Annotated in this window: 44 protein-coding genes and 1 tRNA gene; 18 read left to right on the top strand and 27 right to left on the bottom strand. The window is 60.0% G+C overall.

Annotation, left to right across the window (positions count from 1 at the left end):
• Positions 1-204: 204 nt before the first annotated feature.
• From GSQ92_RS18560 to GSQ92_RS18550, 3 genes are all read left to right on the top strand, one after another.
• Positions 205-918, top strand: coding sequence for a bifunctional 2-polyprenyl-6-hydroxyphenol methylase/3-demethylubiquinol 3-O-methyltransferase UbiG (locus tag GSQ92_RS18560; RefSeq protein ID WP_159013833.1), 714 nt, complete (start codon positions 205-207; stop codon positions 916-918).
• Positions 919-1,367: 449 nt separating this feature from the next.
• Positions 1,368-1,586, top strand: a complete 219-nt coding sequence (locus tag GSQ92_RS18555; RefSeq protein WP_158803715.1) for a hypothetical protein — start codon at positions 1,368-1,370, stop codon at positions 1,584-1,586.
• An 803-nt stretch (positions 1,587-2,389) separates the two neighbouring features.
• Positions 2,390-2,638, top strand: coding sequence for a hypothetical protein (locus GSQ92_RS18550; RefSeq protein ID WP_159013832.1), 249 nt, complete (start codon positions 2,390-2,392; stop codon positions 2,636-2,638).
• A gap of 855 nt (positions 2,639-3,493) precedes the next feature.
• Here GSQ92_RS18550 and GSQ92_RS18545 read toward each other — a convergent pair.
• The 5 genes from GSQ92_RS18545 to GSQ92_RS18525 all read right to left on the bottom strand — a co-directional run bounded on the left by GSQ92_RS18545 (position 3,494) and on the right by GSQ92_RS18525 (position 6,766).
• A complete protein-coding gene (locus GSQ92_RS18545; protein WP_256367117.1) occupies positions 3,494-3,784 on the bottom strand; it encodes an SDR family NAD(P)-dependent oxidoreductase in 291 nt (96 codons plus the stop codon).
• Between the two features lie 58 nt (positions 3,785-3,842).
• A complete protein-coding gene (locus GSQ92_RS18540; RefSeq protein ID WP_158803713.1) occupies positions 3,843-4,271 on the bottom strand; it encodes a VOC family protein in 429 nt (142 codons plus the stop codon).
• 36 nt (positions 4,272-4,307) lie between these two features.
• Entirely contained in the window at positions 4,308-5,495 is a 1,188-nt protein-coding gene (locus GSQ92_RS18535; protein ID WP_158803712.1) for an MFS transporter, read from the bottom strand.
• Positions 5,496-5,627: 132 nt separating this feature from the next.
• The gene (locus GSQ92_RS18530; protein WP_158803711.1) at positions 5,628-6,188 is read right to left on the bottom strand and encodes a DUF1003 domain-containing protein; all 561 of its coding nucleotides are present in this window, start codon (positions 6,186-6,188) and stop codon (positions 5,628-5,630) included.
• Positions 6,189-6,337: 149 nt separating this feature from the next.
• Positions 6,338-6,766, bottom strand: coding sequence for a PRC-barrel domain-containing protein (locus tag GSQ92_RS18525; RefSeq protein WP_158803710.1), 429 nt, complete (start codon positions 6,764-6,766; stop codon positions 6,338-6,340).
• 196 nt (positions 6,767-6,962) lie between these two features.
• Between GSQ92_RS18525 and GSQ92_RS18520 the strand changes: the two genes are divergently transcribed.
• The 4 genes from GSQ92_RS18520 (at position 6,963) to GSQ92_RS18505 (ending at position 12,123) form a co-directional block, all read left to right on the top strand.
• Positions 6,963-7,538, top strand: a complete 576-nt coding sequence (locus GSQ92_RS18520) for a DUF4337 family protein (RefSeq protein ID WP_158803709.1) — start codon at positions 6,963-6,965, stop codon at positions 7,536-7,538.
• Positions 7,539-7,725: 187 nt separating this feature from the next.
• Positions 7,726-9,132: a class II fumarate hydratase gene (fumC, locus tag GSQ92_RS18515; protein ID WP_158803708.1), complete on the top strand. Its 1,407-nt coding sequence runs from the start codon at positions 7,726-7,728 to the stop codon at positions 9,130-9,132.
• Between the two features lie 54 nt (positions 9,133-9,186).
• Positions 9,187-10,812: an NAD-dependent malic enzyme gene (locus GSQ92_RS18510; protein WP_158803707.1), complete on the top strand. Its 1,626-nt coding sequence runs from the start codon at positions 9,187-9,189 to the stop codon at positions 10,810-10,812.
• A gap of 30 nt (positions 10,813-10,842) precedes the next feature.
• The gene (locus GSQ92_RS18505) at positions 10,843-12,123 is read left to right on the top strand and encodes a threonine/serine exporter ThrE family protein (protein WP_254065714.1); all 1,281 of its coding nucleotides are present in this window, start codon (positions 10,843-10,845) and stop codon (positions 12,121-12,123) included.
• A gap of 7 nt (positions 12,124-12,130) precedes the next feature.
• On the opposite strand, the gene poxB is transcribed toward GSQ92_RS18505, so the two are convergent.
• Together poxB and GSQ92_RS18495 are read right to left on the bottom strand one after the other, a co-directional pair.
• A complete protein-coding gene (poxB, locus tag GSQ92_RS18500; protein WP_158803705.1) occupies positions 12,131-13,867 on the bottom strand; it encodes a ubiquinone-dependent pyruvate dehydrogenase in 1,737 nt (578 codons plus the stop codon).
• Between the two features lie 86 nt (positions 13,868-13,953).
• Positions 13,954-14,589 (bottom strand): TetR/AcrR family transcriptional regulator, encoded by a 636-nt coding sequence (locus GSQ92_RS18495; RefSeq protein WP_158803704.1) that lies wholly within the window; start codon positions 14,587-14,589, stop codon positions 13,954-13,956.
• Positions 14,590-14,751: 162 nt separating this feature from the next.
• Here GSQ92_RS18495 and GSQ92_RS18490 point away from each other — a divergent pair, with 162 nt between their 5' ends.
• The gene (locus GSQ92_RS18490) at positions 14,752-15,714 is read left to right on the top strand and encodes an SDR family NAD(P)-dependent oxidoreductase (RefSeq protein ID WP_158803703.1); all 963 of its coding nucleotides are present in this window, start codon (positions 14,752-14,754) and stop codon (positions 15,712-15,714) included.
• 370 nt (positions 15,715-16,084) lie between these two features.
• Entirely contained in the window at positions 16,085-16,495 is a 411-nt protein-coding gene (locus GSQ92_RS18485) for a hypothetical protein (RefSeq protein ID WP_158803702.1), read from the top strand.
• A 59-nt stretch (positions 16,496-16,554) separates the two neighbouring features.
• Here GSQ92_RS18485 and GSQ92_RS18480 read toward each other — a convergent pair whose 3' ends face one another.
• Positions 16,555-17,595 carry a hypothetical protein gene (locus GSQ92_RS18480; protein ID WP_158803701.1) on the bottom strand — a complete coding sequence of 347 codons (1,041 nt, stop codon included), beginning with the start codon at positions 17,593-17,595 and terminating at the stop codon, positions 16,555-16,557.
• 205 nt (positions 17,596-17,800) lie between these two features.
• On the opposite strand from GSQ92_RS18480, the gene GSQ92_RS18475 reads away from it, so the two are divergent.
• Positions 17,801-19,012: an MFS transporter gene (locus GSQ92_RS18475; RefSeq protein WP_158803700.1), complete on the top strand. Its 1,212-nt coding sequence runs from the start codon at positions 17,801-17,803 to the stop codon at positions 19,010-19,012.
• Between the two features lie 25 nt (positions 19,013-19,037).
• Here the strand turns inward: GSQ92_RS18475 and GSQ92_RS18470 are convergent, their stop codons facing one another.
• The 3 genes from GSQ92_RS18470 to GSQ92_RS18460 all read right to left on the bottom strand — a co-directional run bounded on the left by GSQ92_RS18470 (position 19,038) and on the right by GSQ92_RS18460 (position 21,566).
• Positions 19,038-19,838 carry a hypothetical protein gene (locus GSQ92_RS18470; protein WP_158803699.1) on the bottom strand — a complete coding sequence of 267 codons (801 nt, stop codon included), beginning with the start codon at positions 19,836-19,838 and terminating at the stop codon, positions 19,038-19,040.
• 318 nt (positions 19,839-20,156) lie between these two features.
• Positions 20,157-20,711: a fasciclin domain-containing protein gene (locus GSQ92_RS18465; RefSeq protein ID WP_371418023.1), complete on the bottom strand. Its 555-nt coding sequence runs from the start codon at positions 20,709-20,711 to the stop codon at positions 20,157-20,159.
• Between the two features lie 399 nt (positions 20,712-21,110).
• The gene (locus GSQ92_RS18460; RefSeq protein ID WP_158803697.1) at positions 21,111-21,566 is read right to left on the bottom strand and encodes a DUF2934 domain-containing protein; all 456 of its coding nucleotides are present in this window, start codon (positions 21,564-21,566) and stop codon (positions 21,111-21,113) included.
• Between the two features lie 236 nt (positions 21,567-21,802).
• Here GSQ92_RS18460 and GSQ92_RS18455 point away from each other — a divergent pair, with 236 nt between their 5' ends.
• From GSQ92_RS18455 to GSQ92_RS18440, 4 genes are all read left to right on the top strand, one after another.
• Positions 21,803-22,075: a hypothetical protein gene (locus tag GSQ92_RS18455; RefSeq protein ID WP_254065706.1), complete on the top strand. Its 273-nt coding sequence runs from the start codon at positions 21,803-21,805 to the stop codon at positions 22,073-22,075.
• A gap of 137 nt (positions 22,076-22,212) precedes the next feature.
• Entirely contained in the window at positions 22,213-23,217 is a 1,005-nt protein-coding gene (locus GSQ92_RS18450) for an ABC transporter substrate-binding protein (RefSeq protein WP_159013831.1), read from the top strand.
• 19 nt (positions 23,218-23,236) lie between these two features.
• Positions 23,237-23,947 carry a M24 family metallopeptidase gene (locus GSQ92_RS18445; protein WP_159013830.1) on the top strand — a complete coding sequence of 237 codons (711 nt, stop codon included), beginning with the start codon at positions 23,237-23,239 and terminating at the stop codon, positions 23,945-23,947.
• A 223-nt stretch (positions 23,948-24,170) separates the two neighbouring features.
• Positions 24,171-24,416, top strand: a complete 246-nt coding sequence (locus GSQ92_RS18440) for a hypothetical protein (protein WP_159013829.1) — start codon at positions 24,171-24,173, stop codon at positions 24,414-24,416.
• A 149-nt stretch (positions 24,417-24,565) separates the two neighbouring features.
• Here GSQ92_RS18440 and GSQ92_RS18435 read toward each other — a convergent pair whose 3' ends face one another.
• On the bottom strand, positions 24,566-24,943 hold the full coding sequence (locus GSQ92_RS18435; RefSeq protein WP_158803692.1) for a hypothetical protein: 378 nt from the start codon (positions 24,941-24,943) through the stop codon (positions 24,566-24,568).
• A 372-nt stretch (positions 24,944-25,315) separates the two neighbouring features.
• Here GSQ92_RS18435 and GSQ92_RS18430 point away from each other — a divergent pair.
• Positions 25,316-25,386 (top strand) — tRNA-OTHER (locus tag GSQ92_RS18430).
• Between the two features lie 806 nt (positions 25,387-26,192).
• Positions 26,193-26,480 carry a hypothetical protein gene (locus GSQ92_RS18425; RefSeq protein WP_158803691.1) on the top strand — a complete coding sequence of 96 codons (288 nt, stop codon included), beginning with the start codon at positions 26,193-26,195 and terminating at the stop codon, positions 26,478-26,480.
• A gap of 52 nt (positions 26,481-26,532) precedes the next feature.
• Here the strand turns inward: GSQ92_RS18425 and GSQ92_RS18420 are convergent, their stop codons facing one another.
• Entirely contained in the window at positions 26,533-26,796 is a 264-nt protein-coding gene (locus tag GSQ92_RS18420) for a hypothetical protein (RefSeq protein WP_159013828.1), read from the bottom strand.
• Between the two features lie 349 nt (positions 26,797-27,145).
• On the opposite strand from GSQ92_RS18420, the gene GSQ92_RS18415 reads away from it, so the two are divergent.
• A complete protein-coding gene (locus GSQ92_RS18415) occupies positions 27,146-28,168 on the top strand; it encodes a CorA family divalent cation transporter (protein ID WP_159013827.1) in 1,023 nt (340 codons plus the stop codon).
• A gap of 480 nt (positions 28,169-28,648) precedes the next feature.
• Positions 28,649-30,166, top strand: a complete 1,518-nt coding sequence (locus GSQ92_RS18410; RefSeq protein ID WP_216856871.1) for an MFS transporter — start codon at positions 28,649-28,651, stop codon at positions 30,164-30,166.
• A gap of 6 nt (positions 30,167-30,172) precedes the next feature.
• Here GSQ92_RS18410 and GSQ92_RS18405 read toward each other — a convergent pair whose 3' ends face one another.
• The 14 genes from GSQ92_RS18405 to GSQ92_RS18340 all read right to left on the bottom strand — a co-directional run bounded on the left by GSQ92_RS18405 (position 30,173) and on the right by GSQ92_RS18340 (position 44,756).
• A complete protein-coding gene (locus tag GSQ92_RS18405) occupies positions 30,173-30,415 on the bottom strand; it encodes a hypothetical protein (RefSeq protein ID WP_158803688.1) in 243 nt (80 codons plus the stop codon).
• Positions 30,416-30,732: 317 nt separating this feature from the next.
• Positions 30,733-31,068: a hypothetical protein gene (locus tag GSQ92_RS18400; RefSeq protein WP_158803687.1), complete on the bottom strand. Its 336-nt coding sequence runs from the start codon at positions 31,066-31,068 to the stop codon at positions 30,733-30,735.
• A gap of 105 nt (positions 31,069-31,173) precedes the next feature.
• Positions 31,174-32,430 (bottom strand): BatD family protein, encoded by a 1,257-nt coding sequence (locus tag GSQ92_RS18395; protein ID WP_159013826.1) that lies wholly within the window; start codon positions 32,428-32,430, stop codon positions 31,174-31,176.
• Positions 32,427-33,038, bottom strand: coding sequence for a tetratricopeptide repeat protein (locus tag GSQ92_RS18390; RefSeq protein ID WP_254065705.1), 612 nt, complete (start codon positions 33,036-33,038; stop codon positions 32,427-32,429). The genes GSQ92_RS18395 and GSQ92_RS18390 overlap by 4 nt, the downstream gene beginning before the upstream one ends.
• 41 nt (positions 33,039-33,079) lie before the next feature.
• Positions 33,080-34,018, bottom strand: a complete 939-nt coding sequence (locus GSQ92_RS18385; RefSeq protein ID WP_216850209.1) for a VWA domain-containing protein — start codon at positions 34,016-34,018, stop codon at positions 33,080-33,082.
• Positions 34,015-35,010, bottom strand: a complete 996-nt coding sequence (locus GSQ92_RS18380; protein WP_159013825.1) for a VWA domain-containing protein — start codon at positions 35,008-35,010, stop codon at positions 34,015-34,017. Before GSQ92_RS18380 ends, GSQ92_RS18385 begins: the two co-directional genes overlap by 4 nt.
• Positions 35,007-35,492 carry a DUF4381 domain-containing protein gene (locus tag GSQ92_RS18375; protein ID WP_158803683.1) on the bottom strand — a complete coding sequence of 162 codons (486 nt, stop codon included), beginning with the start codon at positions 35,490-35,492 and terminating at the stop codon, positions 35,007-35,009. Before GSQ92_RS18375 ends, GSQ92_RS18380 begins: the two co-directional genes overlap by 4 nt.
• Positions 35,489-36,418, bottom strand: a complete 930-nt coding sequence (locus tag GSQ92_RS18370; protein WP_158803682.1) for a DUF58 domain-containing protein — start codon at positions 36,416-36,418, stop codon at positions 35,489-35,491. The genes GSQ92_RS18375 and GSQ92_RS18370 overlap by 4 nt, the downstream gene beginning before the upstream one ends.
• Before the next feature lie 3 nt (positions 36,419-36,421).
• Positions 36,422-37,402: an AAA family ATPase gene (locus tag GSQ92_RS18365; RefSeq protein WP_371418028.1), complete on the bottom strand. Its 981-nt coding sequence runs from the start codon at positions 37,400-37,402 to the stop codon at positions 36,422-36,424.
• 32 nt (positions 37,403-37,434) lie between these two features.
• On the bottom strand, positions 37,435-39,060 hold the full coding sequence (locus GSQ92_RS18360; RefSeq protein WP_158803680.1) for an arylsulfatase: 1,626 nt from the start codon (positions 39,058-39,060) through the stop codon (positions 37,435-37,437).
• A gap of 26 nt (positions 39,061-39,086) precedes the next feature.
• Entirely contained in the window at positions 39,087-39,995 is a 909-nt protein-coding gene (locus tag GSQ92_RS18355) for a formylglycine-generating enzyme family protein (RefSeq protein ID WP_158803679.1), read from the bottom strand.
• Positions 39,996-40,161: 166 nt separating this feature from the next.
• On the bottom strand, positions 40,162-41,109 hold the full coding sequence (locus GSQ92_RS18350; protein ID WP_158803737.1) for a DUF4105 domain-containing protein: 948 nt from the start codon (positions 41,107-41,109) through the stop codon (positions 40,162-40,164).
• Between the two features lie 79 nt (positions 41,110-41,188).
• Positions 41,189-42,913: a triacylglycerol lipase gene (locus GSQ92_RS18345; protein ID WP_254066644.1), complete on the bottom strand. Its 1,725-nt coding sequence runs from the start codon at positions 42,911-42,913 to the stop codon at positions 41,189-41,191.
• A gap of 505 nt (positions 42,914-43,418) precedes the next feature.
• The gene (locus GSQ92_RS18340) at positions 43,419-44,756 is read right to left on the bottom strand and encodes an ATP-grasp domain-containing protein (protein ID WP_158803677.1); all 1,338 of its coding nucleotides are present in this window, start codon (positions 44,754-44,756) and stop codon (positions 43,419-43,421) included.
• Positions 44,757-45,294 lie beyond the last annotated feature (538 nt).

Below are 45,294 nucleotides of genomic sequence, written 5' to 3'. Positions count from 1 at the left end.
GGTTCTCTCGGGTCCACATCCCGAGCTTGAATCATCCCTCCCCGAGCCGCCACAAGCATTTTCAAACGGTCTCTTAGAAACCCCGACCGATAGATGTAATCGCCCATTCAGTCGCATCGCGGAAAGAAACAAGGTCGTCACATCTAGCCGTGACCTTGGAGAGGCGCCATCATGGCGGCCGGGATCTGCGAAAGGTTACCATCAATGAACGAATTGATTTCGCTGGACGATGCCAAGGCCCTTATTGGGAAAGTTCGTCGCTGGCATCATAAATTTGAAATTATCCCCGGCCTCGTTACTCCTGGGTCTTATGATCCACAGGACCTTTGGAACAAGCTCCGGATCGACAACCGCGTCAGCGGTCAACGTGTATTGGATATTGGTGCGTCAGACGGCTTTTTTACGCTGCGGGCTGCTGAAAAAGGCGGCGAGGTGACAGCCGTGGATTTCCGTTCGAAGGATAGGCATGGGTTTGGTGTCATGGAGACGCTAACGGGACGAAGCTTCGCCTACGAGCACGCCAATATATTTGACCTGGACACTGAGCGTCTGGGTCAATTTGGAATAGTGCTTTTTCTAGGCGTTCTTTACCATTTGCCAGACATGATGAGAGCCTTTCACAAGCTGCGCGCGCTCTGCAGTGGAACTCTCTTCCTAGAAACCCACTGCGACAACTCCCCAAGCCCAGATTTCGCTATGGCCAGATACTACAAGGGCGACTCACTCGCCGGCGACATCACGAACTTCTGGTCACCCAACCGTTTGTGCGTTGTCGATATGCTAAGCGACGCCGGCTTCGACGTGGTGCGTGAGGAAGTATGGGGAGATCGCATGTTCGCTGAAGCGCGGGTGTCGGATGATCCGGAGAGAGCGTATAAAATGGGCGTCGCCTACGGACGAATATATACTCGCAACTGAGCGTGAGTCGCCTATTCAGAGGCGGAAAGCAATGATGAGAGCCTCCCGATGAAAAGCTTTCGAGTTCTGCTTCCAAAAGCCGCTTCTTCGAACTCAACATCCGAGGCCATTGTCCATCGACGAGAAGATAGCCAAAATATACTTTTCCGTGTTTTCTTTGGTCTTGTCTGCTCTCTCCGGTTGTAGTAGCGTGATTAAATGATAACGCTAGTTGCAACCGCTTGATCGTGCGAAAGGCGCCACTCTCCGGCAAAGGAACCCTCATTGGCGTTCGCTTGCAACAACCGCGCCTGGCTAAGCTTGACTTATGGATCGCTTGGCAAAAAGACCCCTTATCACGGCCGTAAGCAATTCGGCGGCCTCTCGAGTTGGGTCTGGCACAGGCCATGCAGAGCCTCGAGCACGGGGTTGAACCCTAGCGCCGCATTTTCAACGGGACAAAGAATTTGATGAAAGAATTCATTCTATATGGTCACCCCAATCAAGTTGTCCGGGTCATAAACGGCGAGGTCTTCACCGAGGCCGCCAATCGGAAGATCGGCACATTTCGGGACGGCGCAGTCTACGGCTTGGACGGCAGGTTTATGCGCCGTCTCTCACGCCCCGAAACGCTGACCGCTGACGAATCCGCTCGATTAGCGAGTGAAGGCCTCTTGGCTGCTGACTGATCGCGTCCCAAGACGGAGATGTCGCCGGGAAGCACATCGCTCCGTCCCACCTGCACGAAGACAGAGTCGGTAATTCTGGAACGCGGCGCTGTGATGTAAGTCACAGTCGGATACCTTTTGAGCGGGCATTTTTGTCACCGCCGCTGGGAGCGGAACTAGCACCCCGCTTCCAGCTCCATCTGTGGCCTAACAACAACTTTTTGAACTCATAAGGGATCCTCTCTGGGTGCGAATAATAACCGTTGCAGCGTTGTATTTCGCAGCGATGGCGGTTGTTGCGCTTGCACTCATAATCCCGCGCGGGTTTTGCGACTACTAGCCGCGCCTCTCGCTAATCGCTCGCCTACTAAAAGACCAGGCTGAGGATGCGCACAACCTTCGGACCATCACGCCCCAAATTGCACCATTGCGACCCAGATAGCGACTAATCCCATCACTGCCCCGACCGCCTTGATATACGGAAGCATTTCGCCACCTCCTGTCTTTGCGGAGACAGGATCGCGACTTCCGGATCGCCGCGCAGTGATCTACCACACAGCGGGATTGCCTTTTCGATCACGCTTATGCCGCAGAAACAAAGCAGCCAGCAAGCCTTGCTCTAGGATCACGACAACGGGCTACGCCTTTCGAAGAGAACCGGCGGCAGTGTGAGATTACTCACAGTCGAAGCGGTTTAGTTTTGTTAGGACTCACTCTTATCAGCACTGTGAGCGGGTTGATAACTGACAGGCCCGCCATGCATCTGCGCCCTCTTCTCAACGCTGCTGTGGCTGCGAGCGAGGATCATTTTGATTGGAGCGACAATGGAAGGCACCGTTAGTCTCTACTCGATAGCTGTGACGTTGAACAAACTTGCTTGCATGACCAGGGAATTGGCGCGAGCCCAAATCAGCGGCGCAGCAATAGATGGAGAGTTCGACGAAATCGAGGCACGCGCGAGCGAAATTGAGCGTCGCTGGGGTGAACTCGCAGAGGCCTTTGATCCAAATCCCATACCCACATCACGTAGCTATCGCGCCTACTCCGGCTTTTCATCTCCGAGTAAGTATTAAATTCGTCCGCGACACGCCCAGGTTTTGTCGACGCACGCTTCCCGTTCCAGTTCTGATGGAGTGCCCGTCTCCTTCGACTGCGCCTCTAGCGGAACCTCGAAAGCCACCAGCAATGAGGCGTCATCAAAGCGGCCTCCGCTAGAAACTACAGCAAATCCTCCTCCGATCGCCATAGTAAGCCCGCGTGAACAAATCTTGCGCTGCCGCAATAATGGGCTGCGGCAGAGCCGGGGGAGACGCCGCTAGCGAGCGTCTCACTCTCGTCGGTATTGTATCATGCCGCATCTGGAGGGGGACAGGAATGTCCCGCAAACGTCCCAAAGCCTTGCCTATTGCCCCTCGAGCAAATGCCGGACGTTCGAATCGCCTCGGGTCCGCCAAGCAAATCAAGCCATTGCGGCCGCCACCCACGCCGTTTCGAAGGGCATTCAGTTCCGGAGCATCCGCAAGCGCTGAGGGGCCTGCAACTTAACCGCCGCTCGCGCCGCCGCCAGGAGCAGTGGGAGAGGCGCCGCTTGAATTGGTCCCTGGGAGAGTGCCGGTGACAGGGTTTGTCGGGGTAGAGGCCGCCGGCGAAGCGTCCGGCGTCGGAGTCGTTACATTGGGTTCCCTGGCGCTCGTGCCCATGTCACAGGCCGCGAGTCCCAAAACCAGGCAGGCGGACGAGAAGGCCTTCAGCATCGTCGACGTTTTCATTGCTCATCCCTGTGTGTTTGTCTTCTCCTCAGTTGATGGGCGACGGCGGAACTGCAACATGTCGTCCCCCCCGAACGTTGCACGATCACGTCACTGCATCTCGCGCCGACGCTGCGAATAGGCCGATGTTGCGTATGAGCTGAGGCGCAGCGCTTTGGTTTAGTCCTCGGCGCCGTTAGCGACGCCGGCGTTCACGAACAAGACGTCGAACTGATGGGCGGATAGGCGGTCGCGGAGCGCCCTCACAGCCTCGTGATTGGTCATCTCCAGTTGCTCGATGAGGAGGCGACCGTTTGATGCCTCGGCGCTTTCGTGCAGGCCGGTCCGCTCCGTCCCTCGTATCGTCGCAATCGCGGTCCAGCCGCGCGACAGCCATTCGCGCGCGAGGGCGAGGCCCAAGCCACGTGAGGCTCCAACAACGAGGACGGTCTTCGATGCGCGTGTCGATATGACATTCCTTCCGGCTGATCAGTTCGAACGGCCATAAACCATGCTCCGATGGCTCGCACTATCGATCGTCCTGAGGATCATTGGGCCACAGGCCGGCCGTGCCAAGTTCGATGGAGTGATGATCTGGATCGCGGAAATAGAGGCTGGTCACGTTTTCCGACCAGTCGATCCGGCTCTCGGTCGGGATATTTGCATCTTCGAGACGCGTTTGCCAGGCGTCAATGTCGGCGCGATCAATGGCGAAACAGAGGTGCTGGTTGCCCTGACCGCCATGCGGCGGGATTGTTCCGACAGGCATGCGGCTTGGACTGAGCGAAGCACCGATCTTGAACAACAGCAATGCGCCTCGTCCGGGCACGGAAAGGGCGCATATCCGGTCATCGCGCAACATTGGCTGAAATCCGAAGAGTGTCTCGTAGAAACGCTGGGATGCGTCGAGGTCGGCGACATACAGACAAGTTTCAAGGATGCGATTGATTCCAGGCATGTCACGGCTCCTAATCAGCGCAGCTTCCGCAGCCCCTCAGCTCGCCTCGCGCGGTCGGCGATCTGTTCTCGGGAACGCCTGACGGTGGCCAAATGCCACAAGAGCAATCGCTGAAACTATGATGATCAGCGTTACCCAAGAAAGGCTCAGCACACCTTCGACTTCCAAAAGCAAACCACCGAGCGCGGAACCGCCGAAAATACCAAAACTGTAGATCGTGGAGAGCATTGACGCCGCGACATCCGCAGGCGGCCCAGCCGTGTTATTGGTGGCCGTCTGGAAGAAGGTCGGCACGCCACCGAACGACACGCCCCATAGAAAGATCGTGACATAGTCTATTACCGCGAAGCGGGCCAAGACACCCAAGGAGAGCATCGTGATTCCTGTTAGCAGCATGGCACCCCAAGCGGTTCGGCGAAGATGTTCGTCGACCGTTCGGCCGACTATCCAGATGCCGACGAGCGCTCCAACGCCGAACAGGAGCAGCGCTGTTCCTGTGCCACCCACCAGCTGCAATTTTGCCGCCAGCGGCGCCATATATGTGTAGAGCGTGTAATGGGCCAAAACCGTTACCAAGGTGGCGCCAAGAACGATCGGAAATCCCGGTCGGATTGCGACCTGCAGGAGCGAGATACGCTCTTCGACGGTTTCGCCAGGAACCGACGGCAGCTTCCAAGCGACCCAGCCGATCAGCAGCAATGGGACAAGCGATAAGATCGCGAAAATCATGCGCCAGCCGATCAAGCCTCCGACCACGCTCCCCAGAGGTAGGCCGAATGACATTGCGACGGTACTGCCAGCCAAGGCGACCGCAACGGCGCGGCCCGCTTTGTCTCTGGTGGTCAGATGCCAAGCGTAGCCGGCCAGAAGCGGCCAGAGCGTGCCCATGAGAAGACCGGTAAAAACCCTCGCCACAACCGTCAGCTCGTACGTCGAGGACCATGCGGTCGTGGCATTGACGACAACAAAGCCGCCCAGCAGAGCAATGAGAAGAGGGCGGCGGGGCAGACCCCGCGTGACGGCGACGATAGGAATTGCGGCTACCGTGGAGGCGATGGCGCAAACAGAAACCAGAAGACCTACGGCAGCTGGTGAACACCGCAGATCCGCACTCATTTGTGGCAGCAGGCCCGCCGGCATCATTTCAGTGAGCAGAGTTGAAAAAGCCGCTGTCGATAGTGGCAGCAGAGCCGCGAGCGGCAGTTTTGTGGGCGCTTTGGTCATCGACCCACGCTCCGTGTTATTGTGTCACCCCCCTCCGACAACATGTCACGAATGCTCGCTGACGCGAAATCCTTTCCGGCGTTCGATGTTCTGGGCGCTGCACGGCCCGGGCCCGCCATCGCTACCGGGTGCTTAAACCGCCTGAGCGTTCATCCGGTCCGCTGCCGGCGAGGCCGCCGCGCTGTCTTTGATTGCGTCCAGCACAGTCTGCGGGTCAGCCGCCACCGCCATCGCCGCCGCCTCGGTATCGACCCGGTTCTCAAGATGAGGATGGTCTCGGCGCTGCTCTTCCAACAGTGAAATTATCTTCGCGGATTTCTGCTCACTTAGAATGGCGAGTTCCAGGGTTAGCTGCTCCCGGTAGCTGGCAAGCTGGTCATCACGCCTTTGCGTCGTCAGAATCAACACGGTCACGTAGAGTGCCAGAAGCCCCAAGCCTCCCTGAAGCCAATTGAATGGCGGCGCGTCCCAAGGTCGCAAGCCCGATAGGCTCACAAGCAGGTTGCTGGCGATCCAGAGCGCGACGATCGCCGTCAGGGCCGCGATAAACCGCGGACGACCGATCCACGCCGTCAGACGTTCTACCACCCGCTGGAGCGTGCCCGCTTCCTGGTGATGATCAGCATGGAGTTTAGCGATGGCACGGATGGTTTCTTCGATATGCGCGGGGAGGATCGGCGTCTCAGCTACCATTCGACAACTTCCAATGGCCTCGCGCCGGATGAGGCACGGTTCGCGCTAGGATATAATCCGTCGTGAGACTGCACTGGCTCGGTGGACGATTGCAGCGGCCCACGGCGCCCGGCACAAAGCACCGAGCGCCATTGACGTTGAGAACCAACCTATCGGACGGCGCCTGTCGCCCCGAGCCCCGCATCTCCGAGTCCGGGCGGTCTTCCGTAGCCGGCGCCCGTACCGTAATACGTGTCGATGTCCGTACTGCGGGTATCGCTCCACTGGCCCAAATCGCTGGCGTCGAAAGTCGGGGCACCCTCAAGTCGATGGCGGTCGATGTTGACCACAAAGCCACCAGCTTGCGGATCATAGGTCAATTGGTTCCAGGGAAGCGGATGATAGCGCTCTCCGATCCCCAGAAAGCCACCGAAGCTGAGGATCGCGTAGTCGGCCTTCCCTGAAGCCTTGTCGAGCATCACGTCGTAGACGCTGCCGAGGCTCTCGCCAGCCGTATTGTAAACCGCCGTACCGCTGACCTTGCTGGCAGCGATCAGCCGGCCGCCGGTGTCACTGGGATTGTCGATCCTGTCCATCATTCACTCCATTGCTGAGCCTAGCCACGGGCCCGTTACGCCCCGTGGGGAACAAAGAGATGGCCGCAGGCGGCGGAGGAACTCAGCACAAAATCGTGGCCCACCGAGAATTGATGGGCACGGCCGCTATCTCGAACGGTTCGAGCTTGCCTATGTCACGCGCGTGGACAGGCTGCTAAATCATGCTAGAGCACAGGACATGAGTGAACTGGTTCAAGACACGCAAGAGACCTTGGAGCGGCACGAACATCTCGCTCATGGCGCCCCCGATCATCATGGGCGGCGCATCGCTCTGCTGATTGGCGTCCTGGCTGCCGTCCTGGCGGTATGCGACATGAGCGAGCGCAGTTCCCAGAACGCCTATCTTGCTCATCATGTCGGCGCCAGCGACGAATATGCCTTCTATCAGGCGCGACAGACGCGCGCGCTGGTGCTGAACCAGAGCGCCGTCTTGCTGGACGCGCTACCGCCGACGCCGCAGACGGCGAAGGCGGCCCAAACGGCTCGAGCGGAGGCCAACCGCCTGATAGAAGACAGCGACCGGGGGAACGGCCAGAAGCAAATCCTGGCGCGTGCGGTCGCCGAGACCAAGGCGCGCGACCTGGCGCTGCACCGATACGAGTGGTTTGAGATCGTCACCAGCGCGCTGCAGATTGCGATCGTGCTGGCAAGTGTATCGGTCATAACGCGGATACGAGTCATTGCGTTTGTGGGGGCAGGATTGGGCTTGGTAGCAGCCGGCCTGGCGGCGCTGGTCGCGACGGGATCCGTCTGAGGTAGATATTTACGCGAACCGACTAGGCATGGCTTGTCTTACAGCGAGAGCTGAGTTGATCGCATTCGCGGCAAGTATTACAATCGCCGAATTGGACTTGCAATATTAGACTGGTCTGTCCGGCTGGCGTCCGCAGCGCCGCCCTTGCAGGATCGGTGCCGAGACAGTTCTTTGGGGGGAAGACATTATGACTGAATTCCGGACCGAGACCGACAGCCTTGGTGCCGTCGAGGTTCCGAGCGACAAGCTGTGGGGCGCACAGACGCAGCGATCGCTGGAACATTTCAGCATTGGCCAGGATCTTATGCCGCGCGAGATGATCGCGGCCTATGCAATCCTGAAGCGCTGTGCGGCGGTCGCCAATCACGACGGGGGACGGTTGAAGACTGACGCGTTTAATCTCATCGTAAAGGTCTGCGACGAACTGTTGAGTGGGCAGCATCAGGATATGTTTCCGCTCCATGTCTGGATGACAGGCAGCGGCACGCAGTTCAATATGAACGTCAATGAAGTTTTGTCGAATCGATGCTGTCAGCTGGCCGGAACCGCGCTGGGCAGTAAGGCACCCGTTCATCCCAACGACCACGTCAATATGTCGCAATCCTCGAACGACAGCTTTCCGTCGGCGATGTATATCGCGGCTGCGATGGGTGTGACGGGCCGGCTGATACCGGCTGTCTCGGCGCTCAGGGATGGGATTGCCGCCAAGGCCGATGAGTGGGTCGATATCGTCAAAATCGGCCGCACGCACATGCAGGATGCGACACCTCTCACGCTCGGACAGGAATGGTCGGGATATGTCGGCATGCTTGACGACGATCTGGAGCGGCTCACTGACGCGCTCAAGGGCGTCTACCGGCTTGCTTTGGGAGGTACAGCGGTCGGGACGGGCATCAACGCCGCGCCGGGCTTCGCGGAGGCCGCCACCGCCGAGATCGCCAGGTTCACCAAACTGCCTTTCGTCAGCGCACCCAATAAATTCACGGTCCAAGGCGCGCATGACGCGCTGGTTCAACTTTCCGGCACGCTTCGCACCTTGGCAACCTCGCTCTACAAGATCGCCAACGATATCCGCCTGCTGTCCTGCGGGCCGCGGGCCGGCTTTGCCGAATTACTGATCCCGGAGAACGAGCCGGGTTCCTCGATCATGCCGGGCAAGGTCAATCCGACACAGGCCGAGGCGCTCGCCATGCTGTCGGTGCAGGTGATGGCCAATGACGTGGCAGTTGGTTTCGGCGGCGCGGGTGGCTACCTCGAAATGAATGTCTACAAGCCGCTGATCATCGCCAATATCACGCAGTCGATCACGCTGATCACCGACGGTTCCACCAACTTCCGGAAGTTCTTGGTGGAGGGGACGCGCCCCAACCGCAAGAAGATCGCTGAATACGTCGAGCGTTCCTTGATGCTGGTGACCGCGCTCGCGCCGGTCATCGGATACGATAAGTCGTCGAAAATTGCCCATCATGCGATGGACCACGACTTGACGCTGAGAGACGCCGCATTGCAACTCGGCTTCGTCAGCGCGGAGGAGTTCGATCGCGTGGTGGACCCCATCAGGATGACGAAGCCCTACGTTGCCACCGCGGAATAGGAACACACACCCCTATTCATTTGTAGCAGACGGATTTCTTCGAAGGCGATCGACATGACCCAAGCCGGCGACACAGGATATGCGCTTCTTCACAATCCGCGCCTCAACAAGGGAACTTCCTTCACTGAGGTGGAGCGTCGTGCGCATGGCCTTGAGGGCCTGCTGCCGCCGGTGCCGAACACGCTCGAGATTCAAGTTGCGCGGGCGCATGCTGAGCTGACGCATCTCGATAATGATCTGCAGAAGTATTTGTTCCTGTCCGATCTGCAAGCTCGGAACGAAACGCTCTTCTACGCCGTCGTGATGTCCGATCCCGCGACGTTCATGCCGCTTGTCTATACGCCCACAGTCGGCGAAGCCTGCCAGAAGTTCGACCATGTTTTCCGTGCCGCGCGTGGCCTCTATTTGCCGATCACCGCCCGCAGCCGGATCGCGGAGCTGCTTGGCAATTGGCCGGAGCAGGATGTCCGCTTCATCGTCGTGACGGATGGCGAGCGGATCCTTGGCCTTGGTGATCTCGGGGTCGGAGGCATGGGCATACCGCTCGGCAAGCTATCGCTTTACACCGCCTGCGCCGGCGTGCCACCGCAGTTTTGCCTGCCGATCGTGCTTGATGTCGGCACCAACAATCCGGCGTTAATCGACGATCCGCTCTATCTTGGCCTCCGCCAGGAACGGGTTCGCGGCGCGGATTATACGAGCTTCATCGATGAGTTCGTGGAGGCGGTGCAGATGCGCTTCCCCAAATGCTGCATCCAGTGGGAAGACTTCGCGAATTTCAACGCGGTTCCGATCCTTGCCCGCTACCGCGATAAGATCTGCACCTATAATGATGACATCCAGGGGACGGCGGCGGTAGCGCTGGCTGGGATTTACGCGGCCCTGCGCATCTCCGGCGGGAAACTCACGGAGCAGCGCTTCCTGTTCCTGGGCGGCGGATCGGCGGCGACGGGCATCGCTGAGCTGATCTCGCAGGCGATGGCGCTGGAAGGGCTCGACATCAATCAGGCGCGGCTGCGCAACCCGCTTTTCGACATTAACGGTTTGATGGTGAAATCGCGGACAGACCTCGCGGATTTCCAGAAGCCATTCGCGCAGGACCACGCGCCCCTCGACAAATTCGTCGATGCCGTCAAAGCGCTGCGGCCGACCGGGATCATCGGCGTGAGCACCGTGCCGAAACTCTTCAATCAGCAGGTGATCGAGGCCATGGCCGCGATCAACAAGCGACCCATCATTTTTCCGTATTCCAATCCGACATCGCGTTCGGAATGCACGGCGGAGGAGGCTTACCGCTGGACCAATGGCCAGGCGATCTTCGCCAGCGGCAGCCCCTTCCCGCCCGTCGAATTCGCCGGGGAGACTCTGGTTCCCGGCCAGGGCAACAATGTCTATATCTTTCCCGCGATGGGCATGGCCGTCTACGCAACGGAATCGTCTCGCGTGACGGAGGAGATGTTCATAGTCGCCGCCAAGGCGGTCGCCGAGCAGGTTGGCGAAGAGAGTCTGGCCACCGGCCTCATCTACCCGCCTCAAAGCAAGATCTTCGAGGCCTCGCTCCATGTCGCGACCGCCATCGCGAACTACATTTTCGACAATAAACTCGCCCGGGTTGCGCGGCCCGATGACGTAGCGGCTCTTATCCGAAGCAGTGCCTATAAGCCGGTCTATCCGAGCTAAGCCCTCGCTACAATGAATCGGGTTTTGCAAGTGCAGAGGCAGGATAGGGAGGTTGCCGGTCAAACGAGAGAAGCGCTGACGGCGCAGAAACTTACCCTCCTCTCCCAGATCGTGCAGTTGCTGCTCATGAGCGGCCAGACAACTGAGCGTCTTGTCCATGCGACTGAACGCGTAGGCATGAGGCTCGGGATGCGCGTCACGGTCTTGCCGGGCTGGGGTGCGACCATCCTCGCTTTCGACGACGACCAGCACAAGCGGCTGGAGTTGGTGCCCGGCGCGCCGGTGGCAGTGGACATGCGCAAAGTCACCACGACGATGTCTGTGGTCGATGAGATATGCGATGGCAGGCGCGATATCGCCTCCGCCGAGTCCGCATTGGGCGCGGTTTCCCGGTTGTCGCCGATATCGGTCTGGCGCTTCGCGGTGCTGGCGGCGGCGGGCGCGGCAGCGCTCGCCATCTTGTTTGGGGCGCGACACTGGCCTGAAATTCTCCTGGTGGCCGCCACGGCGGGGATAGGCGCGCTTATCCGCCGGGGACTCGCCCTCGTGACGAAGAATCTCTTTGTGCAGCCTTTCATGGCGGCACTGGTGGCGGGGCTGGCGGGTGCTTTTGCCCTGCGGCATGCGCCGGGCTCAATGTCGAGTCTGGTCGCCCTCTGTTCCTGCATGATCCTCGTCCCTGGACCACATTTGCTGAACGGGGCACTCGATCTTGTCCGCGGCCGCCTGCCATTGGGCGGTGCGCGGATCGGCTATGCCAGCATGACGATTCTGATGATTTGCACCGGCCTGCTTTTCGGATTGGCGATCGGCGGCGCGAACCTCCCGGTCAATACCCCTCCGGCTTCGGTGTCTCTCCTCATCGATGTATTGTCCGCCGGCGTGGCGGTTATGGCCTACGGAACCTTCTTCTCGATGCCGTGGCGGATGTTGCCAATTCCCGTGGTAATCGGCATGGCGGCCCATGCGCTGAGGTGGGTATTGATCGGTGTCGCGCATACTTCACCCGCGCTAGGCGCGCTCGGAGCCTGCGCTTTAGTCGGCGTCCTGATGACACCGATCGCAAATTGGCTGCACCTTCCCTTTTCGGGCTGCGCTTTCGCCGCGGTGGTCTCGCTTATTCCAGGCATCTACCTGCTGCGGATGGCGGGCGCTCTGGTTCAGCTTGTTGCTGCCGGTGACGCAGGATCGCCGGATCTGGTGTCCACCGCGATCGGCGATGGGACGGCGGCGATGATCATTCTCGTGGCCATGGCCGCCGGCCTGATCGTTCCAAAGCTTCTGATAGAAGGCTATCGCCCGCAGGCGTGAGCGTTGCTCAACGTGGAAGCAGGTTGGTTTTCGCGAGATCGAGCACCTCGTCTCCACGGCCACTCATTACCGCGCGAAGCACCCACAAGCTGAATCCTTTCATCTGCTCCACGCCAATCGTCGGCGGCATGGAGAGTTCCTGCTTCGCCGTCACGACATCGAGGACAGCGGGACCATCGTGAGCGAGTATGTCGCGAACCGCACCCGGCAGGTCGCCAGGGTCCTCGACGCGAACCGCGTGAATGCCCATCGCGCGCGCCATGGCGGCAAAATCCGGGTTTTGCAGATCGACGCCCGACTCAACGAAACCCGACGCTTTCATCTCCAAGGCGACGAATCCCAAAACGCCATTGTTGAAGATTACCACCTTCACCGGCAGTTTCATCTGGGTCAGCGTGATCAAGTCGCCCATCAGCATGGCAAAGCCACCATCGCCTGACATCGATATGACCTGACGCCCCGGCTGAGCGGCCTGCACACCGATCGCATGTGCCATCGCATTGGCCATGGAGCCGTGAACCCAGGATCCAACGAGACGGCGCTGCCCGTTCATAGCGAGATAGCGTGCCGCCCAAATCGTTGGTGTGCCGACGTCCGCCGTGAACACGGCATCCTCCGCAGCCGCTTCGCTGAGCACGCGCGCGAGGTATTGCGGATGAATGGGTTTGTGGCCTGGCGTCCCGCGGGCGAGTTCGTCGAGGCCGGCGCGGGCCTTCCGATAGTGCGTCAGGCTGTCGTCCAGGAACTTTCTCTCGGTCTTAGCCTTCAACATCGGCAACAACGCGTCGATTGTTGCGCCGACATCGCCCACGAGACCTAGATCGAGCTTGCAGCGGCGACCGAGATTCTCGGGGCGGATATCGACCTGCGCGATTTTCGCGTCTGTCGGCAGGAATTGCTTGTAAGGGAAGTCGGTCCCGAGCATCAGCAGCACATCGCAAGCATGCATCGCCGCGTAGCCGGAGGAGAAGCCAATGAACCCCGTCATTCCGACGTCATAGGGGTTGTCGAACTCGACATGCTCCTTCCCGCCGAGCGCATGTACCATTGGGCTTTTCAGCGTTTCGGCAAGCTGCAGAAGCTTGTCGTGCGTCCCCGCGCAGCCCCTGCCGCAGAACAGGGTCACCTTCTTGGCGTCGTTCAGGAGCCGTGCGAGCGCGGCCAGCTGACTCTGGGCGGGCGTGACGACAGGTGCCACTGGCACAAGCCCGCCATTCGGCGAAATACCGCGAGCGGGCGCCGAACGAAGTGCGACGTCGCCGGGAATCACGAGAACAGCGACGCCACGCTGACCGACGGCCGCGCGAATAGCGTTTTCCAAAACATAGGGGAGCTGCGCCACGTCCGAAACGAGCTCGCAGTAGTGGCTACATTCGCGAAACAAATCTTGCGGATGGGTCTCCTGGAAATATCCGCCGCCGATCTCCCCGGACGGAATCTGCGCCGCTATCGCGAGGACCGGCGTACGGCTGCGATGTGCATCGAACAGGCCATTGATGAGATGCAAATTGCCAGGCCCGCATGATCCGGCGCAGACCGCCAGCTCACCGGTAATCTGCGCCTCCGCTGATGCCGCGAAAGCCGCTACCTCCTCGTGGCGGACATGGATCCAATCGATCGTATTCCGGCGTCGCAATGCCTCGGTGAGACCGTTGAGGCTGTCACCAACTACGCCAAAGATGCGTTTGACCCCGGCCTGAGCCAAAGTCTCGACGATGAGGTCGGCTACATTGTTTATCTGCACGGTGCATCTCCTTGTGCTCGGACACCCGGCTGAGGCCTCTCGGCGCCGCGAGTTGAGCGTAAGTGGATCTCTCGTCTCCTGCATCCTCAATCGGCAGGTCGAGGCGGTCGCAGTCCATCGATTAGAATATCGATTAGCCGTAACGCGCTGGCCTGCCACCCCGGGCTGGTATTGCCGTAGGTGAAGCCGACGAGGGCGCGCAGAAGGTCGTTCGGATCGACGTTGGGGCGGATATCGCCAGCGACGCTGGCGCGGTCGACGAGAAGAACCATGGCGTTTGTGATCTGCCCAAGCGAGGAGGCGTAGAGTTCCGGTGTATTGGCGACGATCGCGCCAATCGCCGAGGCCATGACTTTCTTCGTGGCGATATAGTCAACGAAAAGCCGCATCCACTCGTGAAGGGCCTCACCGGGAGACAAGGACGCGAGAAGACGCGCCGCCGACCCCGCCAATTGCTCAACCTCGCGCCGGTAGACCGCCTCGATGATCGCGTCGCGCGTCGGGAAGTGTCGGTACAACGTGCCGATGCCCACCCCCGCCCGTCGGGCGATCTCGTCGAGGCTGACATCCGCGCCCAATTCGGCGAAGGCAAGCTTTGCCACCTCCGTCAGGCGCTCGCGGTTCCGCTGCCCGTCCGCCCGCAATCTACGCGGAGGCAGAGCCTCCTCCCCGTCTGACCCTCCTTCGATCCTGGGAGTCAGGCCCTCCAGCTCAACGGTCATGGTGCCGGCCTCTTGCTAAAAGGAGGAGTCCTCCGTATATGATCCGGAGACATCCTCCGTTTAACGGGTGGCCGAGCTGATGGCAATGAGAATGCCAAGCTGGCGAGCGAGCGGAGGCCTGGACCCATCTGGTCCGAAACTAACCAAGAACTGGAGACTGTTATGGCAAAAGCATTTGGAGCGACGTCCACCACTGACGAGGTGCTCGAGGGTGTGGACCTGAGCGGCAAGCGAATCCTGGTCACGGGTGTCTCGGCCGGGTTGGGGGTTGAGACCGCCCGGACTCTGGCCGCCCATGGCGCCCAGGTGGTCGGCGCAGCGCGCGACCTGCGGAAGGCCCATGCCGCCACCGAGGAGGTTCGCGCACAGGCAACCAGAGTCGGCGGTCTCGAACTCGTTGAACTGGATCTTGCGTCGCTGGCAAGTGTGAGGGCCTGCGCCGACGCACTGGTTGCGGCGGGCAAGCGCTTCGACCTGGTGATCGCCAATGCCGGCGTCATGGCCTGCCCTTTCGGCAAAACCAGTGACGGCTTCGAAACGCAGTTCGGCACGAACCACCTGGGCCACTTCGTCTTCGTCAACCGCATCGCCTCGCTATTCAATCCCGGCTCCCGGCTGGTCAACCTGTCCTCGGCGGGCCATCGATTCTCGGACGTCAATCTCGACGACCCGAATTTCGAGAACTCACCGTATACCGAGTTCGGCGCCTACGGCCGCTCGAAGACCGCCAATATCCTGTTTGCCGTCGAATTCGACCGGCGACACAAGGCGAAGGGTGTGCGGGCCACGGCTGTCCACCCCGGCGGCATCCAGACCGAACTTGGCCGTCACCTCAGTCCTGAAGCCATACAACAGCTGATCGACGGGATAAACGCGGCGAACGCGACTTCGGGCCAGCCCGCCTTCGACTGGAAGACGGTTCCGCAGGGCGCGGCGACCTCGGTCTGGAGCGGCATCGTCGCCTCCGCCGACGAGGTCGGCGGCCTCTATTGCGAGGACTGCCACGTGGCGGAACTCAGCGAGGGGGAAGGCATCCGCGGCGGTGTACGCGCTTATGCCCTCGATGCAGAGCATGCGAAGGCACTCTGGGCCAAGAGCGAGGAGATGGTGGGCGAGCGGTTCTGATCGCGTAGTTTCTACCACGTCGCTTCCACCCCTTCTTGCTTGGGAGGGGATAGTGGTGGGTTCGCCCGACTGGCGACCCACCCCGACCTCTGCCCGTCCAGGGAGGGGCTATTGCATAGTGCCTTCGGCGCAGTAGCTAAAAGCCTAAGGATCTGGCACCTGATCTTATAAGAAACGGGAGGTGCCAGTGCGTAAGCTCGTGATTGCGTCGACTTTAATCCTACTGGCCTCATGCAAAGCTGAACCTCCTCCCGTTCAGCAGGTTCAGTTTGTGCCGCCCCCTCCCTCCAAACCGACAGACAGAGCACCCATCTGCGGACGGCCCGAAGAGGTCGCGGCTTTCGCAGCGGTCGGGCTGCAGACGCAACTCATGCAAACCGCGCTGTCCTGCGGTGGCGAAGACAAATACGGGACCTTCGTCACCAAGTTTCAGTCTGATCTTCGAGATCAACGCAAAGTCCTGGCGCTTTTCTTTACCCGAGCCTATGGAAGCGCCCGGTCACGAAGCTCCTTCGACGCGTACATCACCCAGCTTGCTAATGCCCAGTCGCAACAGGATCTGAAGTCGGGCGCCTCGTATTGCGATTTCAGCAAATCTCAGCTGGATAAGGCGCAGGCGCTGGCGACTGTTGAGGACCTCAACAACTTCGCGGCTCAATCTCCCATTCAGCAGTCCCTGGATGTCGAAGCATGCGGCTCACCATCGGCGCCACCTGAGACGGTAACGGTTCATCGCGCCACAAGGTCGTACAAAAAGAAGAAGCATACTCCTAAGTCTTAAACCCGCTAGCGGGGTTTCGCGGCTGAGGAGGTCGGGGTTGAGCCCGCTTTGGTATAGCGCTACTGAACTCTCACCAACTCGTATCCCAGTTGGGTGACGCTGACGTGGTAACTCGCGCATGCCGGGTTCACCACGCTATGCTGATCGCCTTGGCAATAGACCTTGAAGGTCTCCCTCCCCGTGCTTGCCTGATGCCAGCCGTGAGGGTCCGCCCGGCCAAAACCGACATAGGACGTCTTCGCCATCTTATCGCAGCCAGAACCAGCTAGCGGGTTTTCATCCACCGCGAAGCTGCGGTCGTCCAGCAAGGTTGAGTCGGGCGCGGCCTTGAAGGCGAGAACTGGCTCCGATGCATTGCCGTGCGTGCCTCTATGGCTACCGGCTCGGCAAACCCCGTAATCCGTCAATACGGTTTTCTTCGGAACCTGGTTCACGTGAACGTCCTCCGCCAAAAATACCTGCGCCGAGCCGATGGCCGCGCCGTTCGGCCGCTGAAGATCGAAGCTTAAGTTTAGAGCCTCACCTCTCGGGTGGACGAAAACGACGTCCTGCTGGCCTTCGATGCTGAGACGGTTTTCGTGGTGGGGCTCATCACCGGTGATTGCGACGAAGGCTTTGCCCGGCAAATTCGTCTTCACGGTCACCGTTACGGCCTCTGTCGAAGCTTTGTCATCCGGAAGCAGATTTGAAATCCAGGCCAATATGGGGCGACGGCTCGAACCCGCGACGCATTTCGAATAGGCGTCCCAGCCGCCCCTCTGGACAGCTCTTTCGAGGATAGAGAGATCGCTTATTTGGCCGACTTCCTTCGTGTAGAGCTCCTTCATCACGCCGACTTCTTTGACGAGATCCTTGTAGCTCGAGGCGGCACCAAGCGTGATCACCGCGATAGTTCCACTCGCCTTTTCGGCCGCGAAGTTATTCGCGTTGATCGTGTTGCTCAGCGCCAGCCGGTAGGCGAAATTGCTTTTGATCGCGGTGGTGTCGAAGTTGAGGCGAGAGCCGCAAGCAGCGATGTAGTTCTGCGCGCTCGCGCCATGGGCCGTGTAGCCTGCCGCCAGAGCGATGCCGATCAGGCAGCCGCACAGCATTGGTCCCATGGAATTGGTCCTCAAATTGGCCGAGTAGCGGTAATAGCTTGTTGGAAATCAGAGTGTTCTTGGAGAGAGAAAGCCGCCCCTTTCGGATTGTCAATGGTCCGATCCCGCTCGTGCCTGATTGGGCGACAATTATGATTCACGGAAAACTCGGCGGAATTTCCCCAGCCGTTGACATCCACTCTCTCGGCCCCGAGATAGTTCCGCAATGCAACCGTCCGCCGATCGAAAAGCTTCAGGTCTTTCCGCGGGCCTGACCCTGCTCCTTGCCGTGACCGCCGGCATCAGCGCGGCGAACATGTATCTTGCACAGCCTTTGATCGGCCTTATCGGCCCGGCTATCGGCCTTCACCGAGGGGCCTTCGGGCTAGTCGTGACCCTCACGCAAATCGGCTATGCCAGCGGCTTGCTTCTAGTCGTGCCGCTGGGAGATTTTCTTGAGATTCGAAGGCTGATGGTCGTCACGCTGAGTCTTGGCGCGACCACGCTTCTGCTCACATCCTTCGCTCGATCTGCGCCGCTTTTCCTGATTGCTTGCTTCATTATCGGGCTGACTTCGGTCACGACGCATATGGCAGTGCCCCTCGCCGCTCATCTCGCGGACCCAAAAAAACGCGGGCGTCAGGTCGCGACGATTGTGAGTGGGTTACTGACGGGAATCCTGTTCGGCCGCCCTATCGCCAGCCTCATCGCGAGCGCCATCGGCTGGCGAATGGTTTTCATTGTCGCGGCTTTTGCGATGGCGAGCATTGCCATCGTACTTTGGCGTCGCCTGCCCGACCATCACCCACAAACGCGCAACAACTATCTCGGTGTATTGAGGTCCCTGTTCCCATTGGTGAGAAATACGCCCGTCTTACGTCGGCGCATGGTGTATCAGACATCGGTGATGTTCGCATTCTCGGTGTTGTGGACAGCTATTCCTCTGGAGCTATCATCGCCGCATTTTGGCTTTGGGCAGCCCGGCATCGCGCTCTTTTCTCTTGTCGGCGCGGCGGGTGCGCTGTCGGCGCCCATCGCGGGGCGTCTCGCTGATGCGGGCAAAGTGTTCACAGGAACCGCTATCGCCTTGATGATGGTGTCGGCCGGCATTCTCCTGACTTGGCCAGGCTCGGCCTCCGATGGCTGGATCGGCATTCTCACCCTGAGCATTGCGACGATATTGCTGGACGGCGGAGCCCAGGCTCACCAAGCCTTCGCGATGAAAGTCTTATTCGATCTAGCGCCGGCCCAGCGCAGCCGAATCAATGCGATGTTCATAGCTGTGGCATTCCTGGGAGCGGCAGTCGGCTCAGCCGTGGCGCCCTTCGCCTTCGCATATGGAGGATGGCCGCTGGTGGCTTTGCTGGGCGCGGTGCCGCCTCTCACCGCGCTTTGTTGCTTTCTGGTGTGGGAGCGGCGACAGCCAGCCATAGCCTGAAATCCGGCCCGGACCCTAGCAGCCTCTAGCGGATCAAATCGATGCCAACGCCAATAACCAGTCCGACGAGAGCCCAGAATATACTCTGCGTCACTCTTACCCGCGCTCGCCCTGGTAGAGCCGCCGGGGCTGGGGTGGGTTCGGAGGTCGGCACGGAGGGGCCTCCATCGTCCAGCTTCAGGTCCAGGCGGCTCTCGTCGACGGTCAAGTCCGAGATGTAACCATGGAGGACCGCCGCTTGACCCTCCTCATCCGCGGGCGGGAGATAGGCCGCCCATCCTTCCCCCTGGCCATTCGGGCGCTCGACGTCGAGAACGTAAAAGCCTTCGACCCTCGTCTCCAGCCGCAACCGTTCAAGACGTCTGGTGGAGACCGCGTCGGCGATCTTTTCGAAGACTTGCCGGGGCAGGTAGGCGGTGAGACTCCAGGGCAGGATTTCCTCATGCGGCTCGGTCAGTCGCAAAACCGATACCGGCCAGGATTTACGAGCGCGCCGATCCCAATCGGACGTCCCAAGCTTTGCCCCGTCGTATGAGTAAATAGAAACCGAAAACTCGGTCGTTTCCGTTTTGGGCTGGCCCAGGACTCCGACGCGGTTGATCCATCCGTCGATCTCCGCGACGCCGCCCAGGCGGGGCTCGGAAACCGGAGGGCGCAAATCGCCCTCCATGGATCCATAGGTGGCGTAGTGGCGATACAGGGCGATATTCTTGATGCGTAGAGGCAGACTCCAGCCAGGCAATCCGAATTGAGGAAAACCTTCGGCGAGGGCGTAGACCTGCTCCTGATACTCAAACCGCCCATCCTCACGCGCAACAACCTCCACGTCACCTCCATTGCGAGCGGTCGAGAGAACATGGGATCAGAAGGGCGGGCCCCCTCGCCAGTCGCTGCGGGCTATGGTGTCACTCGCACGGTCGGCTGACTAGTACCCCTCGACAGAGGGCTTCATCGGTCAGCAAGACGCCCACGGCTATAAGCGCCGGGGCGTCCGCATTGGTGAAAGCACTCAACCATTCCGTTTATATCTTCGAGCGTCACGCAGCCCCTAAAGTGATCGCGTCAGTGGCGCGCGGGGCCTGCTAGACCTAGCGAGACGGGACGCCAAGGGATGCTTCGTGCGAAGCATTTCTCCCCACCACTCTCAGCCGGGCATCAAAACCTTGTCGATAACTTGAATAACACCGTTGGATTGGCCGACATCGGCGATTGTGATATCCGCCATGCCGCCCTTTTCGTCTTCAACGATGATATTGCTGGAGCCATTCATCATGAATGTCAGTGTCCCGCCTTCAAGGCTTTTCAATTCTGTCTTTCCGCCACCAGCCAGAATCATGCTCCGGATTTTGGTGGTGTTGTAGTCACCGGGAACGACGTGATAGGTGAGAATCTTGGTCAGTGTCGCCTTGTTCTCGGGTTTCACAAGTGAATCGACCGTCCCCGCCGGAAGATCGGCGAAGGCTTCGTTGGTCGGCGCGAATACTGTGAACGGCCCGGCACCGCTGAGCGCACCGGCAAGGCCCGCCGCCTTCACCGCGGCCACGAGTGTCGTATGATCCTGTGAATTCACCGCGTTGGCGACGATCGTTTTGCTCGGATACATCGCCATACCGCCAACCGACACGGTATTCGGCGCCATCATGGATGATTGCGCATGCGCCATTGAGATTGCGACGGGCGCTACGAGCGCGGCGCCCACGGCGAAGACTGCTAACCGAATTGTTCTGCTCATGGCAAAATTCCTTCACTGTCGCGACCACGTCGGCCGCACACATAGTCGCAATGAGTCACAAAGTTGGATGCAGTCGTGCGGTGAGATTTTGCGGGGGCGGCGAAAATCTCGACAATGCTTGATGGTGTTTGCTGGACACGCCCCACTTCGCCAATCGGAGCGCGGGCAAATCGCCGGAGCAACCGAAGAAGGAGTGAGTACCCTAGGGGGTGCTCACTCCGAAATACTTCTTCCGGCTCACATCGCCATCAGCTACTCGGGAGGCACAAGATTGGATGCACAGACACTGCAACTTTCCGCATCGGGAGATGCCCCTATCAACTCGTACCGGAACGACAACCGGCGACCGTCCGTCCCGGAGGCATATCAATCTCGTTCGAAATTCAGTGTCCGGTGCCAGTATTCCTCCGCTCGTCCTTGCGGGCAGCCTTCCTGCCGCCACAGAACATAGGCGCGCTCGCGAATGTGCTGTTCATACGCCTGGTGCCAGTAGTCGTCCGCGCGCCCTGCGGGGGAACCGTCCTGCTCCCATAGAAGGTAAGCGTGCTCGCGAACCCCCTGCTCAAGACTCTGCTTGGTTTCGATCAGCAAGTCGCGGTCGTCACCATAAGGCTTCAAAGGTCCGCCCCGGCTTACATGCATCCGGGTCGTAAGCTCTCCGAAGTCACACTCGGGAACCAACTGCGCGTGAGCCGCAGCCTGAGTGGCCTTTGCTTGAAAATCGGTGTCCGCAACTTCGCTCTCGGCGTCCCCAATTGTGACTGGAAACGTATGGAGAACCGTCACATCCTGTTTCAACACGTCAACCAACTTCTCTGCCATTGAAAAACCCTTCTTCTGTTGTGGGGAAGCCGCCCGTTCGGTCAGCGAACCAGCTTAGAGTGCATGGGGTGAAAGCCTCAAGGCGAACCGTCTCTTCACGAAAGAAGTGAAGTCCTGCCCACCTCCGGGGTGTTCACGGGTTGGTGCGTTGCCCACCACTACAAATTGACGGGCGGCCCCAAATCTACGGCGGTCACCGCTTTCACGCGTTAGAGGAGAAGCCGGCGATGGAACCTATGAAGCCGATGAAGCCCATGGCGGGCGGCGAGACGTGGTGGCCAGAAGCTCTCGGCCAACCCTCGGCCAGTGGATCGCAGAACGGCATGCGCTATGCCTTCTTCCCGCAAAAGCAACGCCTTCTGATCGAGCAAGCCGGCGAACTCGCGACCTATGACAGTGGAGATCATCGCATCAGCGGCGTATCGCAGCAGGATAGCGCTGAACGTTCATTGTCGTTCACCAGCCAGAACGGACAGGTGAATTTGGATGAGTTGAGTAAAATTGCCTGACCATCGCGATCGCGCAGGGTCAAAGGCTGGATAACCGGCTCAACACTCTGGCCGCGATCCGCAACCACGTAACGGCTTGCGCCACGTTGGCCGATCTGTAACCTTCGGTTCTGGATCGAGAAGAACGGGAGAGACAGATGAAGCCGAGAGCGCTCTTCTTTTGCCTAGGTGTTGCGGCCCTCGCGCTTGCCAGCTTCATTCGAGGAACCGCGGAAGCCGCGACAGTGACGACCCTCCGCTTCGTCTACGACTGGCCCGTACCCGATTTCGGGATGGTTCCCGTGGCTGTGGGGATGCAGAAGGGCTTCTATGAGAAGCATGGGCTGAAGGTGGAGGCATTGTTCCCGCCTGATGCGCAAACGACCGCGCGAATGCTGGCGACTGGCAAAGCCGATATCGGCTTCGAGGCGACGACCGACCTCATCTTCGCCGCCAATCAGGGCGTGCCCGTCATCTCGATCGCGAATTTCGTTCAGCATAATACATGGTGCCTCATAGGGCGACCCGGCGAACCCGTAGAGATATCGGCGCTGCGTGGCAAATCGATCGGCATCTTCACTGATTCTTGGACGCGCGTGATGATGGGATTCGTGCTTCGCAAAGCAGGTCTTAGCGAGAATGACGTGCACCAGATCATCGTCCAGGATGACGATATTCCGCTTCTGCTGTCGAAGAAGCTCGATGTCGCAACCAACGTTGCTTCTTACGGCGTCGCTGAGATTCAGGATAATATCCACAAGCAGCCGACGCTCGCCTGCGGTGATGCCATCGGTGTGCCCAATATTCCGGTTTGGGCCTACACGGCGAGCCCGGCCTGGCTGGAAAAGAACGCGGATGCCGCCCGCGCCTTCCTCGCCGCGACGGCGGAAGCCACAGTATGGAGCACGCAGCATCCTGAGGAAGCGGCAGCACTGTTCCAGAAAGCGTATCCCGCCTCCGGCAGCTCAAACTACGCAGTGATTGGCTGGAAGGAGACACTGTCTGGCCTCGCGGGCCCGCAAGGTTACTTTGTTCAGGACGACAAGCAATGGGTCGACCTTGCCGAGGCCATCAAGGGCATTGGTCAAATTCCTGAGGTGAAGCCGGCCGCCACCTACTATAGCAATGCCTATATCCCCGCCGATCTGCCGAAAGCGCCGTGAGCAACGATGTGGACGTAGGATGATGCTTTCAGCTGCTGACCTCGCTGCCTACAAGCGGTCCCAGGCTTTGGCGCGTGACGTCCTTAAGGCAATTCGTGCCCAGATCCGGCCTGGCGCGACAGAGGCGAGCCTGGGCGCGGCCTGCCGCAAGCTGATGGATGAGGCAGGCGCCACCGCTTATTGGTGGTACGGCACGCCGGCGTATATTCTTGCGGGGGACGCGCTACGCGCATCGGTCGAAGGGGATGTCTACCTTCCCCGCGACGTGCCACTTCGTGCCGATGACATGGTTACGATCGACCTCGCCCCCGAGGTCGATGGCTACTGGGGCGATTGTGCACGCAGCTATTTCCTGCGAAACGGCGAGCTGGTGGACGCGCAAGCGGCCGGCGCCGAGCAGGCGGAGGGCATGGCAACAGAGGCCGCACTGCACGCATTGTTGCGCGAGACGGCGAAGCCAATGATGACGTTTCGCGAATTGCACAGTATCATCGCCGATGAACTTGCCCGGCGCGGTTATGAAAACCTCGATTTCCTAGGGAATTTCGGTCACAGCATCGGCGGTGATGTGCGACGGCGCGCCTTCATGGATGCCAAATGCGGTGAGCGGTTGGACAGCGTGCCCCTCTTCACGTTTGAGCCGCATATCGCGCGTCCACGCTCGACTCTCGCGTTCAAATTCGAAGAAGTCTACCTCTTCGATGAAAGCGATCGACTGCAAATACTTTAACGCGCCGCCACAAGCGGTGCTCAGGCGACGACCGTGCCATAGGTATCTCAGATATCGATATTCCTCGCGGTCAGTAAATTTCCTGTAGCGGCGCAATCGTCGCCGCCCGCGCCAGATTTCGTGAAGACAAAGAGTAAGCCAGCCATGTTTTCGCCGCTGATTGAGAGTTTTGTGGCCATATCTTGAGACGACATTCGTATTTCCACATTGAGAGGAAACCGTTATGCGTCTCCTTGCGGCACTGGCTATCGGCGGCCTGCTTGCTGTCACAGTTCAAGCAAAGCCTGCGACCGCTGCCATCCTTTCCCCGAATGGCGAGGCGATCGAGGCCGCCGCACCGCATTCCAATGCGGCGATAGAGAAGGTCTACTGGCGCCATTATCCGCACCACTATTACTGGCGCGCCCACTGGCACGATTGGCACCATCACTGGCACCACCACGGCTATGGCTACGGCTATCGTTACTAAGCATCGGTTGCCGGTTTGACCGGCCGGGATGTGTGCTGTGGCGACCTCATCAGCCGCCAGCCAGCGCCGTCTCGCGCCGATCAGCTTCGGCGGCTGCCTTCCGCGATGGAGGCTCGCCGCCATCGCTGGTACCCGCGGTAGTTTTGCGCCTACTGCCCCGCCTTCTCAAGCTGGTCGTAGACCTTTGATATGGCGAGAGCGAAAGCTTCGGAGGAATTCGTTTCGCATTCCTGTTTCACTCGTTCCAGAATACCTTTGTCGCCGACGCTTCGACCGACCGCGTGGTTTCTGGCGTTGACGACATTGATTGCACTGAAATAGCCAAGCGCCCAGCCGACCGATAGAGCCGCATAGTGACTTTGCAACGCCGTCGAGCAAGTCTGTTTTCCTATCCCGAACATGCCCGCGCCTGAACCCGTGGCAGGCTGTGCGCTAGCCTCTTGCCCAGAAATCGCAGCCGCAATTAACCCAGCAAACAAAGGGATTGCGACACGGCTACGCGTCGTCCGGAATATTTGCACGTTCAAAGACCCTCCTGTGTCAACTTGACCGACCTCATTTTGTGTTGAGGTCCGCGCTCCGCACAATATGCGATCCGCAGACGAACTGATAGGAACGACATTTTCAACAGAGGCGTAAGGTTGCGCGCGATCTAGCAGCAGCGCACCGGTTTTGTATCAGCTTTGGCAACCTATCGTCTTTGCGGCGGCTCTGCCTTTCCGGCGCGACAATCGCCCCGTTTGATTGATGAGGTGGGTAAGTGGGTGAGTCGTTAGTATGAGATCCCCAAGTCTGATTTCTTTCTCCCCCGAGATCCGCTAGGTGCGAGGGGCAGGTGAGCGCACGACGCAGCTCTCCTGTAGGCCAGAAAGGGCGGCAGACCTTCCATCGGCGGCTAAGCGGGTTTGGCAAAGTGGTCCTGCGGCGGTCATCTCGACCAACGACACCGGTTCGATTCCGGTAGCCCGCGCCGTCGCCGGCAACGATTGCCCGGCAATCGAAGCGCTGAACCCCAGAGGTAGGCTGAGTTCGCTGACTAAGCCACGAGTAGCATGACGATCCGTCGTTTGAGATCGTTTCGTAATTACAAGAGCCGAGCAGCGAACCGCGAAGAGCCGGCGTAGGTTCAGGTAAGTTTAGGCGACCCGACCCCAAATCCGTCACGGGATCGCCTCATTCGAACGGGAACGGGCGTCGTGAAGAAAGCTGACCGGTTGACAACCATCCCAGGACCAAGACGGTTCGTTTTGACGCTTTGGCCAAAACGACAAGACGAGGCGCTCGCTCTGCCGCTCTACCTGGGAATAGATGCTCAGCAGGCTCAGGATTTGTGCTCTCTCATTCAGAGCTGGATGAAGACTCAGCGGCCTGCGATTTCGCTCGAGGAAAGCTCGCTAAGCCTGGTCCAGCATGTCGACCCCAAAGCTCTGCCGCCCGCTCAAACCTATTTGTTCAGGGAGCCCGAGCCCTCCGAGGTCATCGAAGACAGACGCCCGGCTGATCGATCAACCCCCTCGGCGCCAAGCCCTCGCGGGGAATCCACGTCACTGACGCCATCCATCGCCACTCCGGCTTCTTCCCGGGATCGGCAACCGTCTCCGCACACGACGTATTCGCACGCTTCAAGGCCCAGCCTCGGCTGACGAACGCTTTCCGCGACGGTTGTCCGCGCCGTTGGGCCCTTTGCCTTCCGGGTCAGGCGACCAGGTCTCGCGCAAGCTTGCTAGGGCTTCCATAACACGACACCCTCTACCGGGTAGTGTGAAGGAGCGCGCAATGGCAGATGAGAGACACCGGCCAGTCATCGTCGACGACCTGCATGGGGTGGAACTCTACGCCACCGAGGTGAGTGGCTTCACCCTCGCCCATGGCAATGTGACCCTGACCTTGTCGTCCCTCAGGGCATCCTGGGACGATGAGGGGATCCCGAATAAGCGCGTCGTGGTCGGTCGCATTGTGCTGCCGACGACAAGCGCCCAGGTTTTGGCGCTCGAGTTGTACGACTTCCTCAAGAGCAGAGGGCTCGATCCCGCACCCAGGCCAGAGGGGACCCAAGTACAGTGAGCCGGTAAGGCACCCAGGATGCCGGTGCCCCGCCCCTGGCGCGGAGGAGCCGCTATTTCGGCGCCGCGCTCTGGAAGCCGCCAGGGGTGCCGGGGGGCGGAAACGGCATGGGCGGCGGCGACGGCGCCGTCGTCAACGAGCCGCCATTAATGGGCGGAGCCGACTGGTTACTGTTGGAAAACGCCGGCGGTGTGATGGCTGGCGCTCCTGGATTGCCCATGTTGAAATGCGCCGGGTCTTGTGGCCCTGGCGGGCTCGTCACCAGCGGCTTGTAGGAATTCTCAATCTGCGCCATGGCGGCGACGGGAGAGGCCACAACAAGCGCTGCTAAGCCGCAGATAATCAGTCTCTTCGGTGATTGCATATTTTTACCCTCACCTCGTCAATATATTCCATATCGTCGCTAAGCTGCAGGCTCGCTGGCGGTGACCTCAGCATAACCGCCCTGCGCGGCGGCGATGTGCGCGGCGGATCCCGCGCCGCTGGAACTCCTTTTGGTTACAAATTGTCTCTGCTTCCGGGAAACCGCCGTCGTCGGCGGCGTCGCGACGGGCAGGCACCGCATAGTGCGTCGCATTGCCTGGCGAAGCCGAACATGACAAAGGCGCATATCGGAGTGTCCATGTCCGGGGGGATGCCGTGCCGGGTGGAATGGAGAGGTCGGTATGCCGGGGGTAAGCACATTGGCCAGCGTAACCGCCGCTCCCCTGTTGCCGCCGGTGGACGGGCTAGTCTGGGGCTACCGTTTCAATGATGATGGCCGCGCCGATCCACTGGACGGCGCCGCCGCAATGCTTGAGTTGGAACGCCAGGAAAGCTGGGTCTGGCTACACTTCGATCTGATCGACGGCCGCGCCCGCAAGGCTCTCGCAAATCTTGCGCATATTCCCGATGAGGCACGCGAGTTGCTACTCGGCGTCGACGACCGGCAGAGAATGGAAACCTACGGTCAAGTCATTGCCGGCGTCGTCATGGACTTCGAGCGCGCGGATGAACTCGACCCTCGGCGCATGTTATCCTGGCGCTTCTGCATGGCACCCCACGCTTTCATCTCCGCCCGACGGAGCCCCCTGCAGACCATGGCGGAATTGCACAATGCCATTCTGTCGGGTCGACGCTTCCCCGATGTACTGCATCTCTTCAACGGCATCATCCACAGCTTTGCCGGCGCCCTGGGGGCGGCATCGGTACGCATGGTGGGCCAATTGGACGAGGTCGAGGACGGCCTGCTGGATGAGCGCGACAGCGGCGATTTCGAGTCTCTGGGTTCGGTCCGACGTAAAGCCGTGCAGCTCCATCGCCAGGCCACGCCGCTCCGCTTCATGCTTCACAGCCTGCTCGCCGAACGTCCGGATTGGTTCACCGAGGATGCGGCGGAGGATAGCGCTCAGGTTGCTCACCGGGTGGACAGTGTTTGTGCCGACCTCGTCGCCTTGCAAGAGCGAGCTCGAGCGTTGCAGGACGAGTTGAATTCGCGGCAGACCGAAATGACGAACAAGCGCCTCATGCTGCTCTCCATCATCTCGGCTGTCTTGCTTCCGCCGACCTTGATCTCTGGCATTTTCGGTATGAATGTCGATGGTTTGCCGTTCACGCACACGCCCTTCGGCTTCCTATGCACGATCGGCGTCATGGTCTTTTCTGTTATCGGCCTTCTTTTCGTTCTTCGGCGAATGAAGATGTTCTAGAACCGCGATCGGCGGTATCTGGACTCTGTTCAGATGGACTCGCCGAGAGGCCTCCAATCAAGAAGGTCGTCCGGCACCTCCTCGGGCTCCCGGTCCCATTTCGCGCTTCCCGTGCGATGGCGGGCGACGCTCGCGGCAGCCTCATCGGCCGTACGCCAGTGGCCGCAATGCGTGCCTGAGAACTCGAAAACCCAGTATCGTTTTCGCATAACAATTCGAACGGTACCGGCTTGCGCTGGATACTCGTAGGGCATTGATCCCTCCGCGACCGCAACACCTCGCAGCGCTGCCGCCAAGTGCGCGGCAGACGCCCGAATACGCATTCTCAAAGGATGGTCGCACGGCGGCGTTAGTTGGTCAAAGCCGAAATCCGCCCCGACGCCGGGACGGCCGGATTAAATTTCACCGTTCTGTCGCGGGCCGCGGCAAGCGTCCGGCGTAACATGAGGTCCCAGATGTTTTCAGCCTAAAAGGTTCACGATGAACGAAATCAGCGCGAAGCCGTCGAGAACCCAGGCGGGCAAGATCGTCGCGGGCAAGACCGTGCAACAATACATCGACGAAATTCCCATTTGGTCCGACGGCACGCAGCTCACCAAGCTGCCGATGACCAGGATGCAGTGGCGCATCTGGAGCTTGGCCATTGCGGGCAAGTTCTTCGAGGGGCTGGTCGTATTCATGACGGGCGTGGCGCTGCCGCTCATCGACCGGTCTTTTGGCTTAGGCGCCGCGCAAAACAGCGTGGTCACCGCGGCCGCGCTTTTTGGCATCCTGATCGGGGCGACGCTCCTCGGCGGCCTCGCGGATGTGTTCGGCCGGAAACGGATGTTCATCGCGGAGATGGCGATCTTTGCTGTTTTCCTGATCGCATTGACCTTCGCTCAGAGCTTCATTTGGCTTGCGATATGCCTCTTCGGAATAGGCATGGCGCTCGGTTGCGACTACCCGACCGCTCATGTCGTTATTTCAGAAAGCGTCCCGAGCCGTGGCCGGGGCGGCCTCGTTCTCGGCGCTTTCGCGTTCCAGGCCGTCGGCGCCATTTGCGGCGCCGGGCTCGGCGTTCTCATCCTGTCCATCTACCCTGCAGTAGACGCCTGGCGGTATATGTTCGCCGCCGCCATTCTCCCCGCCATTCTCGTGGTCATCGGGCGCTTCTTCGTTTGCGACAGTGCACATTGGCTGGTGTCGCGCGGCCGCATGGCCGAGGCCGCGACCGAGACCCACAAACTGCTCAGGCGCGAGCCGCAATACCCCAAGCTCGTCGAACTCATTGACCCTCATCACCACGAAGGGGAGGGAAAAAGAATCGAGCCGGCGCGTGGTCTTTCGGTATTGTTCGACAATGCGCCGCATCGCCGTGCGACTTTTCTCGCGTCTCTTCCTTGGTTCCTGCAGGACCTTTCGACCTACGGCATCGGAATTTTTACGCCCGTGATCCTTGCCGCGACCATTGGAAGCGCGGGAACCGCTCAGTCCGTCAGCGGCCTTGTCACGAAAGTCCAGCTTTCCGCGAAAGGTACGGCACTCCTCGACGTTCTGCTGGTCGTTGGCGTGCTGGTGGCGATTCTCCTCGTCGAACGCGCCGGACGTATTCGCCTGCAGATCATCGGATTTATCGGCTGCGCCGTCGGTTTGGGATTGGCCGCCTTGTCGCAGGATATGGCCGGCACCGCCCAGATGACGCTGCTTTTCGCCGGCTTCATGCTGTTCAACTTCATGACCAATATGGGTCCGAACGCGCAGACCTATCTGCTCGCCGGCGAGGTGTTCCCCACGCATATCCGCGGTTATGGCGCGGGTTTTGCCGCGTCCTTCGCCAAGATCGGCGCCGTCGCAACGGCTTTCCTCTTTCCCTTTCTCCTCAAGGGCATCGGAACGCAGATGTTGCTGGTCCTGCTGATCATCTCGTCGCTGGCCGGTGCCGTCGTCACCTGGATATTTCGCATCGAAACGCGTGGCACGCTCGAAGACGTCTCGCGCGTCCAGCCGCAGGTCTGACCGCGACTAGCGGCGCCCCTGGCGCGGGGCCTCGCGGATTGAGATCACTCTCCCCGTCTCTGTGGGGGAGAACTCGGCGGGGAAGCCGGAGCGCGGCAGCGCTAGCTGTCCGTCGGAATAGAGCGGCGTTTGGCGCGCGCCGCGGTGGTGGTTTTGAGCCGGTGCCAAAACCTCTGCCTCTTCGTCGGCGAGAAGGTCGTTGATGGCCTCTATGACATAGTCGTGCTGAGGCTTGTGGTTGGCTGTCATTCTGTCTCCTTCGTCGGCCGGCTCGAGCAATTGCTCCCGCAAAGCGCACGTTGATCGGCTTAAGCGCGACTACGGTGATGAACAGGAAAAGACGCCCCTCTGCTCTCTGGCGGCGCCAGCGGGGGTCTTCAATCCAAAAGTATGGGAGCCACGTTAGGTGTTGCTGCTGACCCGATCATCGAAGACTAAGCTGGGCGATAATGTCGTCCAACGCATCGTTCGATTGGATTAGGTGCCCCGGCCCGCTGACACTCGAAGCTAGCAGCAACTCGGTCTTATGTCCGACATTATCGCCAGGTTTCGCGCAATATGCGCGTTCAGACAACATTGTTTGTTTCGTCAACCCAGGCGAACTTTGCGGCGTTCCAATACACCGCTCGCCCCAGCGTCGTATCGTAATAGGGCTGTCCCACAGTGACGATAACAATGAATCCGGGAATATCACAGGCCGGGCCAGGTTGAGGCCGCGCGGAGGTCGGCCCGGATTCCATGACCTTCATCCAACCATGTGAGGTCAATTGGAAGACGTCGGCGACGGAGACATCGGCATAACCAGCGCTCCCATCGATCATCCTCCCATCGAGGGTGATGAATTTCGGATTGGCTGGCGGGATAACGCGGTAAAGCCGTCGGCCCCAATTGTAATTCGTCATGGCTAAGTCTCCAGTCTCTGAATCGGAGTTACCCAGCACTCGTCACGCAATCTGAATCGTCGGAATCCGAGGTCGTAAAACTCCGTCCCTGCCCCCGGATCCGTTTCAAATGGCTTCTTTGCCCTCAATCGGATTGAGGCTTGGCAATCTGCGCCGCCCGGGCAATCGCCTTCCTCGCGCCCCGCGACTAATCCTCACGTCATGCACAGCAAATTCCAGCCGCATTGCCGCCGAGCGTGTCCAAACAGTGTGTCCAAAGACCGCGCTTTCAAGCTCTGTGACACTTGAGCGGATGGCGGCGTTCAAGTCAGAAGCTGGTCGGTAGTCTCTCCAAATCCTCCAAGCCCTATAAGCCTCCAGAGCTTTGCCGAGACGGCATTGCTTTCGGAGCTGCCGGAAGGCTCCTTCTTCACTGCGTGAGGGGTCCGACAGCAATTTTGCCCGCCTGAAGCGCCACAGGACAATGACCAGTTCCAGAAGCGCCAGACATAGCGCGATAGCAAGAACCAGGATCGTCTTTGGTCCCAGCGCTCGGCCACCCTTGGGGCTTGGCGCAGGCTCTCCCTCCAAAATCGCTACGGACAAGCCCGGACGTTCGAGCGTTTCCGCACGACCGTCGTCGACATTCCACCACTTCTGGGAAATGCCGGGTAGAGCCTGGTTCCCGGACTGCTGGAAGACGTAGGTCACGCGGTCTGTGCGAATACCGGTAACCTCGCCGCGCTCGATCCGGTCGTCGATAATGGGCGGATCGAGGTAAGCCATTACTCCTTGCGGCACCGGGGCGAGGATGTCACCGAAGGATGAGCCCGGCACCGCTGCAGCGGTGCGGGTGACTGTGCGGGTCACGGCATCGCCGATCCGGCCCTTCGTTGCGGAAGAACTCCAGCGCTGCCGCAGCGTCACCTCCGGGGAGGCGATGACAGGCTGAGACGCGTCGAACCCCGCCGGTAGTTTGGCCAAAAGCTGCTGACCGGAACCGATCACGGTGCCCGTCGTCGCGCCACCCTGGCCCAGCAGCGTCACTGCCACCGGAGGAACGGTTAAAATCCCTGCCCGACGAGGATAAACGTCAAACTCGAATCTTTGGCCGACATAACTGCTTCCGCCAATCTGTCGGCTCACCGTCGTGGCCTGACTCTCGAAGCGGAAAACCTGGGCGCCCCCCATGGCCGGAACCCCGACCCTTGGCGGGTGGGGCATGTCGTTCAGGAAATAGACATCCACTAACAGCCGCGCTTGCTGGCCGACAACGACGGCCCTCGGATCGAGTTCCGTGCGCACCAGAATGCGATCCTGTGCAACCGCGGCCAAGGGTGTCAGGGCGAGGGTCAGGAAGAGGAGAAGCCTCGGCCCCCTCATGGCGCAGCTTCCGGCGCAGAATGCGCCAATTGATAGCCGAACCGCGCTCGCAGAAAATCACCCGGCTTCGTCTCCACGCGGCGCAGCCAGAGGAAACGAATTGCATCATCGCTCATGGCGTCTGCCGCGACAGCGTCGGACTTCTCTTGCGCTTCCCGCTTGCGGTTAGAGCGGTAAGCCTCGTCCGTGGGCGCGTGCGCTTCATCCGCCGGCTCGCCTTGCAGCTTAGCAAAGCTCTCCGCGCGTAGCTGGGCCAGGTGCCGGTTTGCCGAGGCATCCGGCCAGCCGGGGCGAAGCGCCAGGGCCTTGTCGTATTCGGCGACAGCATCCGGATACTGGCCTAGCATCACCAAAGCGTTGCCACGATCATAGCGAGCCGTCGCGCTGTCAGACTGCGCGAAACTATCGGCGGCTTGCTGAAACCGCCCGGCGCGCATGAGGGCAACTCCGCGCCAAACCGGATCGAGGAATGCGCCGGCCGCGGCGGCATTCTCGCCCCGCGTCAGCCGCCAGGCGCCCCATTGGTCCGGTGTGGCCCACAAGTCCCGCCATTCTCCGGCAAAGGGCATTGCCGTCAGCAGAACAATGATGGTCGCGGCAACAATCATAAGCGGCGCATGTCGCGGCGCCCAAATGCGAAACTCCCGTCTCATCCTGCCACGACCCAACCGCGCCGGAACCAAAGCAGCACGACGATTGCCAGCAGCGGCACAAGATACCATCCCATATCGCGCCACCGCCGCGCTTCCCTTGGTCGAGAGACGATATAGCCCGTCGTCGCGAGTCTTTTGCCGATCGCCGCCACATCCGAGGCATCAACCGTCGCCACCATCAGGCGCGCCTTCATCGCGCGAGCCGCGAGGCGAAGCGCGGGACCGGTTTCCTGGTTTCGCGGCACCATAGCCAGCAAGCTGACTGGCACCCTGCCCTGCTCGGACGCTTGCAGCTTCGCGATCTGTCCTGGCGCCACGTCATCGGCCAAAACCAGGATGGAGCCACCGTTTTCGCCATCGGCTAGAACCTTGCTCGCGAGTTCGATGGCGCCGGCGAGATTGTCACCCGGTTTAGGCATGATATCGGGCGCCAGTGCCTGCGCCATGCTAACCACGATGCTGGCGTCATGCGTGGGCGGCAAGACGAGATGAGACGAACCCGCATAGGCAATTAAACCAGCTGCTTGGCTCGGCTGAAGCCTCAGCAAGTCGGCAATCTTTTCCTGCGCCCTTTCCAGACGGTTCGGAGGAAGATCGTGATTCGACATCGAAGGCGTCACCTTCAGCACGATCATGACCGGCGGGGAGTCTTCCGCGAAAGGCGGCGGCGCGAGCGTCCAGGCCGGTCCCGCCACGGCGACGATGCCGACAAGCCAGGTAATCAGCAGCACATCGATTGGTCGCAACCAGACTTTCTTCGTGCCAGGCGCGATGAGGTGAACCAGCAGCTCCGGTGCGATGACGCGGCGCCAAGCTTGGATTCCGTCGGCGCGATGACGAAAGGACCACCACACCCCCAGCGCAGGCAGTAGGGTTACCAGCCAGAAGGGGCGTAGGAAGTGGAACGCTTCGAAAAAGACAATAGCGCCGCTCATGCCGCCGCGCGCGCCATACGCAAATTGGACCAGGGAATGAGGCGCGCCCCTTGGCCAACTAGGGTGACGATCAGCAAGGCCGCCAAAGGCCACCAGTAGAGGTCAACGCGAGGCCGAGCCAAAACCGTCTCGACCTCGTGCGTTTCGACCTGATCGAGCCGCGTGTAGATCTGATCGAGTTGCTTGCGATCCAAGGCTCGGTAGAAACCGCCTCCCGTCGCTTGCGCCACATCCTGAAGTACAGGTTCGTCGAGCATGTCTTCGCCGATGGCAAGCGGATCTCCAATCGCGACGGTGTGGATTGTGATGCCGCGATCCCGCGCGATACGCGCCGCATCACCCGGCAGCACGTGGCTTGCCGTGTCATTGCCATCGGTCAAAGCGACCATCGTCTTGTGCTTCATGGAACTCTTCGCGAAGAGCCCGATGCCGAGACCTATCGCATCGCCCAATGCGGTGCGCGGCCCGGCCATACCCGCCTGCATCTCGTCCAACAGCTCGCGCACAAGAGTGAGGTCTGAGGTAAATGGCACAAGCGGGAAAGGCGTGGTCCCGAAAACCACGATACCAACACGATCCCATTGCCGTTTGCCGAGAAACTCTTTGAGGACCTCTTTGACCGCAGTGACCCGATCCACGGTTTGCCCGGCGGCATTTGTGAAATCCTTCGTATCCATCGACGCCGAAAGGTCGACGAGGAGCAGCAGGTCCCGGGTGGGCTGATCATGTCGCAGCGGCGGCTCAATCCGCTGGGGGCGCATGAGCGCGATCAAGACCAATGCCCAGCAAAGCACGAGAAGAGACATCCCCCAAAAGCCGCGTCGCGCAATGACGCCAGTGGCGCGAGGTGTTTGTCCGCTGAGGGCTGCCACGGAGCGGAGGAAGGGAACTCTCACGCCCGCCTGGGCTTCGGCGCGGGGCGGCACGAGCCACCACACCAACAGCGGAAGTGGCAGCACGAGTCCGAGCCACGGATCCGCGAAAACGATCATGGCATTCGACCGCACCGATGTCGGCGGATCCAATAACCGGCCGCCGCAAATGCCTGCTTGGCTTCGTCCTCCGAAAGCACACGCTTGGGATCTACACTGGCGCGCAGGAGAGCCGAGCCGGTGTCACCGGAAAAGACATTGCGGCGGCTGGTTCGATCAAGGAACTTAAGCCACTCGTCGCCGGTTAGGGCTGCGACTTGATCGCGTGGGAAGGCCGCCAAAGCCGTTCGCTTGATGAGTGCTGCAAGAACGGGCGCCAGGGCGCCCGGCGGGCGACGCCGCAATTCCTTGAGTTCTACTAACGCCATCCGTCTATAGGCATCGGCACGGTAGGCCCGCAGTCCTTTGAAGCCGCCGAAAGCGGCCATCCCCAGCAACCCTGCGAAGATGATCCACCAACCGGGTTGCACCGGCCACCACGCAACCGGCTGCGGCAGCGCAAGGTCTCGAAGATTACTTAGGCTGGCTAGATCGTTCCTCATTTCCGAATGCCAGGCGCAAGCGCGGCGCGGATCTGGCTTGCAACGTCACGGTCAGTCCGGAGCGGCAAGATCGGGATAGCGCGGTGTCTGCCGAAGGCCGCTACCCTCTCGCGCCGCTCGGCAAAGTTCCGCGCGTAGCGCTCGCGCAAGCGCCCCGACCTGGTATCCACTCCGAGCCGCAAATCGCCCTCAGCGAGAACGACCTCCCCGATCTCCGGGAGGTTTTCCTCAACCGGATCATAGATGAAGGCGGCAACGACATCGTTGTGAACGCTCATGTCGCTCACGAGTTTTCTTGTTTCCTCGCCGGCCCCATAGGCATCGGACAAAATCACGACCAGGCAATCATGCTTGGCGATCCTAGCCACCTTGCTCAAAGCTTCGTTGAGCATAGCCGGATTATTCTGCCCGCCCCGCGCGTCGAGTTCACCATTCTTGCGAGCGATTTCACCCAGGACACGCTCGACCGCGGCCAGCCCTCGCAGTGGCGGGACGAGGACTGCCGTTTCATCGTTGAAGACGACCGCCGAGATCCGGTCACCGACCGCATGCACGCGCCAGGCTGCCAGTGCCGCTGCTGTCGCCGCCACCACGGATTTCATCGCAAGCTGACTGCCGAAAAACATCGAGCGACGCTGATCAACAATCAGAATCACCGCACGGTCCCGCTCCTCGGTATAGACACGAATACGCGGCGAGCGCTGGCGGGCGGTGGCTAACCAATCGATCATGCGGACGTCGTCGCCGTCCTGGTAGCTTCGCAGTTCCTCGAAGTTCAGGCCGCGTCCGCGCAGGGCCGAGGCATGGCGGCCGACGAGCACACTGCCCGGAGGTTGCCGAGGGAGAAGACTGAAGCCGCTCGCCTGCCCCCGCAAGCGAACCATGTCACGCAGCGTAAGATAGACGCCTGCGCAATCGGGTTGCATCTGTCAGACCGCGACGGCCACTTGGCGGAGCAGTTCCTCGATGACGATATCAGCGGTCACACCATCGGCCGTCGCGTCGTAACTCAAGGACAATCGGTGGCGCAGACATTCCGGCACAACGGCTTGCACATCTTCCGGAATGACATAATCCCGACCGTCCAGCCAGGCAGAAACGCGGGAGCATTGATCGAGCGCCAGGGATCCGCGCGGACTCGCGCCCAGGGCGATCCAGCGCGGCAGTTTCTCACCGAAATCCTTTGGCGTCCTCGTCGCCCGGATAAGCGCCACGATGTAATTCTCGATAATCTCGGACGACTTGATGGCAGCGATTTTCGTCCGTGCCGCGAAGACATAGCTTTGAGCCAAGGGAATCTCGGGCGCCTTTGCCGCATGGGCAGTTTCGCCCCGGACCAACCGCATCACTTCGACCTCTTCCAGAGCGCTCGGATAGCCGACCTTGATATGCATGAGAAAGCGGTCCATCTGCGCTTCCGGCAACGGGTATGTGCCTTCCTGCTCAATAGGATTCTGCGTCGCGAGAACCATGAACAGGTCCGGCAATTTGTGCCGCGTGCCCCCGACGGTGACCTGCCGCTCCTCCATCGCCTCCAACAGGGCAGACTGCACTTTCGCGGGGGCCCGATTGATCTCGTCGGCCAGAATCAGATTCCCGAAGATCGGTCCCTTGCGGAACTCGAAGCTGCCGTGACCACCCTCGTCGCGGTAGATTTCTCCACCCGTCACGTCTGACGGCAGAAGATCAGGTGTAAACTGCACCCTGGAGAAATCGGACTCCAAAGCACGAGCGAGACTTTTCACGGCGCGCGTCTTCGCCAGTCCAGGCAGCCCCTCGATAAGCACGTTGCCATTTGCGAGGAGCGCCATCACCAGCCGAGCCACCATACGCCGCTGACCAATGACATCGCGGTGGACGCGCTGTTGCAGCTCCGCAATGGCATCTCGCGGCGAGAGGGTGTCAGTGATGACTGGCGCTCCTAGCTATTAAAAGGAGCAACTCAGTCGGACGACGCCGATTGCATATTCGCCAGGATCTGGTCGATCGAGAATGATGCAGCCTTCTGCCTTGGCGGGTAATCTTTGAAACTGGCAATAAACTTGGCCGTGAGGTCCTGCGCCTCCATAATGAAGAACGCATGATCCAAATACCAGTCCCAATAGGTATTGGAGTCCACGTCCGCTCGCTCAAAGGGGTCGGTGCGTAGATTGAAGATCTTGGGAATGCGTAACATCGTCAGCGGCTCAGCCCAGACCTCCAAAGTACCCGGTGACCGCTGTTCAGCGAAGACGAACTTCCAGTTGCCGGTTCGCAGGCACATAAGGTCTCCGTCATCCGAGAAGTAGAAAAATTCGCTCCTGGCGCTCTGCGCGGCCTGCCCAGTGAGATATGGCAGCTGATTGTAGCCATCGAGATGAACCTTATAGCTTCGGTCGCCAATCGTATAACCTGCGAGCAGCTTGTCCTTGATGTCTGACTCACCTGCGGCAGCCAGGAACGTCGGCATCCAGTCCATCGCATGGAAGATATCGATGGACACGCTGCCCGGTTTGATCTTCCCGGGCCAACGCACAACGGCGGGAACGCGAAAGGCGCCCTCCCAGTTTGTGTCTTTCTCGCTTCGGAAAGGTGTAGTCGCCGCATCCGGCCAAGAATTCGCGTGCGGTCCGTTGTCGGTGGAGTAAACGACGATGGTATCGTTGCCGATTCCAAGCGCGTCGATCTTGTCCAGCACCGTGCCCACGTTCTTGTCATGATCGATCATCACGTCATGGTAGATACTTTGGTCCGGGCCTGCTTGGCCAGCGCTCGACGGCTTCGCATGTGTGCGAAGATGCATATGGGTGAAGCACACCCACATGAAGAACGGCTTATTGGCCTTGACTTGGCGGTCGATAAAATCCGCGGATCGCGCCGCGATGTCGTCATCGATCGTTTCCATGCGCTTCCTCGTCAGCGGTCCCGTATCCTCGATACGGCCATCAGCGAAGGAATGAATGACACCTCGCGGACCGAAGCGCCGACGGAATGCCGGATCTTTCGGATAGTCCGGCTGCTCCGGATCTTCCTCCGCATTCAGGTGATAGAGATTGCCGTAGAACTCATCGAAGCCGTGATTCGTCGGCAGGAACTCATCCTTGTCGCCGAGATGATTTTTCCCGAACTGCCCGGTCGAGTAGCCAAGGGGCTTCAGCAGTTCGGCGATCGTCGGGTCCTTCGTGCTGAGACCAATGTTCGAGCCAGGGATGCCGACCTTGGAGAGGCCTGTTCGAAACACACTCTGGCCAGTGATAAAGGCTGACCGCCCGGCTGTGCAGCTCTGCTCGCTGTAGTAGTCAGTGAATTTCAGACCTTCATTGGCAATACGGTCAATGTTCGGCGTTTTGTAACCCATCATCCCGAAGGAATAGCAACTCAAATTGGTAATCCCGATGTCATCTCCGTAGATGACGACGATATTGGGTTTCTTTCCGCCGCCACTTCCCACCGCGCCGGTCGAAGAAGATGCTGCTGTTGTCTGGGCTTGAGCGGCAGGCAACAGCGCGTTGGCCGCGACAATCGAGCTCCCCGCCAATAACACTGCCCTGCGATTAAGGAGGCCCGGTTCTTTTTTTTCTTCGGCCATAGTGGCAGTTCCTTCCAAAATCTCATTTACCTAGAAATACAGCGGAAACCGACATGACTCATGCCGCTATCAATCATTTGTGCGTGACGCGCGGCGGGCCGGTAGCGCCGACAGTAGTTCGGTGCGCAGAGAAAAGAACCACCCTTCACGACTTTGCGCGGAACGGCAACACTCGGTTGACGCTTGTCGAGACTCGCTTCCGCGCTGCCGCCTCGCGGGTTGAGCGGGACGCAACACGGCTTCGCGGCGTCCTCGGTATGCCGATCCGAATACCAGTCAACGGTCCATTCCCAAACGTTCCCAGCCATGTCGAAGAGACCGTAACCGTTTGCGGAAAAGGCACCCACGGGCGAGGTTCCTTCAAATCCATCGAGAAGGAGATTTTCCGAGGGGAAAATCCCCTGCCAGGTATTCGCCATCGGGCGACCATCAGGAGCGAACTCGTCGCCCCATACGAACTCAGCGCCCTCCAAGCCACCGCGGGCCGCGAACTCCCATTCCGCTTCGGTCGGGAGCGATTTTCCTGCCCAGGCCGCGTAGGCCTCGGCATCCTCGAAAGCGATATGAACCACGGGATGATCCAAGCGCGCGGCGACCGAACTGCCACGACCCTCGGGATGACGCCAATAGGCTCCGGCCTTCCAACTCCACCACTTGCGGGTGTCTGTTGTCGGAACAGGCTGTTTGGGCTTGTGGAAAACCAGCGAGCCGGGCGCAAGCCGAGATTTGGGGATATCCGGAAAAGCCTCAGGATCGAGGGGACGCTCGGCGACAGTCACATATTTCGTAGCCATGACGAACGCGCCAAACAGCCGGTTCGTAACAAGGTGGCTGTCCATCAGAAAGCTCTCGACGCGCGCCCGATGGGCCGGAGCCTCTTCGGGGTAATGCCGGTCGGACCCCATGACGAACGAACCGCCTGGAATCGTTTTCATCCCAGGAGCGTGCGCGTTCATTGTTTCCGCTGCGGACATCTACTTCTCCGGCTCCAATTTTGGCAGCGCCCGCTGCTCGTTCAGCACTGTGTTCTCCGGCCCGTCATCGGACGCCTTTCGCGGACCGCTCCAACACGAACCTCAATGACATGCTCGCGGGTGGCTGTCATGGCTTGGCGTCAGCCAGAGGCAAATTTGACCGAATTTCCTCGGAGTAGCGGTCGTCGATTGAGGAGGCTCGGGGTCGTCGAATCAGGCTCTCCTGCCGCAGGACCGGGAAGCTGGGCTGGTCGTTCAGCAGCCCGTGGGCGTAGGCAAGCTGGGCTGCGTAACCGCTCAGCAGGATACGCCAATCGTATCGCACCCGTGTGGTCGCGTCAGCACGCGCTAATATGCCGGTGGTGCAGTTGTCGGTGATCGTATTGTACCACTCAGGCTCGACAGCCAGCTTCTGCACCTGGGCGATATAGCTCAGGAACAGCCGCTCTCGGGAATCGGAAGAGATGTTCAGGCGGTAGAGATAGACCCTTTCGTGCCGGATGTCGGTGCGGACCCCGATTAGGTCACGCTCATCCGCCACCACATAGAACAGCTCGAAATGATGGAAGAAACCCGCGATCGTCGAATATGCGAACCGCTTTTGTCGTCGCGTCTCAATGGAAAAGGCGAGATGACGACCGTCTTTGAAACCAAAACTCAGAAAGACATGTGCTATGGCGTCACCGCCCCAATAGGAGGTGACGAGGTCAACGGTTTTCAGGTCATCCAGCGCATAAGCGGCGTCATAGTAGGACGGTGTGTAGTCGCTCTCCGAACGATACCGAAAATCACGAACGTGGTTGACGTGAACTGTCCGCCCGTCGCGGGACGCAGTAGCGAGAACGGCGTATTCTGGTGCCCAGTCCCGGATGTTCAGCGGCCGGTCGTCAGCATACCAGATCGCTAGGGCGAGTGTCGCAGTCCCCCACGCCATCAAACCGAATCTGAGCGGCCGCATCAGAAGCGTTAAGCCGATCACGACGACGAATAGGGCGGCCAGCATCACTCGCAGCCAATCAGGCTCAATCGTCGAGTAATAGAATGCGCCAGCACCGAACAGCGCGGTGGCAACCATCACGCATCGGGAAGCGCCACGCGCCAAACGCGAACCGAAGTTTCTTGGCCGATCATGGCCTTTCACCCTTCGCACCCGATCAGGGCGCCGCGGCGACCGAGGCCGGCGAGGCCGCCAGTTGTAGCAACAAAATGCGCTGAACCTCGGCGATTGTGGCCGGGTTGGATTGGGTCGAGTGGCTCGAGTGAACCACGAGTTCAGAATCCACGCCTGCGATATGGGCGCTGGAATACCGGACAACTCCATCGCTTCCCTCGGCGAGAGGGCCGGAGGTCGCGACTGGAATGATCGAATGCACGTGGACCCCGGGCGCGACGGGAATCGCTGACAGAGACCTGATAAATGGGCTGTTCGGCGACATGCCGTAGACACTGCCGAGTCTCAGAACGCTCTGACCTAGGATGACATTTGCACCGTTTCCAGTGACCAGTTCCTTGCTGGCCTCGGAGACGGCCAAGGGAAGCGTCACCAACCGACCGATGAGATGGGTGATGGAGAATGCCGCGACATAGCTTCCGCGCTGCGGTGTAGCGATGAAAATTACGCGCTGTATTTCGGGCACCGGCTTCGGGAACAGCGTTTCCCGCAGAAGCTTACGCGATTTGGGAGTGAGCTTAAGTGACGACAGCGGTCTCTTTGAAATACGGTTCCATAGATCGTCGCCCGGGTTGATGACCAGCATCTTCGCGAGCAAACCACCCTGGCTATGGCCAATGAGGGTGATTCGACCAAGCGCCGGATCCGCCTGAACGCCGCCGAGCTGGGCTAGCGCCTGCTGGATCGATGCTCTGAGCTGAATTGCCGAATAGGGGATCGGATTGCCACTCGCATAGGAGAACAGCCAGAACTCGAAATGGTCGCGGATCGCCGGAACCTCGAGCAGATCGTTGACCATATCTGTCCAGCGGAATGGGCTGGAGGCGGTACCGTGTATCAGGATGACGGGCATGCGGCCGAACTCATGCGGCTCGATTGCCACGAGCTGTGTCGGCGCCCGCTCGAACAGTCGCCCATTCAGGAAACCGCTATATTCCTTTTGCCACGCCGCCGCCTCCACCATGCTGACCGCGCGGGCGGCGGTCTGGTCGTATTCCAGGGGAACCGTCTCTTGTCCAAGTTGGACATCAGGCTGGTCGAGAATGGTGCTGACGACCAGTCGTCCCTGCAGCTCTGACTGCGCGATTTGGCGGCGGGGATCATCGAGGACCAACATCATATTGGTCGGAATCCGCAGCCGAGGAGCAACCTGGAAACCTTTGGACGAAATCGCACCGCCTTTCGGAAGAGCCGCCATGGGCTCCCCGAGGCCGGGGTCACGGTAGATGTTCTGCAGCCCGGAAACGGCCAGGGTCGCCGTCGGCACGAAGCTCGCCAGTTCGTGACCGTGCCACTGAAGCTGTTTTTGGTCTACCGCCACATCGATCGCGCCAAAAGGCAGGGTTCGGCGCTGCGGAATGATTTGGACAGGGCGTTTGTCGGCCGGGCCGAAGGCCGCAGTGAGGCCGAGATTGTAGATGTCACAAGCCTGACGGAAGCGTTCGTCATACGGGCTCGGTTGATCAGCCTCCGCCGCACCGGGGGCAAGATATGCGTAAGCGTAGAGGGCCGCAGCGAGAAACTCGTCACGTGACCCATGCGCTTCGCCTTCAAAATAGCTCAGCTCAGCCAATGCGAAGAGGTCCGCCCAACGACCGGGCTGACCCACGACCTCGGCGCGGAGGCGGGCGATGGTGGCGGCTGGATCGGTATTCCATGCCTTCAGCAGGCCCTGCCGCCGGAGCACAATCAAGGTGGAGTCACTCAACGTGGTGCCGGATAGCGCGCTTCGATTGAGCTGCTTATAGCTCTCGATGAGTGTAAGCCTGTGAACGCCGAGGGGTGCGCTACAGCCGGCGAACAAGAAGACGACCGCAACTACATAGTATCGAGAGGCAGCCTTAGAAAGGCTTGACCAGATCGAAGGCGGCACTGCGAAGTATCGACGAATTAAATATCGTGGAAGTGAGGAATCAAATAAGCGCATACTAAGCGCATATTCTGCTATCAGCTGCTTTCGCCGGCCCTCCACGCGAGATTTCCTTCAAATATTCTCTTCTCTACTAATCTTCTCACCCACATTATTTATTACTTCTGCAGCCATGATGATGATGGCGCCGCATCGCCCTGGTTGTCAATTTACAATCATGCGGTCAGTCAAACCATCAGAGTAGTTGATCTATAGGTTGCGCGCGGCTGTTTGCCGTCCAGCGTCCTGTCCGGCCGCTTTCGCACGCCCATTGTGGCGCGGAATCCTCGTCGCCGCTTTCTCTTCAGGCAAAGCCGCCGGTGACGACGGCCGAGCCCAGACCTACCGCCGCGACAACGCCGGGCGCCGCAACGCGCGCAGCGACCGATGCTAGAGCATCGGCCATTCCTGCTGCGGCGTCGGGGTGGATCTTAGTGAGCCGCCTCAGGTAATTCGCGACGACCGCAGGATCACCAAGGGGTACATCATGCCTTACCCCCGCCGCCCTAAGCCTTTCCAAATTGCTTGGATCTCGCTCCATTTCCTTCGGGAACAAAGCGATGATGGTGCCCTTGGCCACAGCGCGTGGCTGTGGCGCGTGGGCCGATTCATCGTCAAGAAGGCAGGCAACGAGCGCCGCACAAGGATCGTGTCCGAATAATTGTCCCAGATGCGTGGTGCCGATCGGCCGTGGATTCATCTCGATCAGGCGAGCGCCGCCTTCGGCATCCACCATGAAATCGAAACTCACAAAGCCCGAACATCCAAGCTTTGCCACGATCAGCCGCGCCGCCTCTTCCATCTCGGCATTGTCGACATTGCGAACCATCGTGCTCGCGCCGGTCGGTTCCGGGTGAATCTTCTCGGCCACGAAGCTCACCCCGTCCAACACACGCCCCTGCCAAGTGGAGACGCTGCGCATAGCCGGCACTCCGGGAACCATGGCCTGAAGCACCGGCGGCATGCGCGCGATCCTCGTCATGCCGGCGAGGTTCCAGATCGATTGGCGCACCGCCCCGCGGATGCGATTGCGCAGGCTGCGACGGCCTACCAGTGATAGGAACGCTGTCCGTAGTTCCTCTGGATCAGCGACGATCTCTACGCCGGAGCCGCCGCTCGTGTGCTCAGCCTTCAAGACGACTGGATAGCCCCAGTCCTCGGCGGCAAGCAACGCCGCCTCGACATCGGGAACGATCGCTGTCCGGGGCTGGCGGATGTCGAGTTCCGTGGCGACTTGCATCAACCCTGCCCGGCTGCACACAGCGGCATAGCCTTCTGGCGCACCGAATGATGTCTTGAGCAGCGTCTTCAAACGGCCCGTAATCACCTGACTTCCGGCCAGCATTCGAAGCAGCTTGGCGGCGATATCATCCAGCGGAACTATGAGGTCGGCCTCAAACGCCCGCACGGCGGTTTCAAGATGCACGCGCGTGAAAATAGCACCAAGCCAGAGACCACGATGCCGCGGCAGCGCGAACCAGCGTGTTACGGATCGCGTTTGAGTGCAGTAGAAGTCGGGCGGGCTCATCAGCGCGCAAACGGCGCCCTGGCCGTCCAACCCGGCGACCACGCGCTCGAGTCCAATATTGTCGACCAAAGCGACAAACAGGATGCGTGGCGACTTGCTTTGAGGAATGGTCATGGGCTCAACCTATTTCCGGCGAGTCGATCGCTACCAAATCCGGCTCATGAAGCAGGCCGGCCAGGGACCGCAATTCGATCGTGACGCGCATGAAGAGACCTTATTTTCCACACGTCCCGGCCTGCTCAGACCTCTTGGACGAAGTTTCTAGTTGCCTAAAAAATTAGCAGGCGATGCAGTAGGTGGCACGCGCCCCACTGCTGCGCAAATCCTCTTTAATGGGTAATTTAGTCAAAATGAGGGGCTTGGTCGCGCGGCAGGAGCGATGCCGCACTTGATGATGACTAGCCCCCTTATTGCGCAATCCTGCTACTTCGAACCGGCGCCTCCACCAGCACCGCTCGCCCCTCCTGCTCCCGCGCCACCGGAGCCCGCGCCTCCCTGTGCAGCGTTTCCAGCACCCGTCCCGCCGGAATTCGAGGCCGGCCCATTGCTCCCGAGCCCAGTGGTTTGGGAGGCGCCTGATCCGGTTGGACTAGCGTCGGGCGAAGACGCGCCGAACATCCCACATCCAGCCAGCGCCAAAGGTAAAGCCACT

The sequence above is a fragment of the Acidisoma sp. S159 genome, assembly GCF_009766125.1.
Taxonomy (GTDB): domain Bacteria; phylum Pseudomonadota; class Alphaproteobacteria; order Acetobacterales; family Acetobacteraceae; genus Acidisoma.
The sequence above is the reverse complement of the archived record's forward strand: the minus strand, read 5'-3'. Positions and strand labels throughout refer to the sequence as shown.

Coding starts and splice junctions, on each gene's coding strand:
- GSQ92_RS18560 (WP_159013833.1), top strand. CDS start 205: ATGAACGAATTGATTTCGCTGGACGATGCCAAGGCCCTTATTGGGAAA.
- GSQ92_RS18555 (WP_158803715.1), top strand. CDS start 1,368: ATGAAAGAATTCATTCTATATGGTCACCCCAATCAAGTTGTCCGGGTC.
- GSQ92_RS18550 (WP_159013832.1), top strand. CDS start 2,390: ATGGAAGGCACCGTTAGTCTCTACTCGATAGCTGTGACGTTGAACAAA.
- GSQ92_RS18540 (WP_158803713.1), bottom strand. CDS start 4,271: ATGCCTGGAATCAATCGCATCCTTGAAACTTGTCTGTATGTCGCCGAC.
- GSQ92_RS18535 (WP_158803712.1), bottom strand. CDS start 5,495: ATGACCAAAGCGCCCACAAAACTGCCGCTCGCGGCTCTGCTGCCACTA.
- GSQ92_RS18530 (WP_158803711.1), bottom strand. CDS start 6,188: ATGGTAGCTGAGACGCCGATCCTCCCCGCGCATATCGAAGAAACCATC.
- GSQ92_RS18525 (WP_158803710.1), bottom strand. CDS start 6,766: ATGATGGACAGGATCGACAATCCCAGTGACACCGGCGGCCGGCTGATC.
- GSQ92_RS18520 (WP_158803709.1), top strand. CDS start 6,963: ATGAGTGAACTGGTTCAAGACACGCAAGAGACCTTGGAGCGGCACGAA.
- fumC (WP_158803708.1), top strand. CDS start 7,726: ATGACTGAATTCCGGACCGAGACCGACAGCCTTGGTGCCGTCGAGGTT.
- GSQ92_RS18510 (WP_158803707.1), top strand. CDS start 9,187: ATGACCCAAGCCGGCGACACAGGATATGCGCTTCTTCACAATCCGCGC.
- GSQ92_RS18495 (WP_158803704.1), bottom strand. CDS start 14,589: ATGACCGTTGAGCTGGAGGGCCTGACTCCCAGGATCGAAGGAGGGTCA.
- GSQ92_RS18490 (WP_158803703.1), top strand. CDS start 14,752: ATGGCAAAAGCATTTGGAGCGACGTCCACCACTGACGAGGTGCTCGAG.
- GSQ92_RS18485 (WP_158803702.1), top strand. CDS start 16,085: ATGCAAACCGCGCTGTCCTGCGGTGGCGAAGACAAATACGGGACCTTC.
- GSQ92_RS18480 (WP_158803701.1), bottom strand. CDS start 17,595: ATGGGACCAATGCTGTGCGGCTGCCTGATCGGCATCGCTCTGGCGGCA.
- GSQ92_RS18475 (WP_158803700.1), top strand. CDS start 17,801: ATGCAACCGTCCGCCGATCGAAAAGCTTCAGGTCTTTCCGCGGGCCTG.
- GSQ92_RS18460 (WP_158803697.1), bottom strand. CDS start 21,566: ATGGCAGAGAAGTTGGTTGACGTGTTGAAACAGGATGTGACGGTTCTC.
- GSQ92_RS18455 (WP_254065706.1), top strand. CDS start 21,803: ATGAAGCCGATGAAGCCCATGGCGGGCGGCGAGACGTGGTGGCCAGAA.
- GSQ92_RS18450 (WP_159013831.1), top strand. CDS start 22,213: ATGAAGCCGAGAGCGCTCTTCTTTTGCCTAGGTGTTGCGGCCCTCGCG.
- GSQ92_RS18445 (WP_159013830.1), top strand. CDS start 23,237: ATGATGCTTTCAGCTGCTGACCTCGCTGCCTACAAGCGGTCCCAGGCT.
- GSQ92_RS18440 (WP_159013829.1), top strand. CDS start 24,171: ATGCGTCTCCTTGCGGCACTGGCTATCGGCGGCCTGCTTGCTGTCACA.
- GSQ92_RS18425 (WP_158803691.1), top strand. CDS start 26,193: ATGGCAGATGAGAGACACCGGCCAGTCATCGTCGACGACCTGCATGGG.
- GSQ92_RS18415 (WP_159013827.1), top strand. CDS start 27,146: ATGCCGGGGGTAAGCACATTGGCCAGCGTAACCGCCGCTCCCCTGTTG.
- GSQ92_RS18410 (WP_216856871.1), top strand. CDS start 28,649: ATGAACGAAATCAGCGCGAAGCCGTCGAGAACCCAGGCGGGCAAGATC.
- GSQ92_RS18405 (WP_158803688.1), bottom strand. CDS start 30,415: ATGACAGCCAACCACAAGCCTCAGCACGACTATGTCATAGAGGCCATC.
- GSQ92_RS18400 (WP_158803687.1), bottom strand. CDS start 31,068: ATGACGAATTACAATTGGGGCCGACGGCTTTACCGCGTTATCCCGCCA.
- GSQ92_RS18395 (WP_159013826.1), bottom strand. CDS start 32,430: ATGAGGGGGCCGAGGCTTCTCCTCTTCCTGACCCTCGCCCTGACACCC.
- GSQ92_RS18390 (WP_254065705.1), bottom strand. CDS start 33,038: ATGATTGTTGCCGCGACCATCATTGTTCTGCTGACGGCAATGCCCTTT.
- GSQ92_RS18385 (WP_216850209.1), bottom strand. CDS start 34,018: ATGAGCGGCGCTATTGTCTTTTTCGAAGCGTTCCACTTCCTACGCCCC.
- GSQ92_RS18380 (WP_159013825.1), bottom strand. CDS start 35,010: ATGATCGTTTTCGCGGATCCGTGGCTCGGACTCGTGCTGCCACTTCCG.
- GSQ92_RS18375 (WP_158803683.1), bottom strand. CDS start 35,492: ATGAGGAACGATCTAGCCAGCCTAAGTAATCTTCGAGACCTTGCGCTG.
- GSQ92_RS18370 (WP_158803682.1), bottom strand. CDS start 36,418: ATGCAACCCGATTGCGCAGGCGTCTATCTTACGCTGCGTGACATGGTT.
- GSQ92_RS18360 (WP_158803680.1), bottom strand. CDS start 39,060: ATGGCCGAAGAAAAAAAAGAACCGGGCCTCCTTAATCGCAGGGCAGTG.
- GSQ92_RS18355 (WP_158803679.1), bottom strand. CDS start 39,995: ATGAAAACGATTCCAGGCGGTTCGTTCGTCATGGGGTCCGACCGGCAT.
- GSQ92_RS18350 (WP_158803737.1), bottom strand. CDS start 41,109: ATGGTTGCCACCGCGCTGTTCGGTGCTGGCGCATTCTATTACTCGACG.
- GSQ92_RS18340 (WP_158803677.1), bottom strand. CDS start 44,756: ATGACCATTCCTCAAAGCAAGTCGCCACGCATCCTGTTTGTCGCTTTG.